This is a genomic window from Neoroseomonas soli (genome assembly GCF_018129065.1).
GTDB lineage: Bacteria > Pseudomonadota > Alphaproteobacteria > Acetobacterales > Acetobacteraceae > Neoroseomonas > Neoroseomonas soli.
Genome location: NZ_JAAEDM010000001.1, coordinates 56584 through 112892, shown reverse-complemented (window position 1 = coordinate 112892; position 56309 = coordinate 56584). Strand labels below are relative to the sequence as shown.

51 protein-coding genes and 3 pseudogenes (2 of these 54 only partly in view) are annotated in these 56309 nt (G+C 69.8%); 19 read left to right on the top strand and 35 right to left on the bottom strand.

Annotated features, from left to right (window positions below):
* Positions 1-237, top strand: partial view of an NAD(P)/FAD-dependent oxidoreductase gene (locus GXW76_RS00520; protein ID WP_211859970.1) — the end only. Its footprint begins 1092 nt before the window's first position; only the last 237 of its 1329 coding nucleotides appear in the window; its start codon lies beyond the left edge, outside the window; its stop codon occupies positions 235-237.
* An 11-nt stretch (positions 238-248) separates the two neighbouring features.
* Complete coding sequence (locus GXW76_RS00515) at positions 249-1178, top strand: 2-hydroxyacid dehydrogenase (RefSeq protein WP_211859968.1); 930 nt, start codon at positions 249-251, stop codon at positions 1176-1178.
* Between the two features lie 269 nt (positions 1179-1447).
* On the opposite strand, the pseudogene GXW76_RS25555 reads toward GXW76_RS00515, so the two are convergent.
* Positions 1448-1651 (bottom strand): annotated as a pseudogene (locus GXW76_RS25555) (IS21 family transposase); the annotation flags it as partial.
* A gap of 100 nt (positions 1652-1751) precedes the next feature.
* On the opposite strand from GXW76_RS25555, the gene GXW76_RS00505 reads away from it, so the two are divergent.
* Positions 1752-2594, top strand: coding sequence for an alpha/beta fold hydrolase (locus GXW76_RS00505; protein WP_211859964.1), 843 nt, complete (start codon positions 1752-1754; stop codon positions 2592-2594).
* A 9-nt stretch (positions 2595-2603) separates the two neighbouring features.
* Here the strand turns inward: GXW76_RS00505 and GXW76_RS00500 are convergent, their stop codons facing one another.
* A complete protein-coding gene (locus GXW76_RS00500; RefSeq protein WP_211859962.1) occupies positions 2604-3590 on the bottom strand; it encodes a Bug family tripartite tricarboxylate transporter substrate binding protein in 987 nt (328 codons plus the stop codon).
* 152 nt (positions 3591-3742) lie between these two features.
* On the opposite strand from GXW76_RS00500, the gene GXW76_RS00495 reads away from it, so the two are divergent.
* Both GXW76_RS00495 and GXW76_RS00490 read left to right on the top strand, forming a co-directional pair.
* Complete coding sequence (locus tag GXW76_RS00495) at positions 3743-4531, top strand: SDR family oxidoreductase (protein ID WP_211859959.1); 789 nt, start codon at positions 3743-3745, stop codon at positions 4529-4531.
* Between the two features lie 13 nt (positions 4532-4544).
* On the top strand, positions 4545-5345 hold the full coding sequence (locus GXW76_RS00490) for an alpha/beta fold hydrolase (RefSeq protein WP_211859958.1): 801 nt from the start codon (positions 4545-4547) through the stop codon (positions 5343-5345).
* Here the strand turns inward: GXW76_RS00490 and GXW76_RS00485 are convergent.
* Entirely contained in the window at positions 5342-6280 is a 939-nt protein-coding gene (locus tag GXW76_RS00485; RefSeq protein ID WP_246513797.1) for a Bug family tripartite tricarboxylate transporter substrate binding protein, read from the bottom strand. The two genes, GXW76_RS00490 and GXW76_RS00485, sit on opposite strands and share 4 nt — an antisense overlap.
* Before the next feature lie 192 nt (positions 6281-6472).
* On the opposite strand from GXW76_RS00485, the gene GXW76_RS00480 reads away from it, so the two are divergent.
* Positions 6473-6676 carry an ATP-binding protein gene (locus GXW76_RS00480; protein ID WP_211859956.1) on the top strand — a complete coding sequence of 68 codons (204 nt, stop codon included), beginning with the start codon at positions 6473-6475 and terminating at the stop codon, positions 6674-6676.
* Positions 6677-6864: 188 nt separating this feature from the next.
* On the opposite strand, the gene GXW76_RS00475 is transcribed toward GXW76_RS00480, so the two are convergent.
* The 7 genes from GXW76_RS00475 to GXW76_RS00445 are packed head-to-tail and all read right to left on the bottom strand — an operon-like array spanning position 6865 to position 16491.
* Positions 6865-8880 carry an acetyl/propionyl/methylcrotonyl-CoA carboxylase subunit alpha gene (locus GXW76_RS00475; RefSeq protein WP_211859955.1) on the bottom strand — a complete coding sequence of 672 codons (2016 nt, stop codon included), beginning with the start codon at positions 8878-8880 and terminating at the stop codon, positions 6865-6867.
* Positions 8881-8888: 8 nt separating this feature from the next.
* Positions 8889-10496: a carboxyl transferase domain-containing protein gene (locus GXW76_RS00470; protein WP_211859954.1), complete on the bottom strand. Its 1608-nt coding sequence runs from the start codon at positions 10494-10496 to the stop codon at positions 8889-8891.
* A 13-nt stretch (positions 10497-10509) separates the two neighbouring features.
* On the bottom strand, positions 10510-11733 hold the full coding sequence (locus GXW76_RS00465; RefSeq protein WP_211859953.1) for a CaiB/BaiF CoA transferase family protein: 1224 nt from the start codon (positions 11731-11733) through the stop codon (positions 10510-10512).
* Between the two features lie 9 nt (positions 11734-11742).
* Positions 11743-12699: a Bug family tripartite tricarboxylate transporter substrate binding protein gene (locus GXW76_RS00460; protein WP_211859952.1), complete on the bottom strand. Its 957-nt coding sequence runs from the start codon at positions 12697-12699 to the stop codon at positions 11743-11745.
* A gap of 51 nt (positions 12700-12750) precedes the next feature.
* Complete coding sequence (locus GXW76_RS00455; RefSeq protein ID WP_211859951.1) at positions 12751-13719, bottom strand: Bug family tripartite tricarboxylate transporter substrate binding protein; 969 nt, start codon at positions 13717-13719, stop codon at positions 12751-12753.
* A gap of 27 nt (positions 13720-13746) precedes the next feature.
* On the bottom strand, positions 13747-14901 hold the full coding sequence (locus GXW76_RS00450; RefSeq protein WP_211859950.1) for an FAS1-like dehydratase domain-containing protein: 1155 nt from the start codon (positions 14899-14901) through the stop codon (positions 13747-13749).
* Between the two features lie 27 nt (positions 14902-14928).
* On the bottom strand, positions 14929-16491 hold the full coding sequence (locus GXW76_RS00445; RefSeq protein WP_211859949.1) for an acyl-CoA synthetase: 1563 nt from the start codon (positions 16489-16491) through the stop codon (positions 14929-14931).
* An 86-nt stretch (positions 16492-16577) separates the two neighbouring features.
* Here GXW76_RS00445 and GXW76_RS00440 point away from each other — a divergent pair, with 86 nt between their 5' ends.
* From GXW76_RS00440 to GXW76_RS00425, 4 genes are all read left to right on the top strand, one after another.
* On the top strand, positions 16578-17387 hold the full coding sequence (locus tag GXW76_RS00440) for an IclR family transcriptional regulator (protein WP_338150858.1): 810 nt from the start codon (positions 16578-16580) through the stop codon (positions 17385-17387).
* A 290-nt stretch (positions 17388-17677) separates the two neighbouring features.
* Positions 17678-18508, top strand: coding sequence for an SDR family oxidoreductase (locus tag GXW76_RS00435; RefSeq protein ID WP_211859945.1), 831 nt, complete (start codon positions 17678-17680; stop codon positions 18506-18508).
* Between the two features lie 5 nt (positions 18509-18513).
* The gene (locus GXW76_RS00430; protein ID WP_211859943.1) at positions 18514-20670 is read left to right on the top strand and encodes an acetate--CoA ligase family protein; all 2157 of its coding nucleotides are present in this window, start codon (positions 18514-18516) and stop codon (positions 20668-20670) included.
* Between the two features lie 24 nt (positions 20671-20694).
* Positions 20695-21681 (top strand): Bug family tripartite tricarboxylate transporter substrate binding protein, encoded by a 987-nt coding sequence (locus GXW76_RS00425; RefSeq protein ID WP_211859941.1) that lies wholly within the window; start codon positions 20695-20697, stop codon positions 21679-21681.
* On the opposite strand, the gene GXW76_RS00420 is transcribed toward GXW76_RS00425, so the two are convergent.
* Positions 21617-22582 (bottom strand): LysR family transcriptional regulator, encoded by a 966-nt coding sequence (locus GXW76_RS00420; protein ID WP_211859940.1) that lies wholly within the window; start codon positions 22580-22582, stop codon positions 21617-21619. The genes GXW76_RS00425 and GXW76_RS00420 overlap by 65 nt on opposite strands.
* Positions 22583-22820: 238 nt before the next feature.
* Here GXW76_RS00420 and GXW76_RS26240 point away from each other — a divergent pair, with 238 nt between their 5' ends.
* Positions 22821-23084, top strand: coding sequence for a transposase (locus GXW76_RS26240; protein WP_211860066.1), 264 nt, complete (start codon positions 22821-22823; stop codon positions 23082-23084).
* 373 nt (positions 23085-23457) lie between these two features.
* Here the strand turns inward: GXW76_RS26240 and GXW76_RS00410 are convergent, their stop codons facing one another.
* Genes GXW76_RS00410 through GXW76_RS00370 form a run of 9 tightly spaced genes read right to left on the bottom strand, consistent with a single transcriptional unit; the run spans position 23458 to position 31613 of the window.
* Positions 23458-24162 carry an ABC transporter ATP-binding protein gene (locus GXW76_RS00410; RefSeq protein WP_211859938.1) on the bottom strand — a complete coding sequence of 235 codons (705 nt, stop codon included), beginning with the start codon at positions 24160-24162 and terminating at the stop codon, positions 23458-23460.
* Positions 24152-24931, bottom strand: coding sequence for an ABC transporter ATP-binding protein (locus tag GXW76_RS00405; protein WP_211859936.1), 780 nt, complete (start codon positions 24929-24931; stop codon positions 24152-24154). Before GXW76_RS00405 ends, GXW76_RS00410 begins: the two co-directional genes overlap by 11 nt.
* Positions 24928-25848 carry a branched-chain amino acid ABC transporter permease gene (locus tag GXW76_RS00400; RefSeq protein ID WP_211859934.1) on the bottom strand — a complete coding sequence of 307 codons (921 nt, stop codon included), beginning with the start codon at positions 25846-25848 and terminating at the stop codon, positions 24928-24930. The genes GXW76_RS00405 and GXW76_RS00400 overlap by 4 nt, the downstream gene beginning before the upstream one ends.
* On the bottom strand, positions 25845-26711 hold the full coding sequence (locus GXW76_RS00395) for a branched-chain amino acid ABC transporter permease (protein WP_211859932.1): 867 nt from the start codon (positions 26709-26711) through the stop codon (positions 25845-25847). Before GXW76_RS00395 ends, GXW76_RS00400 begins: the two co-directional genes overlap by 4 nt.
* 10 nt (positions 26712-26721) lie before the next feature.
* Complete coding sequence (locus GXW76_RS00390) at positions 26722-27120, bottom strand: RidA family protein (RefSeq protein WP_211859931.1); 399 nt, start codon at positions 27118-27120, stop codon at positions 26722-26724.
* On the bottom strand, positions 27117-28760 hold the full coding sequence (locus tag GXW76_RS00385; RefSeq protein ID WP_211859930.1) for an acyl-CoA synthetase: 1644 nt from the start codon (positions 28758-28760) through the stop codon (positions 27117-27119). Before GXW76_RS00385 ends, GXW76_RS00390 begins: the two co-directional genes overlap by 4 nt.
* A complete protein-coding gene (locus tag GXW76_RS00380) occupies positions 28757-29221 on the bottom strand; it encodes a MaoC family dehydratase (protein ID WP_211859929.1) in 465 nt (154 codons plus the stop codon). Before GXW76_RS00380 ends, GXW76_RS00385 begins: the two co-directional genes overlap by 4 nt.
* 5 nt (positions 29222-29226) lie before the next feature.
* Positions 29227-30435, bottom strand: coding sequence for an ABC transporter substrate-binding protein (locus tag GXW76_RS00375; protein ID WP_211859928.1), 1209 nt, complete (start codon positions 30433-30435; stop codon positions 29227-29229).
* Positions 30432-31613 (bottom strand): oxidoreductase, encoded by a 1182-nt coding sequence (locus GXW76_RS00370; RefSeq protein WP_211859927.1) that lies wholly within the window; start codon positions 31611-31613, stop codon positions 30432-30434. The genes GXW76_RS00375 and GXW76_RS00370 overlap by 4 nt, the downstream gene beginning before the upstream one ends.
* Before the next feature lie 117 nt (positions 31614-31730).
* Here GXW76_RS00370 and GXW76_RS00365 point away from each other — a divergent pair, with 117 nt between their 5' ends.
* The 3 genes and pseudogenes from GXW76_RS00365 to GXW76_RS00355 form a co-directional block, all read left to right on the top strand.
* Complete coding sequence (locus GXW76_RS00365) at positions 31731-33737, top strand: hydantoinase/oxoprolinase family protein (RefSeq protein WP_211859925.1); 2007 nt, start codon at positions 31731-31733, stop codon at positions 33735-33737.
* Positions 33738-33739: 2 nt separating this feature from the next.
* Positions 33740-35329: a hydantoinase B/oxoprolinase family protein gene (locus GXW76_RS00360; RefSeq protein ID WP_211859923.1), complete on the top strand. Its 1590-nt coding sequence runs from the start codon at positions 33740-33742 to the stop codon at positions 35327-35329.
* A gap of 691 nt (positions 35330-36020) precedes the next feature.
* Positions 36021-36290 (top strand): annotated as a pseudogene (locus tag GXW76_RS00355) (integrase core domain-containing protein); the annotation flags it as partial.
* A gap of 8 nt (positions 36291-36298) precedes the next feature.
* On the opposite strand, the gene GXW76_RS00350 reads toward GXW76_RS00355, so the two are convergent.
* Positions 36299-37243 carry an aldo/keto reductase gene (locus tag GXW76_RS00350; RefSeq protein ID WP_211859921.1) on the bottom strand — a complete coding sequence of 315 codons (945 nt, stop codon included), beginning with the start codon at positions 37241-37243 and terminating at the stop codon, positions 36299-36301.
* Between the two features lie 166 nt (positions 37244-37409).
* Between GXW76_RS00350 and GXW76_RS00345 the strand changes: the two genes are divergently transcribed.
* The 3 genes from GXW76_RS00345 to GXW76_RS00335 all read left to right on the top strand — a co-directional run bounded on the left by GXW76_RS00345 (position 37410) and on the right by GXW76_RS00335 (position 40986).
* Positions 37410-38384 (top strand): Bug family tripartite tricarboxylate transporter substrate binding protein, encoded by a 975-nt coding sequence (locus tag GXW76_RS00345; RefSeq protein WP_211859919.1) that lies wholly within the window; start codon positions 37410-37412, stop codon positions 38382-38384.
* A gap of 81 nt (positions 38385-38465) precedes the next feature.
* Positions 38466-38612, top strand: coding sequence for an SDR family oxidoreductase (locus GXW76_RS00340; protein ID WP_246513796.1), 147 nt, complete (start codon positions 38466-38468; stop codon positions 38610-38612).
* Between the two features lie 64 nt (positions 38613-38676).
* Positions 38677-40986, top strand: a complete 2310-nt coding sequence (locus tag GXW76_RS00335) for a molybdopterin guanine dinucleotide-containing S/N-oxide reductase (protein WP_211859917.1) — start codon at positions 38677-38679, stop codon at positions 40984-40986.
* A 45-nt stretch (positions 40987-41031) separates the two neighbouring features.
* Here the strand turns inward: GXW76_RS00335 and GXW76_RS00330 are convergent, their stop codons facing one another.
* The 3 genes from GXW76_RS00330 to GXW76_RS00320 are packed head-to-tail and all read right to left on the bottom strand — an operon-like array spanning position 41032 to position 44140.
* Positions 41032-41583, bottom strand: coding sequence for an FAD-dependent oxidoreductase (locus tag GXW76_RS00330; protein WP_211859916.1), 552 nt, complete (start codon positions 41581-41583; stop codon positions 41032-41034).
* A gap of 1 nt (position 41584) precedes the next feature.
* Positions 41585-42772, bottom strand: coding sequence for an MFS transporter (locus GXW76_RS00325; RefSeq protein WP_338150857.1), 1188 nt, complete (start codon positions 42770-42772; stop codon positions 41585-41587).
* Between the two features lie 48 nt (positions 42773-42820).
* Complete coding sequence (locus GXW76_RS00320; RefSeq protein ID WP_211859914.1) at positions 42821-44140, bottom strand: tetratricopeptide repeat protein; 1320 nt, start codon at positions 44138-44140, stop codon at positions 42821-42823.
* A 161-nt stretch (positions 44141-44301) separates the two neighbouring features.
* On the opposite strand from GXW76_RS00320, the gene GXW76_RS00315 reads away from it, so the two are divergent.
* A complete protein-coding gene (locus GXW76_RS00315; RefSeq protein ID WP_211859913.1) occupies positions 44302-45078 on the top strand; it encodes an AraC family transcriptional regulator in 777 nt (258 codons plus the stop codon).
* Between the two features lie 25 nt (positions 45079-45103).
* Here GXW76_RS00315 and GXW76_RS00310 read toward each other — a convergent pair whose 3' ends face one another.
* The 9 genes and pseudogenes from GXW76_RS00310 to GXW76_RS00265 form a co-directional block, all read right to left on the bottom strand.
* Entirely contained in the window at positions 45104-45682 is a 579-nt protein-coding gene (locus tag GXW76_RS00310; protein ID WP_211859912.1) for a peroxidase-related enzyme, read from the bottom strand.
* A gap of 39 nt (positions 45683-45721) precedes the next feature.
* Positions 45722-46714: an acrylyl-CoA reductase (NADPH) gene (gene acuI, locus GXW76_RS00305; RefSeq protein ID WP_211859911.1), complete on the bottom strand. Its 993-nt coding sequence runs from the start codon at positions 46712-46714 to the stop codon at positions 45722-45724.
* A gap of 25 nt (positions 46715-46739) precedes the next feature.
* Positions 46740-47390, bottom strand: a complete 651-nt coding sequence (acuR, locus tag GXW76_RS00300) for an acrylate utilization transcriptional regulator AcuR (protein WP_211859909.1) — start codon at positions 47388-47390, stop codon at positions 46740-46742.
* A gap of 220 nt (positions 47391-47610) precedes the next feature.
* The gene (locus GXW76_RS00295) at positions 47611-48576 is read right to left on the bottom strand and encodes a 5-oxoprolinase subunit C family protein (protein ID WP_211859908.1); all 966 of its coding nucleotides are present in this window, start codon (positions 48574-48576) and stop codon (positions 47611-47613) included.
* Positions 48573-49265, bottom strand: coding sequence for a 5-oxoprolinase subunit B family protein (locus GXW76_RS00290; RefSeq protein ID WP_211859907.1), 693 nt, complete (start codon positions 49263-49265; stop codon positions 48573-48575). The genes GXW76_RS00295 and GXW76_RS00290 overlap by 4 nt, the downstream gene beginning before the upstream one ends.
* 5 nt (positions 49266-49270) lie before the next feature.
* Positions 49271-50047 carry a LamB/YcsF family protein gene (locus tag GXW76_RS00285; RefSeq protein ID WP_211859906.1) on the bottom strand — a complete coding sequence of 259 codons (777 nt, stop codon included), beginning with the start codon at positions 50045-50047 and terminating at the stop codon, positions 49271-49273.
* A 72-nt stretch (positions 50048-50119) separates the two neighbouring features.
* A pseudogene (locus tag GXW76_RS00280) lies at positions 50120-51103 on the bottom strand (Bug family tripartite tricarboxylate transporter substrate binding protein).
* Positions 51103-51588: a GAF domain-containing protein gene (locus tag GXW76_RS00270; protein WP_211859903.1), complete on the bottom strand. Its 486-nt coding sequence runs from the start codon at positions 51586-51588 to the stop codon at positions 51103-51105. The pseudogene GXW76_RS00280 and the gene GXW76_RS00270 overlap by 1 nt, the downstream one beginning before the upstream one ends.
* Complete coding sequence (locus GXW76_RS00265) at positions 51585-53408, bottom strand: CocE/NonD family hydrolase (RefSeq protein WP_211859901.1); 1824 nt, start codon at positions 53406-53408, stop codon at positions 51585-51587. The genes GXW76_RS00270 and GXW76_RS00265 overlap by 4 nt, the downstream gene beginning before the upstream one ends.
* 102 nt (positions 53409-53510) lie before the next feature.
* On the opposite strand from GXW76_RS00265, the gene GXW76_RS00260 reads away from it, so the two are divergent.
* Complete coding sequence (locus GXW76_RS00260) at positions 53511-54470, top strand: LysR family transcriptional regulator (RefSeq protein WP_211859899.1); 960 nt, start codon at positions 53511-53513, stop codon at positions 54468-54470.
* Here the strand turns inward: GXW76_RS00260 and GXW76_RS00255 are convergent.
* Positions 54443-56026, bottom strand: coding sequence for an ABC transporter substrate-binding protein (locus tag GXW76_RS00255; protein ID WP_246513795.1), 1584 nt, complete (start codon positions 56024-56026; stop codon positions 54443-54445). The genes GXW76_RS00260 and GXW76_RS00255 overlap by 28 nt on opposite strands.
* A 58-nt stretch (positions 56027-56084) precedes the next feature.
* Positions 56085-56309: the 3' end of a gamma-glutamyltransferase gene (gene ggt / locus GXW76_RS00250; protein WP_246513794.1), read on the bottom strand. It continues 1515 nt past the right edge of the window; the window shows 225 of its 1740 coding nt (coding positions 1516-1740); the start codon falls outside the window, past its right edge; it ends in the stop codon at positions 56085-56087.

The window sequence follows — 56309 nt, the reverse complement described above, 5'->3', positions numbered from 1 at the left end:
TGGGGCGGGACCATCGATTCCACGCCGGATGCGGTCCCGGTCATCTCCGCCGTGGATGCGATGCCGGGGTTCTTCCTCGCCACCGGCTTCTCCGGCCACGGCTTCGGCATCGGCCCCGGTGCGGGGCGCCTGGCCGCCGATGTCGTGACCGGCGACGCGCCGGTCGTGGACCCGCATCCCTTCCGCTACGCTCGGCTGTTCGAGGGGCGTCGCCTCGCACCCGAGGGCCGGCTCTAGCCGGGGCGATCATGGTGGGCTTCGTCTACAAGGCCGACCCCGTGCGCGGCGCAGTCTGGGCGCGCCTGTTCGCCGAACGCATGCCGGAGGTGGGTTTCCACGTCTGGCCGGAGACCGGCGATCCGGCCACCGTGCGCTACCTCGCGGCCTGGCAGCCGCCGCCGAACGTGATGGAGACCTTCCCCAACCTCGAGATCCTCTTCTCCGTCGGCGCCGGGGTGGATCAGTTCGACTTCGGCAGCCTTCCGCCCGGGCTGCCGGTGGTGCGGATGATCGAGGACGGCATCACCGGCGGGATGGTCGAATACGTCACGGCCTCGGTGCTGGCGCTGCACCGTGACTTCCCGCGCTACCGCGAACAGCAGCGCGCGCAGCGCTGGGAAGCGATCCGCGTCCACCCGGCCGCGGCGCGGCGCGTCGGGGTGATGGGGCTCGGCGTGCTCGGGCAGGCGGTGCTCGCGCAACTCGCTCGCTTCGGCTTCGCGTTGTCCGGATGGAGTCGCTCCCCACACCGGATCGAGGGCGTGGACTGTCACGCGGGCCAGGATGCGTTGCCGGGTTTCCTCGCTGGCTGCGACATCCTGGTCTGCCTGCTGCCGCTGACGCCGGAAACGCGCGGCATCCTCGACCAGCAGTTGTTCGCCGCCTTGCCGCGCGGTGCGGGCATCGTCAATGTCGCGCGGGGGCCTCACCTGGTCGCGAAGGATCTGCTCGCGGCATTGGAGTCCGGGCAGCTGTCCGCGGCGATGCTGGACGTCACCGATCCCGAGCCGCTGCCGCCGGACCACCCCTTCTGGAGCCATCCGCGCATCTGGCTGACGCCGCACGTCGCCAGCATGACGCAACCGGAGACGGCGGTGGAGGCGGTGATCGCCAATCTGCAGCGGCACCGGCGCGGGGAACCGCTGGTCGGACTCGTGGACCGCCGTTCCGGCTACTGAGCGCGGCGGCTCAACTCCTCGCGCGTCTACGCACATTCGCACCGGCTGATGTGGCCGGGCATGGTGAGAATGGCAGCTGTAGCCTGCCGCCGGGCCATGTCGACGACGTGGGCATGGTGCGTGAACAGGATGACCTGAGTGGTTCGGCCTGATCGACCCAGCAGAGCCAGCGCCGCATCGGTACGACGATCATCGAATTGGACCAGCAGGTCGTCGGCGATGAAGGGGAATGGCTCGGCCTGCGCGGCATGGGCTTCGACGGCCGCCACGCGCAGCGCCTCGAACACGCGCACCAGCGTCAGCCGTTCACGGCTCGCCCGACCGGCATCCTCCGTGAGCAGGCGATCCAACTCGCCGTGCTACGCACCAAGCTTGGGCCCCGGCTGCTCGCCGCGTTCATAGCGGAACTCCGTCGCCCCCGAGCGCAGGACCTTCCGCACCACCTTCCGCGACAACCCAAACCGACGGCTGACAACCACTACCGGGGACACGACCAACGCGCCTATTCGGGGGGGACTCACGCGGTCAGCGAAGGCGCGATAGCGTCGCGGCAAGCAAATGGAGGAAGGCGCCATGCCAGTGATCACCCGCCCCGGCCGGCCGACGCTGCACGTCGCCGTCCACGACCACACCGACCCGTGGCGGGACGCGCCCTGGCTTGTGCTCCAGCACGGCTATGGGCGGTCGGGGGTCTTCTGGCGGTCGTGGATCCCCTACCTGTCGCGCTTTTATCGTATCGCCTGCCCGGACCTCCGCGGGCTCGGGCAATCGCCGCTCGACTTCGACCCGCACCAGGGCATCCACGTCGAGGGCTTCCTCGAGGACCTGGTCGCGGTCATGGACCATGTCGGCGGCGGCGCGCCGGTGCATTACTGCGGCGAGTCCCTGGGTGGCATCCTCGGCATCGTGATGGGCGCCACGATTCCCGAGCGGCTGCGCAGCCTGACGCTGCTCGCCGCGCCGGTGACGATCCCCAAGGCGACGCAGCAGGCCTTTGCCTGCGGGCACGCCTCCTGGCAGGACGCCTTGCGCATCATGGGCAGCAAGGGATGGTCGGAGGCAGTGAACGTCGCGACGCGCTTCCCGCCCGAGGCCGACCCTGCCCTGGTGCGCTGGTACGCGGAGGAGATGGGCAAGTCGGAGGTCGAGGTGCTGGTCGCGCTCTCGCGCGTCGCGGCGACGGTGGACGTGTCGACCTACCTGCCGGGGGTGAAGGTGCCGACCCTCGGGCTCTATCCCACCGCGGGTGTGGTGACCGGACACGAGGAAGCGCAGATCCGCGCCGGCATCCCGGGCATCCGCGTGATCAACCTGCCCACGCGCTTCCACGCGATCCAGGTGCTGATGCCGGCCGCCTGCGCGACGTCCCTGCTGCATTTCTGCGGCGAGGTGGACGGCGTTGCCAACCGGGAGTGACGCGCACGGTCAGTCCTGGCGGATGCCAAGGCGCTGGATCAGCGCGCCCCAACTCGTCAGTTCGGCCCGCATGAGGGCGGCCAGCGGCTCAGGCCCGAGGTCGCGCGTCTCGAGCGACTGGGTGGAAAAGCGCTCGCGCACCGCGGGGAGCGCCACGACGCGGCGCATGTCGGCGTCGATCTTCGCCACCACCGGCGCTGGCACGCCGGCAGGCCCGAGCACCGCATACCAGGTGCCGGCGTCGAAGCCTGGATAGCCCGATTCGGCCAGCGTCGGCGTGTCCGGCAGCGCCGCGGCACGCCTGGCCCCCGTGGTGGCGATAGCACGCAGCCGCCCCGCCTGCACCGCAGGGACGGCAAGAACCGGGTTGTGGAACATCGCCTGCACCTGGCCGGCGAGCAGCGCCGTATGCGCCGGCGCCGCGCCCTGGAAGGGAACGTGGGTGAACTGCACCCCGGCCCGGAGGCGAAAGAGTTCCGCCGTCAGGTGCGTGGGCGTGCCGACGCCGGCCGAGGTCATGGTCACCTGGCCGGGATTGGCGCGAAGCAGCGCCTCGAATTCCTGCAGGTTGTTCGCAGGGACCGAGGGATGAACGACGACGACCAGGCTGTAGTAGGCCACCTGCGTGATCGGCGCGAAATCCTGGATCGGGTCGAAGGCGAGGCGGCGGTAGAGTGCCGCGCCCTGCACATGCGACGATGCGGCGAGCAGCAGCGTGTGCCCGTCGGGCGCGGATTTCGCGACGACATCCGCGCCTATGTTGCCGCCGGCGCCGCCGCGATTGTCGATGATGACCGGCTGGCCCCAGATCTCCGCGAGCCTTTCGCCCAGGATGCGCCCGATCGCGTCCGCCGGCCCGCCCGGCGGGAAGGGTACCACCAGGCGCACGGGCCGCATCGGCCAAGCCTGCGCGCGCACGGGTGCGGAAACGAGTACGGCCGTGAGGCCGAGGGCGGTGCGGCGGCCAACGCGAACGCCGACGGACTTGCGGGTCATGGCGTCTCCAACTCCCTCGCGCCGGCGCCTCGGATGGGCCCGGTCTTCAAGCGCCACGGTAGGTCCATGAGGGTCGCCGCGGCAATGCAGCCGATTGACAGCGCTGTCCTGACGCGCGGGAGTGGCGCGGGAACAAGACGGGGGAAACGCGCATGGAACTCGGCCTCAGGGGAAAGACCGCGATCGTCACCGGCGGCTCGCTCGGCATCGGGCGCGCGATCGCGCGGGAACTGGCACAGGAAGGCGTCTCGGTCGCGATCGTCGGGCGCGACGCCGCAAGGCTGGAGGTGGCGGCGGCGGAGATCGCGCGCGAGACCAATGCCCGCTGTGTCCCCGTACCGGCCGACCTGACCGATGCCGCGCAGCTCGACGCCGCGATGACCAGGGCCCAGGCGGTGCTCGGGCACGTGGACATCCTGGTGAACAATGCCGGCGCAACGCCGATGGGGCGTATCGGCGACACGCCGGACGAGACCTGGATGAAGTCCATCAATCTGAAGCTGATGGGCTACATGCGCTGCGCACGCATCCTGACGCCGGCGATGCGGCAGCGGAAATGGGGGCGCGTCATCAACATCATCGGCCGATCCGGCCACCAGCCGCGGCCGAACTACATCACCGGCAGCGCCGTCAATGCCTCGCTGCTTTCCTTCACCCTGGCGCTGGCCGCCGAATGCGCGCCGGACAACGTGCTCGTCACCGGCATCAATCCCGGCCCGATCGCGACGCCGCGCTGGGATGCGGTCGTCGCACAGGGAGCCGCGGACATGGGCCGCAGCGCCGCGCAGGAGAACGCGGCGGCGATCGCGACCGTGGCGCTCGGCCGGCTCGGCACACCCGAGGAATGCTCCGGGCTCGTCGCCTTCCTGTGTTCCGACCGGGCGGGCTTCATCACCGGCACGAACATCGATATCGATGGTGGCGGAACGCGCTGCATCTGAAGGACGACGCTGCATGCCGATGATCGAGACTGCACCGGGGATCCAGGTCCATGTCAGCCTGGACAACTTCACCGATCCCTGGGTGCAGGCGCCAACCGTCCTCATGATCCATGGCCTTGCCGAGTGCGGGGAGGCGTTCCGCGCCTTCGTCCCGGCGCTGTCGCGCCACGCGCGGGTCGCGCGTCTCGACCTGAGGGGCTATGGCGCGAGCCCCGCCCTGCCCGCCGATCACCCCTGGCGCTTCGACACGCTAATCGAGGACGTGGTGAAGGTTATCGCCGCGCTCGGCGTGGCGAAGGTCCACCTCGTGGGCGGCAAGATCGGCGGCACCATCGCACTCGCCGTCGCGGCGCGGCATCCGTCGCTGGTGGACCGGCTCGCCGTGCTCGGTGCGCCTGCCTCGCTGCGGGACATGATCAGCCGGACGCCGTCCTGGCGGGAGCAGATCGCGCGGGACGGCGTGCTCGCCTGGGTGCGCGCGACCAATGCGGGCCGGATGGGCAGCCGCATGACGCCCGCACAGCTCGAATGGTGGGCGCAGATGATGGGCCGCACCGCGGCCTCGACGCTGGAAGGCTTCCTGCAGATGGTGCCGGGCGTCGACGTGACGGCGGAAGTGGATCGCATCGTCGCGCCGACGCTCGTCGTCACCACGACGGGCAGCGGCCTCGGCTCGGTCGAGACGGTCCGCGCCTGGCAGGAGCGCATACCGCAATCGGATCTCGTGGTGCTGGAGAATGACAGCTACCACGTCGCCGCCTCGGACCCGGACGAGACGGCGGCGCTGGTGCGGGAGTTTCTGTTCGCCGCCTAATCCGCGCGGGCGCCCGAGGCACGCACGACACGGCCCCAGCGATCGCGTTCGGCGGCGACGAAGCGCGCGAATCCCTCGGCGTCGAGCGTGCCGGGCTCGGCTCCCGCGCCGGCAAGTCGCTCGCGCAACGCGGGTTCGGCCAACGCGGCCAGCACCGCGCCGTTGATGCGGGCGACCAGCGCCCGCGCGGTGCCGGCCGGGGCGGCCATGCCGAACCAGGACGATGCCTCGAAGCCCGGCAGGCCCGCTTCGGCCATGGTCGGCAGATCGGGCATCGCGGCAGCGCGTTGCGAGCCTGCGACCGCCAGCGCGCGCACGCGTCCGTCACGCACCTGCGGCAGAACGCCGGGCATGTTGTCGAAATAGAGCTGCAGGCGACCCGCGATGAGGTCCGTCATGGCCGGCGCCGCCCCGCGGTAGGGCACATGCACGATATCGATGCCGGCCATGCTCTTCAGCAACTCGCCCGCGAGGTGATTCGTGCCGCCGATCGACGAGGAGCCGAAGGAGAGCCGGCTCGGCTCGCGCCGCGCCATGGCGATGAGATCCCCCAGGCTGCGCGCAGGACTGTCGGCCGGCACGATGAGCACGATCGGCACTGAGGCGACGAGCGCGACGGGCATCAGGTCCCGCTCGGGACTGAAGGGCATGCTGCGGTAGAGGTGCTCGTTGATGACAAGGGCGGGTGGCGCGCTGACGAGCAGCGTATGGCCATCCGGCGCCGCCTTCGCGACCGCGTCGGCGCCGATGTTGCCGCCCGCGCCGCCGCGGTTCTCCACGAGGAAGGGCTGGCCCAGGCGGTTGCCCAGCGCTTCCGCAAGGAACCTCGCGACGATGTCGTTTGAACCGCCCGGCGGGAAGGGCACGATGAGCCGCACGGGTCGATCCGGCCAGGCAGGCTGTGCCGCCGCGCGCATCGCAGGCATGGCAAGCATGACGCTCAACGTCCCGCGTCGTCCGATCCCCGTCACTCTTGTCCTCCCCGGCGATTGGCTCTTGGCCACACCCTGTCGCGAGACGACCCCGACGGCAACCAGGGCTGGTCCTGGCCCCGTAGAAGCGGTCCACCGGTGATCCGGTCCGGAGATCGCTTGATGAGGTTGAGGATGGCGCGGAGGTAGACGCACATGCCGGAGGGGATCGTCGCGAAGCTGCGGCAGGCGGAGGTGTTGGTTGGTCAGGGGCGGCCAGCCCTCAAGATGAGCCGACTGCTGAACATCAAGACGCTTGCCGGGTTCGACTTCATCGACCGCCACGAGGTCGTCCACGTCCTCGGTCGGCCCGGCCGCGGCAAGACGCACCTGGCCATCGGGCTCGCCGTCGAGGGATGAAAGGCGACGGGCCCGGCCGTCGAGGCGGCCTGACGCCCCGGCATCGCGGCTGGTCGCCTCCGTTGGCGATGTCATCTGGTGTCGGCCTCGCCAAAGAGGCGGACGGCCGTCATGCAGCCATCCGTGGCGAGTTCAGCGCTGCGGCGCCATCGCGGGCGATGCGTCCAGGCGAGCCGACCTCGATGAAATCAGTCAGCGGCCGCTGCGAAGGTCACCAGCTCGGTCCCTTCCTCGACCATCTCGCCGACGGCATGGAGTACCCGCGCGATGGTCCCCTCCATTGGTGCGCGGAGTGTCAGTTCCATCTTCATCGCCTCGATGACCAGCAGCGGCGCGTTCTTCGGAACGCTGTCGCCGGGAGCGACGAGGATGCGCGTCACCCGCGCGGGGATCGGCGCCGTGACGCGGTCGCCGCCGGCAGCCTCGACGCGCGGTGGCGCCAGTGGATCCACCTGCGTCAGCGCGTGGTTGCGCCCGGCGATGATGACGGCGATCGCGTCGCCGCGGCGCGTCACGCTGAGCCGCCGCGACACGCCGTCCATCGTCAGCAGCAGGCCGTCGGCATCGTCGTCCAGTCTGGCGGTGACCGGACCGGCCGGCAGGTCCACGCGGAAGCCGCCATCCGGCAGAGGATGCGTTCGTAGCGCGACGGTGGTGCCGTCGCCGCGACGGAAATGGAGATCCTGGTAGCCGTCGCCGTTCATGCGCCAGGCGTCCACGGCGGCCCAGGGCGACCAGGGATCGCCGCTGGCGCGTGCCGCGGCCTGGATCGCCGCGTCCTGCTCGCGCACGGCGGCCAGCGCAGCGGCAGACAGCACGACCGATTCATCGGGCGACGAGGGTTGCGCGTCCGGCAGAAGCTGCGCGCCATGGCGCGCGATGAAGCCCGTGTCGAGTTCCGCGGCACCGAAAGCAGGATGCGCGGCGATGGCGCGCAGCAGGCCGAGATTCGTCTCCACGCCGACGACCTCGTACTCCGCGAGCGCAGCCGCAAGGCGCCGCAGCGCGGCGGGACGGTCTGCGCCCCAGACGATCAGCTTGGCGATCATCGGATCGTAATGCGGCGTGATCGCATCGCCCTGGCGCACGCCGGTGTCGACCCGCACCTCGCCGGGCGTCTCGCGCGGCTGGCGCAGATGCGTGAGACGTCCGGTGGAGGGGAGGAAGTCGCGGCCCGGGTCCTCGGCATAGACGCGCGCCTCGATGGCATGGCCGCGGATCGCGAGGCGCTCCGGTGGCAGCGGCAGGGGCTCGCCGGCCGCCACGCGGAACTGCCATTCCACCAGGTCGAGGCCCGTGACCATCTCGGTGACCGGATGCTCGACCTGCAGGCGGGTGTTCATCTCCATGAAGTAGAAGGCGTCGCCTTCAGCGATGAACTCGACCGTGCCGGCGCCGACATAGCCGACGGCGCGTGCCGCCGCCACGGCGGCCTCGCCCATCACCTGCCGGCGCGCCGGATCCATGCCTGGCGCGGGCGCTTCCTCCAGCACCTTCTGATGGCGGCGTTGGATGGAGCAGTCCCGCTCGAACAGCGAGACGGTGTTGCCGTGGCCGTCCGCGAAGACCTGGATCTCGATGTGGCGCGGCCGGGTGAGATACTTCTCGATCAGCACGCGATCGTCGCCGAAGGAGGCGAGGGCCTCCCGCCGCGCGCCTTCCAGCGCCGCAGCGAAGTCATCCGGAGTGTCGACGACACGCATGCCCTTGCCGCCGCCACCCGCACTCGCCTTGATCAGCACGGGAAAGCCGATCCGTGCCGCGGCATCCGCCAGCAGGGCGGGATCCTGCGCTTCGCCATGGTAGCCCGGCACCAGGGGGACGCCGGACCGTTCCATCAGCGCCTTCGATTCCGCCTTCGACCCCATGGCCCGGATCGCGGCGGGCGGCGGGCCGATGAAGACGATGCCGGCCTCGGCGCAGGCCTCGGCGAAGGTGGCGTTCTCGGACAGGAAGCCGTAGCCGGGATGGATTGCCTCAGCGCCCGAACGGCGCGCAACGTCGATGATCTTCGGGATGGAGAGGTAGCTCTCGCGCGCCGGGGCGGGGCCGATGGGCCAGGCCTCGTCGGCGAGGCGCGTGTGCCGCGCACCGGCATCGGCCTCCGAATACACCGCGACCGTGGCGATGCCGAGACGCCGCGCGGTGGCGATGACGCGACAGGCGATCTCGCCGCGGTTGGCGATCAGGATCTTGCGGAACATGGCGCCCCTCACATCCGGAACAGGCCGAAGCGCGTCTCGGGCACGGGCGCGTTGAGCGCCGCGGACAGGCCGAGTGCGAGCACGCGCCTGGTGTCGGCCGGGTCGATCACCCCGTCGTCCCACAGCCGGGCGCTGGAATAGTAGGGATGACCCTGGGCCTCATACTGCTCGCGGATCGGCGCCTTGAAGGCGGCCTCCTCCTCGGCTGACCAGGCACCGCCACGGGCCTCGGTGGCGTCGCGACGGATGGTCGCGAGCACGGATGCGGCCTGCTCGCCCCCCATCACGCCGATGCGGGCATTCGGCCACATCCAGAGAAAGCGCGGGGAATAGGCCCGGCCGCACATGCCGTAGTTGCCGGCGCCGAAGCTGCCGCCGATGATCACGGTGAATTTCGGCACCGCCGCCGTGGCCACCGCCGTGACAAGCTTCGCGCCATCCTTGGCGATGCCGCCGGCCTCGTACTTCTTCCCCACCATGAAGCCGGTGATGTTCTGCAGGAACACGAGCGGGATGCCGCGCTGCGCGCAGAGTTCGATGAAGTGCGCGCCCTTCTGCGCACTCTCCGAGAACAGGATGCCGTTGTTGGCGAGGATGCCGACCGGGTAGCCCCAGATGCGGGCGAAGCCGCAAACCAGGGTCGGGCCATAGAGGCGCTTGAACTCATCGAATTCGCTGCCGTCCACGATGCGCGCGATGACCTCCCGCACGTCGTAGGGCGTGCGGAGATCGGCGGGCACGACGGCATAGATATCCTGCGGATCGTAGCGTGGTGGCACCGGCTCCCGCAGCGCCACGGCCGGGCGCTTCACCTCGTTCAGGCTCGCGACCACCTGCCGCGCGATGCCGAGAGCGTGGACATCGTTCTCGGCGTAGTGGTCGGTCACGCCGGAGGTGCGGCTATGGAGGTCGGCCCCGCCCAGTTCCTCGGCGGTGACGATCTCTCCTGTCGCGGCCTTCACCAGCGGCGGCCCGGCGAGGAAGATCGTGCCCTGGTTGCGCACGATGATGGTCTCGTCCGACATGGCCGGCACATAGGCTCCGCCGGCGGTGCAGGATCCCATCACCACCGCGATCTGGGCGATGCCCTGCGCCGACATGTTTGCCTGGTTGAAGAAGATCCGCCCGAAATGGTCGCGGCCGGGGAATACCTCGTCCTGGTTGGGCAGGTTCGCACCGCCGGAATCGACCAGGTAGATGCAGGGCAGCCGGTTCTGCTGCGCGATCTCCTGCGCGCGCAGGTGCTTCTGCACCGTGAGAGGGAAATAGGTGCCGCCCTTCACCGTGGCATCGTTCGCCACGATCATGCACTCGCGCCCCGAGACGCGGCCGATGCCGGTGATGATGCCGGCGGAAGGCACCTCGCCCCCATGCATGCCGTGCGCGGCGAGCTGCCCGACCTCGAGGAAGGGCGAGACGGGATCGATCAGCGCGCGGATGCGGTCGCGCGGCAGCAGCTTGCCGCGCGAAAGGTGTCGCTCGCGCGTCGCTTCCCCGCCACCGAGGCGCACCCGCTCCGCCGTTGCGCGCAGGTCGCGCACCAGCGCGCTCATCGCATCGGCATTGGCGCGGCTCTCGTCGGACCGCAGGTCCACCGCGGATTCGATCATCGGCATCGAAGAATTCCTGTCAGGCGGCGGGGCCGTGGATGACGCCGAGGCCCCGCAGCTTCTCCACCTGTTCCTCGGTGAGGCCTAGCTCGCGCCGCAGCACCTCCACGGTGTGCTGCCCGAGCATGGGCGGCGGCTCGAGCGGCGCCTGCCGCTCGCCGGGGAACTTGATCGGCCGGCCGAGCATGCGCAGCGGGCCCGCAGCCGGGTGCTCCACTTCCACCACCATCTCGCGGGCCGCGGCGTGGGGATGGGACAGCGCGGCAGTCACGCCGAGCACCGGCGCGTGCGGGACGTCGTGCTGCTCGAGCAGGCGCCGCCATTCCGCGACCGTGCGCGTCGCGGTGATGGCGGCGATGCGCGGTTCGATTTCGGCGCGGTGCTCGCGGCGCAGCGCCATGGTCGCGTAGCGCGGGTCGGCGCCCATCTCGGAACAGCCCAGCGCGTTGCACAGCTTCGGCCAGAAGCCGTCGGCGAGGCAGGCGATGATGATGGTTCCGTCGCGTGCGGGAAAGCCGTCATAGGGCACGACGCTCGGATGCGCGGAGCCCATCGGCCGCGGATCCTCCCCGCTCAGGAAGGCGAGCTGGGAGAGATAGCCCAGCAGCGACATGGTGCCGTCGTAAAGGCTGACGTCGATCAGCCGCCCGCGGCCCGTCGTCGTGCGTTCGTGCAGGGCGGACAGGATCGCGATCGCGCCGAAGATCCCGCCCGACATGTCGCCGATCGGCAGGCCGAGCTTGGCCGGCGGGTGGCCGGGCTCTCCATTGACGCTCAGGACACCCGTCAGCGCCTGGGTCACGATGTCGAAGGACGGCTTGTCGCGCAGCGGGCCGGTCATGCCGAAGCCGCTGATGGCGCAGTAGATCAGACGTGGGTTCAGCGCCATCAGCGCCTCGGCGCCAAGGCCGAGGCGCTCCATCACCCCGGGCCGGAAGTTCTCGACCAGCACGTCGGCCGTGGCGACGAGCCGGCGCAGGATGTCGGCGCCCTCCGGCTTGCGCAGGTCCAGCACCAGGCTTCGCTTGCCGCGGTTGAGGCCGAGGAAGTAGTGGCTCTCGCCGCCGACGAACGGCGCGAAGCCCCGGGTCTCGTCACCCTTGCCGGGCGGCTCGACCTTCAGGATCTCGGCGCCGAGGTCGCCAAGGAACTGCGCCGCGAGCGGCCCCGCCAGCACGCGCGTCAGGTCGATGACGCGCAGGCCGGCAAGCGGGCCGCCCCAGGGCTTGGCGGGTTCGCTCACCGATGCACCTCAACTGGCCCGCAGGCCGAGGCTCTCGATGACCGGCTTCCACTTCTCGCGATCGACGCGCATCAGCGTGACGAGATCCTCGGGCGTGCCGCCAAGCGGCTCGGCGCCTGCGGCGATCACGCCCGCCCGCAGCGCGGGGTCGGTGAGCGCGGCGTTGGAGGCCTCGTTCAGCGCGCCGACGATCCCGGCCGGCGTGCCCTTCGGCGCGAAGAAGGCGTTCCAGGCGGTCACCTCCGCATCGACGCCCTGCTCGCGGAAGGTCGGAACGTCGGGAAGCGAGCCCGAACGCCGGCCAAGCGAGACGCCGAGCGGCCGAATGCGCCCACCCTGCAAGGTGCCGAGCGAGCTCGCGATGGTATCGACCACGGCCTGCACGTCACCCCGCAGCGCGCCGGTCAGGGCCTGGGCGCTGCCATTGTAGGGAACCTGCTGGATCGCGACGCCGGCAGCGCGGCGGAGGATCTCGGCCGCGACGCGGGAGGTCGTGCTCGGCACGCCGATCGAGATCTGGCCAGGCCGCGCGCGCGCAGCCGCGAGGAGGTCGGCGAGCGAGCGGATGGGGGATTCCTGCCCGGTGTAGAGCAGCATGCCCAGGCTGAGGATCGCCGCGATCGGAGCGAAGTCCGCGCTGGGATCGTAGCCGAGCGAAGCGAACATGAACTCGTTCGCCGCATGCGTCGCATTGGTGCCCCACAACAGGGTGTAGCCGTCCGGCTCGGCGCGCGCGACGACCGCCGAGCCGATGTTGCCGCCCGCGCCCGCGCGGTTCTCCACCACGAAGGGCTGGCCGAAGCGGCGCTGGTAGTATTCGGCGAAGCGCCGCCCGAAGATGTCGGTGCCCTGCCCCGCGGGGTAGGGCACGACGATCCTGACCGGACGTGCCGGCCAGGACTGCGCCGCGGCGGGCATGGCCGAGGCAAGAAGCGCAGGCAATCCGAGCACTGTCCTTCGCCGCATGGGCGGTTCCTCCTCTCTGCACGCCCGCGTTGACCGCGGTGCGTGGTGTGGTCAGTCGGCGCGGATGCCCGCCTCGCGGATCACCCGGCGATAGCGTTCGGCCTCGGTGCGGATGAAGGCATCAAAGGCCTGCGGCGTGCTGCCGACGGGCACCACGCCGTAGTCCAGGAAGCGTTGCTGCGTCTCTGGCTGGCGCAGCACATCTGCGGTCTCGCGCTGGACGCGGTCCAGCACCACGCGCGGCGTGCGCGTGGGGGCCAGAAGCCCGGCCCAGGAGCCGGCACGAAATCCGGGCAGGCCGGCCTCGTCGGTGGTGGGGATGTCGGAGGCGGCGGGCCAGCGCTGGTCGGCGCAGATGGCCAGGCCGCGCAACCGGCCCTCGCGGATATGCGGCAGCATCGTCTGCACGGTGTCGAGGATCATCGCGACGCGACCGCTGAAGAGATCCGGAAGCGACTGCGCCGTACCCCGGTAGATGACGTTCTGCATCGGTGCGCCGATGGCGCGGGCGAACATCTCGCCCGCGATATGCGCGCCGGAACCCGCGCCGGAGGAGGCGTAGAGCAATGGCTCCGGCGCCGCCCGCGCATAGGCGACGAACTCCGCCAGGGTCCGCGGCGGAAGCGCCGCGGAGGTGACGAGCACGAGCGGAATGCCGGCCACCTGCGTGACCGGCGCCAGGTCCTCCAGTGGCCGGATGGGCAGGTTGGGCGTCAGGCTCGGATTGATGGCGTGGGCGGCGATCACCAGCACCATCGTGTGCCCGTCGGGCTCGGACCGCACCACGGCCTCGGAGGCGACGATCCCGTTGCCGCCGGGACGGTTCTCCACCACCACGGTCTGGCCGAGGCGCTGTTGCAGTCCCGTCGCGACGAGGCGCGCGAGCGCATCGGTGATCCCGCCGGGCGCGACCGGGACGAGGATCCGGACCGTGCGGGTCGGAAAGCCGTCCTGCCCCCGTGCCGAGCGCGCTGCCAGGACCGCCGGGGCGGCGCCCAGCATGATCGTTCGTCTTTTCATGATCCGGATCCTCCCTGGCCGCTGCCGCTAGGCGCGCGATGGCAGCGCGACGGTGCCTTCCCCGACCACGGAAAGCTCGCCGTCCTGGTTGCGCGCCTCCTGCTCGATATCGATCAGGTGGCGGCCGTTCTCCACGCGCTTGCCGGTCACCTTGCCGTCGATGAAGAGCAGGTCGCCCTCCGGATTGTGGCGGCGCAGCTTGCTGGTGGCGCGCACAAGGAAGCCGTGGTCACCCATCCAGTCGGTCATGTGGTGCGTGAGCCAGGAGCAGCGCTCGGGGCCGTAGTCATAGGCACCGGGCGCGCCCACCATCAGCGCCATTTCCGGTTCCCAGTGCACGCGCTCGGGGCAGTCCGGGATGTTGAAGCGGTTGCGGATGCCGAGACCCGGATGCGCCTGCACCTGCTTCCAGGCCAGGCGGTTGGCGCGGATGTAGAGGCCGCCCCAGCCTTGCGCGTAGGCGATGAAGCCGGTGACCGTCATCGGGCCCTTCGGCATGGTCGGCAGGGTGTCGCCGACCTGCACGTCCTCGAAGTAGCGGGGCGTGTCGCCGCGCGGACGCTCTTCGGAATAGAGGCGCCAGACCTTGGCGAGTTCCTCGTCGGTGTAGCGCCGCTGCGGCTTCGCCTTCACGTCCTTGTACTTGGTGCCGGTCTCGCGCGCCGCGTCGCGGTCGGTGCGGAAGCACCAGCTCTCCGCATCGGCGACCTTGTCGCCGTTCTCGCCGTAGAAATCGACGTGATAGACCTGACGGATCGCACGGCCGGCGAAGGCGGTCTCGTGCTCGACCAGTTCCGCCAGATGGGCCTGGGTCGTGATCCGCTCGTTGCGGCGCACCCAGCGGTGCCAGCGCCAGTCTGCGCCCGACCACATGGCGTGCACGCCCGGGAGGCCGCCGACATAGCCGGAGATGATGCGGCTGGTGGTGAAGAGGAAGCTCGGCAGCGCGACGACGCCGCCGTGGATGCTCCTTTCCGCGTATTCGGGGTCGCACCACAGCGGGTTGTCGTCACCGATGCCATGCGCGTAGTGCCGGATGTTGTCGCGCGTCGCCTCGTGGCACCAGGGCTCGATGGTGTTCTCGATGCGCTTGCCGATGCGTGAACGGAGGTCGTCCAGGGCCTGGTCGGTGATCTTCGGGAAGAGCCGGTTGGACGGCTCTGGCATGTTGGTGTCGGGCATGGCGTGTCCTCTCCTGGTCCTGATTGTCTAGGCAGCAGCCGGCGCGCGCGCTGCCTCGGCGTCGCGCAGCACCTTGCGGTTGATCTTTCCGGCGGGGGTCTTCGGCAGCTCGGCGACGACGGCGACCTGGCGGGGGTATTCGTGCTGGCTCAGCCGTTCACGGGTGAAGTCCTGCAGCTCGCGCGTGAAGGCCTCGTCGCCCGGGCGGTCGCTGACGATGAAGGCCTTCACCACTTGGCCACGCACTTGGTCGGGCACGCCGATCGCCGCGGCCTCGCGCACGTCGGGATGCTTGAGGAGCACGTCCTCGATCTCGACCGCGCTCATGGTCCAGCCGGCGGAGATGATGACGTCGTCCGCCCGACCCCCGTGGTAGAAGTAGCCATCCTCGTCGATGCGGCCGAGATCCTTGGTCGGCACCCATTCGCCGCGGCGCCAGACCTTGATCTCCCCGGTCTCGCCGGGGGCGCAGGGCGTGCCGTCGGCGCGCTGGACCTCCAGCCGCAGGCCGGGCACGGCCTTGCCGAGCGAGCCCGGCTTCACCGGGAAGTCGGTCGCCCCCGGGTAGTTCACCAGGACGACGCCGACCTCGGTGGTGCCGTACATGCTGCAGGCGGGCACGCCGAAGGTCGCGTCGACGAAGCGCAGGGTCTCGCCGTCGATCGGCTCGCCCGTGTAGGACAGCTTCCTGATGGCGAAGCGGAAGTCGGAGGCGCGGCCGCTGGTCCGCATCATCCGGTAGTGGGTCGCCGCGGCAGACAGGTTCGTGATGCCGAAATCCTGCATCGCCCGCATCAGCCGGACCGGATCGAACTTGCCGGCATAGGTCCCGGTGGTCACGCCGAGGGCGAGCGGCGCCAGCGTGCCATGGGCGAGGCCATGCCCCCAGGCCGGCGACGATGGGCAGAAGAACTCGTCGCCCGGACGGATGCCGGTGCCGTAGAGAGCCGCCAGCATCAGGACGACGATCGCGCGGTGGGTGTGCTTCACCGCCGCGGGCAGTTCGCGCGTGGTTCCCGAGGTGTACTGGAATAGCGCCATGTCGTCGGCGCGCGTCGCGACCGTCCAGGACGTCGGGAAGGTCGAGAGAGCCTCGAGCCAGGACGCATCCGCCACGACGACCTCGACGCCCGGAATGCCGGCGGCGGAGGCGGCCTTCTCCGCGCTCGTGATCAGCACGCGCGGCGTGCAGTCGGCGACGCGCAGGCGCACGCCTTCCGGCCCGAACAGCGTGAAGAGCGGGACCGCGATCGCGCCGCCCTTCATGGCCCCGAACATCGCCGCGTAGAACGGCAGGGACGGGTCGAGCATCACCGCGACGCGGTCGCCCGGCGCGACACCGCGCGCCGCCAGCCAATGCGCGAAGCGGGAGGACCAATCCGCGATCTCCCGGAAGGTGATGGCTTCGTCGCGGCCGTCGGCATGCGCCACGCGCACCGCGAGCCTGCGGTCGTCGGTCGCGTGCCGGTCGATGCATTCATGGGCAATGTTCAGCGACGCCCGATCCCCGTCGAAGAACTCCCAGAGCCGCTCGGGCGAGAAGTTCGCCTGCGCGAAGGCGTAGTCGGTGCTGTCGGTCAGCCGTGTCATCGGACGTGTCCCCAGGGGGCTGTCGCCGCCTGGCAGAAGTTATTCGCGCATCAGTTCGTGTTGTCAAATACGATCATGTGTTGTATATGGACAACATGCGTCATCCAGAGTCGAAGCCTTCTTCCGCATCGTCGGAACGCGCGGCGGTGATTCGGCAGGTGCCCGCCGTTGCGCGCGCAGCGGCGATCCTGCGTCTCCTCTCCCGCAGCCAAGCGCCGCTCGGCGTTCATGCGATCGCGCGATCGCTCCGACTGGTGCCGAGCACCTGCCTGCACATCCTGCGGGCGTTGGTGGCGGAGGAACTCGTCTCCTTCGACCCGGAGACGAAGCGCTACGCGCTGTCGAGCGGCATCGTCGCCCTGGCGCGCGGCATGCTGCGGCGGGATCCCTTCAGCAACCTCGTCCAGCCGGTCCTCGATAGGCTGTCGGGCCGGCACGGCGTCACCGCCATCGGCATCGAGGTGGCGAGCCTCGAGCACATCGTCGTCGTCGCGATCTCGCGGCCCGGCCAAGCCTTGCGGCTCCAGGCCGATGTCGGCAGTCGCTACCCTGCGCTGGTGAGCGCCAGCGGCAGGTGCATCGCAGCCTTCGGGGGCTATCCCTGGGGCGAGATCGAGACGCGCTTCCGTACCGTGCGATGGGATAACCCGCCGACGCCCGCGGAATGGCGCGCGGACGTCGAGGCGACGCGGCTGGCGGGATACGCGGTGGACGAGGGCCGCTACATCGCCGGCGTGACCATCATCACCGCTCCGGTGATGCCGCGCGGCCGGATGTCGCACGGGCTGGTCGTGCTTGGCGTGAGCGAGCAACTGCGTCGTATCGGGCACGGCGTCATCGGCGCCGAGGTCGCTTCCGAAGCGACGATCCTGTCGCGGCAACTCGAGGACGCCTGATTAGGCGCCGCCCTGGCGGCGGCCAGGTCTGCGCTGATGCCCTTGCCGAAAGACGCGAGCTGGCTCCCGCCTGCTTCAACCAGCCAAGGCGCTAGCGCCGCAATGTCGCGGGCCCGTAGCGCGGCCCAGAGGCGGCCCCCGGGCATAGCCGGACAGGTCCTGCACGCCGGATGGGTATTGAGCGATACCCGATATGGATTGGCGTCCCGTGCGGTCCGTTCGGTAGGAGGGACGGCGTCGCCTCGTCATCAAGGGCGAAGGCGCAAAGTGCCGTAAACGGGGAAACGCAGATGACTTCAATGACACGGGTGTCGGCCGAGGCGGCCCACCCGAAGCGGCAGGTCTTCAGCAGAGACGCCCTCGCCGGCCGGGTCGCCCTGATCACCGGCGGCAGCAGTGGCATCGGGCTGGGGATCGCGGACGTCTTCGCCGACCTCGGCGCGAACCTCGTGCTGACCGGCCGCCGCCCCGACAAGCTCGAGGAAGCCGCCGAGCGGCTCGCGCCATCGGGTGCGCGCATCCTCACCATCGCGTCCGATGTGCGGGACTACGCCGCAACCCAGGGCGTGATCGAGCGGACCGTCGCGGAGTTCGGCCGCCTCGACGTGCTGGTCAACAACGCCGCAGGCAACTTCAACTGTCCGTTCGAGGAGATGACCCCGAACGGCTGGCGCGCCGTGGTGGACATCGACCTCAACGGCACCTTCAACTTCTGCCACACGGCCTTCAAGGCGCTGAAGGCCTCGCCCTATGGCGGCCGCATCATCAACATCTCGCTCGCGCAGGTCTCCTCGGGCTGGCCGGGCGCGGCGCATGCCGCCTCGGCGAAGGCGGGCGTCACCGCGCTCACGCGCAGCCTGGCGGTCGAATGGGGCCCGCACGGCATCCGCGTGAACAACGTCCTTCCCGGTCCCATCGAGGGCACCGAAGGGCTGCGCCGGCTCTACGAGGCCCGCGGCGAAGGCGAGAAGGAACTCAATCGCATGGCGCTCGGCCACTTCGGGGAGACGGACGACATCGGGCTGAGCTGCGCGTTCCTCGCATCGCCGGCGGGCGACTTCATCACCGGATGCGACATGACGGTGGATGGCGGGCGCTGGCTGAAGCGGTCCTGGACGTGATGCCCATGGACGGCGCAATCACCAGCCCCGGCCCCGCCCGCGGCGTCTATGACGCGGCCTCGCTGCTGCCGCTGCTCGATCCCCGCCGCATCGCGATCGTCGGCGCCTCGCCGCGCCCCGGCTCCTTCGGCGGCAATGTCCTCACGAACCTGACGCGGCACTACGACGGCACCATCCTGCCCATCAATCCGCAATACGATCGGATCGGCGAGCTGCCGTGTTACCGCAGCCTCGCCGACCTGCCGGAACGGCCGGATTGCGTGGGCATTGCGGTGCCCGGCGCGCAGGTGGAAGGCGTGTTGCGCCAGGCCGCGGAGATCGGCACGCCCAGTGCGATCGTCTTCTCCTCCGGCTTCGCCGAGATCGGCACGGCGGAAGGAGCGGCGATGCAGCGGCGCATCGGCGCCCTGGCGGCCGAGACAGGCATGCGCATCCTCGGCCCCAACTGCACCGGGATCGTCGCGGTCCGTTCCGGCGCGGCCTGCAACATCCTGCCGAGCGTGCGCGACCTTCCGATGGTGCCCGGTGGCATCGGCCTCGTCGGGCAGAGCGGCGCGCTGGGCTACGTGGTGTTCCAGGCGATGCATCGCGGCGTCGGCTTCAGCCGGCTCATCTCGACAGGTAATTCCTGCGACGTGGACATCGCGGACCTCATCACCTTCATGGTGGAGGATCCCGATACCAAGGCTATCGCCTGCCTGTTCGAGAGCGTGCCGAGTGGCCCCCGCCTGCTCGAAGCCTTCGACCGTGCGTTCCGCGCGGGAAAGCCCGTCATCGCCTACAAGGTCGGCGTCACCGCCGCGGGCGGCCGGGCCGCACTCTCGCACTCGGGCATGCTGGCCGGCGACGCGGCATCCTTCCGCGCCGTCTTCGAGCGCACCGGCGTCATCGAGGTGGATCAGTTCGAAGGCCTGCTCGAGACGGCGCTGTTCTTCTCCCGCGCGGGGCGGCCGAAAGGCGCGGGCGTCGGCATCCTCTCCGGTTCCGGCGGCTCTGTCGTCATGGCGGCCGACAAGGCGGAGCGCCACGGCCTCGCCATGCCGCAGCCCGGCGCCGCGACCGTCGAGGCGCTGCGGCAGCGCCTGCCCGGCTTCGCCACCGTCGCCAATCCCGCCGACATCACGGCGGAGTCGATCCGCGACGAAGCGCTCTATGCCGAATGCGTGCGCAGCTTCGCGCAGGATCCCGGCTTCGCGAGCGTGGCCGTGCTGATGCCCTCGGCGCATGGCCAGGCGGCGGTCACGCGCGCCCACGGGATGAGCGCCCTGGCCGGCGAGTTGGACAAGCCGCTGACCCTCGTCTGGATGAACGAGTGGTATGAAGGGCCCGGCGCGCATGTCTATGACGGCAGCACGACGCTGTCCGTCTTCCGTTCGCTCGACCGGTGCATGAACGCGTATCGCCTTTGGTTCGACCAGGCGCGGAAACGCCCGGTGCTGGAGGCGAGGCCGCGGGAGCACGCGCCGGATGCGGCCGCCGGGCCGTCGCACCGGCTTCTGGCCGCGCATCCACCCGGCGCCTCCCTCACCGAGCGCGAATCCAAGGCGCTGCTGGCGCTCTACGGCATTCCCGTTGTCGGAGAACGGCTGTGCACGACACGGGAGCAGGCCATCGCCGCCGCGCGCGAGATCGGCTTCCCCGTCGTCGCCAAGGTCGAGGCCGCCGAGATCCGGCATAAGTCCGACATCGGCGGCGTGAAGCTCGATCTGCGGGACGAGGATGCGGTCGGTGCGGCCTATGACGCCATAACCCATGCGGTGCACGATCAGCCGGGCGTCGCCGGCGTCGTCGTGCAGCGGATGGTGCCGCAGGGGATCGAGATGATCGTCGGCGCACGCCAGGATGCGCAGTTCGGCCCGCTCGTGGTCTTCGGCTTCGGCGGCACGCTGGTGGAGGTGATGGGCGACGTCGCCATCCGCCTCGCACCGGTCACGCCGGCCGAGGTGCGTCTCGCCCTCGACGGGCTGCGGATGCGGCGCGTGCTCGATGGCGCACGGGGCGCTCCGCCGTGCGACATCGACGGCTTCTGCGTGCTGGTCGCCCGCGTGTCGGAGATGATCGCCGATCTGTCTTCCGACATCGCGGAGATCGACGTGAACCCCGTGATCCTCGGCAAGGACGGCGGCGTGGCGGTCGATGCGCTCGTCATCCGAGGCGGCTGAGCGTTGGTGAAGGAGGAAACAAGAATGAACGACAATGATCGCCTTGGCTTGCCGAGGCGCACGCTGTTGGCGGCCGGCGTCGCCATCCTCGGCGCGCCGGCGGTGGCGCGGGCGCAATCCTGGCCCGATCGCGGCGTGCGGATCATCGTTCCCTTTCCCCCCGGCGGTGCGATCGACGCCATGACGCGGCTGATCGCGCCGCCGATCGAGCGCGCCATCGGACAGCCCGTGGTGGTGGAGAACCGCTCCGGCGCCGGCGGTCTGCTGGGCACCGAGGCGGCGTCGCAGGCGCGGGACGGGCATACGCTGCTCATGACGGCGCTGACGCATGTGGTGCTCGCGGCCTTGAATCCGCGCCTGCCTTACGATCCCTACGGGGATTTCCTGCCCGTGGCACCCGTGGGGACCGTCGCCAATGTGCTCGTCGTGCCGGCGTCTTCGCCATACAGGAGCGTGGCGGACCTCGTCGCTGCCGCACGGCGGCAGCCGGGGCGGCTGACCTATGGCTCGGCGGGCTCAGGCACGTCGCTGCACCTCTGCGCGGCGCTGTTCTGCGCACGCAGCGGGATCGAGATGACGCATGTGCCCTATCGCGGTTCCGGGCCCGCCGTGACGGATCTCGTTGCGGGGCGGCTCGACGCGATGTTCGACAGCGCCACGTCGGTCGCGCCGCATGTGGCGGCCGGCAAGCTCCGCGCGCTTGCCGTCACGACCTCGCGGCGCAGCGCGCTCCAGCCCGACCTGCCGACGATCGCCGAAGCCGGCGTCCCCGGCTACGCGGTGGATTGGTGGTACGCAATGCTCGCCCCGCGCGGGATGCCCGAGGAAGGCCGGCGCAAGGTCGGGGCCGCGGTCCACGAGGCACTGAAGCAGGCCGAGTTGCGGGAACGCTTCGCGGCAATCAGGTGCGAGCCGATGGAAGGCGATGCCGACGCGCTCGGTGCGATCATCGGGCGCGACCGCGCGACCTGGACCGCGGTGATCCAGCAGCTGGGGCTTCAGGCGCAGTAGGCACGCCGCCACTCGCGGCCGCCTGTTCCTCACAGATCCGGCGAAAGGCGCGCAGCGCGGGGGATGGGTCGTCACGCCGGTACACGGCATAGAGCCGCGTTACCGGCTGCGGCCCCGCGCCCGAGAGCGGCCGGTAGACCAGGTCCCGCAACTGCATCTGCTGCAACGATGCCGCGACGAGCGTGACGCCCATGTCGAGCGAGGCGAGTGCCGCGGCGGACTGCATGTCCTCCGCTTCTTGTACGACCCGTGGGCTGAAGCCGGCCTGCTGGCAGAAATGGACGATCTGGTCGGCGACGCTCGGCGAGGACTGCCCGCGGTAGAGGACGAAGCCCTGCGCAGCCAGGTCCGAGAGCCGAAGCGTCGGCTGCGCAGCCAGCTCGTTCTCCCGGCTCAGCGCGACAACCAACGGTTCTTCGAGAAGCAGATCGTGCGCGAGCTCGTCGTCATGTGTCAGTGAGCGGACGAAGCCGATGGTCAGGCGGCGTTGTTTCAGCGCGTTCACCTGCTCGCCCTTCGGACTCTGGCGCAGGTCGACGGAAACGCCTGGATGGGTGCGGCGGAAGGTCCTGAGGATGGCCGGGACGATGCCGAACATCGCAGAGCCCGTCACGCCAACGATGATCTGCCCAAGATCACCCGTGGCTGCGCGCTGCGCCGCGATGGCAGCATGACGGATCCGCGCAAGGACCGGACGTATCTCATGCAGGAAGGTTTGTCCGGCCTCGGTCAGCGTGACGCGCTGTGCATTGCGCGCGAAGAGCGCGACGCCGAGCTCGTCTTCCAACAAGCGGATCTGCCGGCTCAGCGGCGGCTGGGATCGATGAAGCCGGTCGGCTGCGCGCCCGAAATGGAGCTCCTCCGCAAGGACGACGAAGTACTCGATCTGGCTGAGCTTCATTGCAGGCGGTCCTACGAACCGTCAGGGGTTCCGACCGGGAGGCACGGCGCCAGGCGAGAAGACGGGTCCATCTCGCAGCTAGGCTAACGGGGCAGCGGCCGGATCATCAAGCAATCGCCTCGCGCGACATGGGCCGTCGATTCGGGAGGCAAGGTCGAGTTCCTCGACCTGGTGTGAGCATGCACCGAATCACGTCTCCTCCCCAAGGCGCCCGCAACTCGCTGATTGAATTGCCTGAATTGTCTATCAGGCGGGGTCCCGGTTCGGTGCTTACTCACGCCGACACGCCATCGACGGCCCCACGCGGTTCCGTGCGGCGGAGAGCGTCGGTGCGTATCTGGGGCTGACCCCGTGGCGGCATCAATCGGGCGAGCAGGACTACAATGGGCACACCTCGAAGTGGGGGACCGCCTGCCGCGGGCCTACCGGTTCGAGGCGGCAAGCGTCCTGCGGCACCGCACGGCGCGTTGATCGAGCCAAAAAGCCTGGGGCACCCGGCTGATGGAGCGGGTGGGTGCGAAAAAGGCGAAGGTGACGGTGGCCAGAAAGTTCGCCGTCATCCTGCACTGCATCCGGACGGACGGCACGAGCTTCGAGTGGCGGCGCCAGATGGCCGCCTGAGCGTCCGGGATCCGGCCCGCCGCCTGGCGGCGCCGGTTTGTCTCTGTCGGGACGGTAGTGTCGGCGACCTCGGTCAATCGGCTGAAGCCGGAACTCCGGACTTCGTCGCGGACCTTGCGGCGCCCGTCCCGAACACGATCATGAGGCCCATAGCTCGGAAAGGACCTTGAACCCGGCAGTGGCGGCGGATCGGTATCGGCAGGCCGCCGCGATGTAAGAGCCTATTGGCAGCCGAGGTGATCATCACGGCACCGTCAGCGGAGATAGGTCTCGCGCACCGCTTCGTCGGCGGCGAGCGACGCAGCGTTGCCTTCGAGCTGGATCACTCCGGTTTCGAGCACATAGCCATGATCGGCGACGTCGAGCGCAGCCGAGGCGTTCTGCTCGACGAGCAGGATCGCCGTGCCGCCCGCACGGATCTCGGTGAGCTTGCGGAAGATCTCGGCGATAAGCAGCGGAGCGAGACCAAGGGAGGGCTCGTCCAGCAGCAGATAGCGCGGGTGGGACATCAGGCCACGGCCAATGGCAAGCATCTGCTGTTCGCCGCCCGAGAGTGTCCGCGCGTGCTGTTGGCGGCGTTCCTTCAGGCGCGGGAACAGGGTGAAGACCATCTCGAGATCAGCGGCGATCCCGGCGCGGTCCCTGCGCGTATAAGCCCCAAGGGCGAGGTTCTCGGCGACGGAAAGCGACGGGAAGAGTTCACGCCGCTCGGGAACCAATGCCAGCCCGCGTCGGACCACGGCATCCGCGGTCAGGCCATCGAGCCGATCGCCATCCAGCGTGACGATGCCGCGGTTGGGCTTCAATAGACCCGCGATGGAACGGAGCGTCGTCGATTTTCCGGCTCCGTTCGGACCAAGCAGGGTGACGATGCTACCTTCGGGGACGGCGAACGATATGCCCTGCACGACGCGGGCGCCGCCGTAGCCGGCTTCCAGCCCGGCGACCTCAAGCGCCATGCGGGGAACCTCCAAGATAGGCGGCGATAACGTCCGGGTTGCGGCGCACCTCCTCCGGCGTACCCTCGGCGAGCTTGCGGCCATAATTCAACACGGTGATCCGTTCCGAGACGCCCATCACCACGCGCATGACGTGATCAATCAGCAGCAGCGTAAGGCCGAGCTCATCACGCAGGCGAAGCAACACGGAGGAGAGGCCCTCCGCCTCCGCCGCCCGCAATCCGGCCGCGGGCTCATCGAGCAGCAGCAGGCGAGGCCCGACGGCCAATGCACGGGCCAACTCGAGCCGGCGCTGCTGACCGAGTGCAAGGTCACCGGCAGCAGTGCCGCCCTGCGCCTCGAGCCCGACCAGGGCAAGAAGCTCGTCCGCGCGGCGCGCCGCATCGCGTTCAGCCCGGTAGAAACTGGGCAGGCGCAACGTGCTCGCCAGCAGGCCGTAGCCGAGATGGCGATGCAGACCGATCAGGACGTTCTCGCGTGCCGAAAGCTCGGTGAAGAGCTCCGTGTTCTGGAAGGTCCGCGCGACACCTCGTGCGGCGATGCGATGGGTCGGCAGGCCGGTCAGGACCTCACCATCGAGTATCACGCGCCCGGTCGTCGGCGCGTAGATCCCGGTGACGAGATTCACCAGCGTGGACTTGCCGGCGCCATTTGGGCCAATGACTGCGTGGATGGAACGTGGCGCGATATCGATCGAGACCTCGTCCAGCGCAAGGAGCCCGCCGAATCGTATACCGAGCGACTCGATCTTGAGAGCGGCCGCGCTCATCGCCGCGCCCTCAAGCGGGCGGGAAGCCCGGCGATGCCTTGGGGCGAGACGACGACGAACAGAAGTAGCAGCAGCGAAAAGACCAGTGACATGTAGCGGCCGAGCGCCCCCATCGCCTCGGGGAGCAGCACGAACACGGCAGAACCGATGAGCGGACCGAAGGGGTTCAGCACGCCGCCTATCACCGCTATGGCGATGAGGCGCACCGATTCCAGGATCCCGAATTGTGCAGGGTCGAGATAGGTCGTCTGCAAGGCGAACAGGCCGCCACCGAAGGCGCCGAAGAAGGCCGAAAGGGCGAACGCCAGTGATTTGTAGTGCAGCACCGGTATGCCGATGGCGGCGGCGGCAACCTCGCTCATCCGCAGCGCGGCGAAGGCGCGGCCCAGGCGGGAAGTGGAGAGAGCATGCAGGAACCAGACTGTCAGCGCCACGCAGGGCATGATGACAGCGTAGAGTTCGGTGGGGCGCGTCAACATCCGCGTGCCGACTGCAAGCGGCGGCACAGCCAGGCCGACGGCGCCGCCGGTCCAGTCCTCGAGGTGGATCAGCAGGAGCTGCACGATGGCGCAGAGTGCCATGGTGGCGAGCGCCAGGTAGTGGTCGGCGACGCGTAGCGACAGCAGCCCGAAGAGGTAGCCCACCACGGCCGCGACCAGCGCGATGGCCGGCAGGCCGATCCAGTGTGGGAGGCCGGCCATGGTGGCAAGTTGCGCCGTTCCATAGGCACCAATGGCCGCGAAGCTCGCCTGGGCGATGGAAATCTGGCCGGTGAAGCCCACGACGATGGTCAGGCCAGCGACCATCACGGAAGTCGAACCGATCATCGCCACAAGGAAGACTATGTGCGAGGGCGCGAAGAAGGGTAGCGCGACGAGTGCTGCGGCGGCGGCGAAGATCAGGAGGCGCGCGATCATACCTTCCTCGGCTCCGCCCTGCCGAAGAGACCCTGGGGCAAGAGGAGCACGCAGCCGATGAGCAATGCGTAGGAGATGATGTCCTTCATTGCCGTAGAAACGTAGACACCGGCCGCGGTCTCCGCGATGCCAAGCAGAATGCCGCCTGCGATGGCGCCCGGCAGGCTGTTGAAGCCGCCGAGGATTGCTGCGGCAAACCCTTTGATCCCGATGGTGCCCATGTCGGGCGAAAGCGTGATCAGCGGCGCAACCAGGATCCCGGCGATGGCGGCCAGCACTGAGGAGAGGCCCCACAGACGCGCGTGAACACTGGGCACGGAAATGCCCACGATGGCCGCGCCTGTCGGGTTCTCATACACTGCCACGATGGCGCGACCGAAGCGCGTGAAGCGCAGCGCCACAAACAGGCTGAGCATCACAGCCAACGCCACGCCGACCACGGCGAGGTTAGCCGGAACGAGCACGAGCCCCCCCAGGGTGAACGGCGCCGGCGTCAGTAGGAAGGGCACTGGCCAGGGCAGCGGGCCCATGGAGGCACGCAGCCCCTCGCGAAGTGCGGCACCAATCGCGAGGGTCGCGATCACCATGACGAGAAGCGGGGCGCGCCGCAGCGGCCGCATCACGCCGCGTTCGATCGCAACGCCAAATCCTGCCGAAAGCACAAGCGAAAACAGGATCGCAACCGCGAAGGGTGCGTCCAAGAAAACCTGGGCGATGACCACGAGATAGGCGCTCATCGTCATCTGGTCGCCAAGTCCGAAATGCACCACGCGTGTGCCTCGGTGCAGCACGACGAAGCCGAGCGCCACAAGCGCATAGACTGCACCGGCGGTGATGCCGGAGACGAGGATCTGGCCGAACACGCCCGCGCCTTCAGCCGCGGACGGCGTCGAGGACGGCGATGCCCTTGATCTCGATCAGCGCCTCCGGCCGGATCAGCCCCGCAACCTGCACACCGGTCGCGGCCGGAAAGGGATGGCGGAAGAACTCGCGACGCACGTCGGCCGTTTGCGAATAGCCTTCCAGGGTCAGGTAGTAGTCCGTGGTCTCGACGACGTTGTCGAAGGTGGCCCCCGCGGCCTTCAGGATCGGCTCCCACTTCCGGAAAATCTGACGCGTCTGCTCGGCGATGTCGCCGACGCCGACGATGTTGCGGTTCTCGTCGGTTGCCGTCGTGCCGCTGATGAAGAGCAGCATGCCCACGCGGATCGCGGGCGAGAAAGTAAGCTTGTCCGACCAGGGGCCGGGCATGATGGCTTCGTAGCGGTTCATGGCGTCCTGCTTCCTGTCTGGCTTGCGACTTCCTGTTGGCGCAGTACGAAGCGCTGGATCTTGCCCGTAGTGGTCTTGGGCAGGTCCGTGACGATCTCGATCTCGCGCGGGAAGGCATGGGCGCCGACCTCGCGCCGCGCCGCAGAGACCAGTTCCTCGCGTAGCGCCTGGCTGTCGGCGAAACCTGGCTTCAGCACCACGAAGGCCTTGACCAGCTGTCCGCGCGCGGCGTCTGGCTTGCCTATCACGGCGGCCTCCGCGACCGCGGAGTGGGTGAGCAACGCGCTCTCGACCTCGAACGGGCCGACGCGGTAGCCGGCAGACTTGATCACGTCGTCCATCCGGCCTTCGAACCAGTAGTAGCCATCAGCGTCCTCGTGCCCGATGTCGCCGGTGACGATCCAGCCTTGGCGCCGCAGCGCAGCCTCCGCTTCCGGGTTGTTCCAGTAGCCCAGCGCATAGATGCCGTCAGGCGGCGGCATTGTCGCAATCAGGCCGGGCGTCCCGCCTGGCTGCACCGCGCCGGCCTCGTCCACGATGGCGATGCGCTGACCGGGCAACGGCTTGCCCATGGAACCGGGCCGCACGGCGTCACGATCCACGAAGCGGTTGCCGATCGGCAGGCCGTGTTCCGACGAACCGAACTGATCGAGGGGCGTGACGCCCCAGACGCGGCGGAAGAAGGTGACGCATTCGGCGTTAAGCGGCTCGCCGCAACTCATGATGCTGCGCACGGCGATGTCCGGGCGGCGCACGCTGCCCTCGCCCAGTGCCATCAGCCCGCGCAGCAGGGTCGGCACCGTTCCGAGCACGGTGATGCGGTGGCGTGCCAGGAAGCCGAGCGTCGTCTCCGGCGTCGGGTTGGCTTCCCACATGTGCACCGCCTCGCCCGCCGCCAGCGCGACAGCGTAGCAGACGAGGCCGTAGCCCCAGCCGGGGTCCCCGGTGGGCCAGAACACGTCGCCGGAGCGAAGATCGCCCGCGTAGCAGATCGCGGGCCAGATCGCGGCCGGAAAATTGGTCGCGATGGCCACCGCCTTGGGCGGGCCGGTGGAGCCAGAGGTGAAGAGAAGCACTGCTGGATCGGTCCGCAGGCGGAGCACGGGTGGGACATCCGCCGACGCCGCGGCGAGTGCAGCGCGGTGGTCCACATCCCCCGCGGGGACGCCGGTGCCATCCGCGCGCGGCACCGTCACCACCGTGACGGGATATGGCCAGATCTGCGGCAAGCGGGCTCGCACATCGGCGTGGGTGACGACGACGCGCGCGCCGGCATCGCTGACGCGGCGCGCCGTCGCCTCGGCGCCGAAGCCCGAGAAGATCGGCAAGTGTATCGCGCCGATGCGGAAGGCGCCGAGCATAGCGACGATCGCTTCGGGCACACGCGGCAGGATGCAGGCGACGCGGTCGCCGGCCGTGATGCCGAGGCTGCGCAGCATGTCCGCGTGCCGCGCGGAGGCCTCGGAAAGTTCGGCGAAGGTGAAGGCGCGCTGCGTGCCGTCGCGACCCTCCCAGTGCAGCGCGACACGCGCGGATGTCGCGTGGCGGTCCACCAGCGTCTCGGCCAGGTTCACCGCCGGACGGCCGGTCCAACCCAGTTCCCCGACGATGCCGGCCCATATCGCCGCCGCCTCGCTCATGCCGACTTGCCCCTGGCGCGCAAGAGATAGAGGTGGCTGCCTTCGACTACGGTCTCGCCCGTCTGGTTGGTCAGCGTGACCTTGAAGCGGATCCTTCCCGTGTCCTTGGTGGGATCGCGCGAAACCTCGGCGACCTCGAAATGGCTGGTCAGCACGTCGTCGGCAAAGACGGGCTTCCTGTAGCGGAAGGTGACCTCCAGCATCGCGACCATGCTCTCCTCCAGCATCGTGGAGAGCTTCGTCGCGCCGAGCGCGCTGTAGCCGGCGACGAGCAGACCGTGCGCGAGCGGCCGGCCGAAGCGCGTCTTCGCGGCATAGTCGGCATCGTAGTGGATCGGGTGCGCATCGCCCGTGATGCGGGCGAAGTCGAGGAAGTCCTTGACCGCACAGGTCGAGCGCGCGCCGGGGAAGGCCTGCCCCGGCGCGAAGTCCTCGATGTAGAGCTGCCGCGCCTCGGTCATGGCGGTCAGGGTTGCGCCTGCAGCCGCTGCTCGATCAGCTTGCGCGTCAGGTCGGGCTGGAATTCCAGCACGCGGGCCTGCAGGTTGCCCTCGCGGCGGTTCGGGCCGAAGGTCGTGGGCAGGCCGACGCCGGTCTCGAAGTTCGAGATGCTCTCCATGGCGCGGATGAAGCCCTCGCGCGAGAGATCGCGACCGGCCTTCCGCAGCCCCTCGGCAAAGACCATCGCGCCATTGTAGCCCAGGCAGTCGCCGAGGTCCGGGCGGTTCTGCCGCGCGAGGTCCGGGAAGCGTGCGGTGAACTTCTGGACATAGGCCTGCATGCGCGGATCTGTCGGCCGTTCCGGGAGGTCGGCAAGCGTGATGACGTTCATCACCCCGACTGCGGCGGGCCCGACGGTCGCGGGATAGGTGCGGTTGGACGTCGCATTCGAGCCGATGATCTTCGCCGTCAGGCCGAGCTGCCGCGCCTGTCGCGTGATGGTCGCGGCGGGGGCGGGAAAACCGTAGATCACGATGACGTCCGGCTCGGCCTGCTTCATGCGCAGGAGCTGCGCAGTGAAGTCGGTGTCCGTCAGGTTGAAGACCTCGGTCGCGACGAGGGGCTTGCTGCGCGCGCGCATCTGCTCGGTCAGGCTCTGCCCGCCGCGGCGGCCGTATTCGTCGGTCTGCTGCGCCAGGGCGACCTTCTGGCCGTGCAGTACGTCCAGCGCGAAGTCCGCAAGCGCCTTGCCCTGCAGCCGATCATTCAGCGGCCCGGTGCGGAAGACGTTGTTCTTGTACGGTTCGGTCGCTGCGGGGCTCGAGAAGATCGAGATCAGCACCGGCACGGCCGAGGCCGCGCGCAGCGTCGGTTCCATCGCCTGGCCGATGGCGCTGGCCGATGGGCCGATCACGGCGAAGACACGTTCGTCGTCCACCAGGCGGCGGAAGCCGGCGATGGACCGTGCGGGCGTGCTCTCGTCGTCCACCGAAGCAATCTCAAGGCGCCGTCCGTGGATACCGCCGGCGGCGTTCACCTCGTCGAAGACTATCTGTACCCCGGAGAGGTTGCCCTGCCCGAACACGGCCTGCACGCCGGTGAGACTGCCGAGCACGCCGATCTTCAAGACGTTGTCGGTGACACCGGTGCGGTCTTGCGCCGCGGCCTCCCGCGTGCCGGCGGTGACGAGGGCGATGCCGGCGGCGCCGGCTGCGAGCTCGCGACGCGTGATCATGACCGTGGTCTCCCTTCGGCGTGGCGATGGACGAGGACATGGCGGCGGGCGAAATGCCCGCCATAGGCGTAGGGGAGTGGCCAGGGCAGCGGCGCGCCGAGCGCGTGCGACCAGTGCCTTGCCCACCAGGGGTCGTAGAGAGCGGCACGCCCGACGGCGACCATGTCGGCAGCGTCCTCCGCGACGATGCCCTCGGCGTGGGACGGTTCGGTGACGCCGCCGACCGCCATGGTGGCGACCGCCGCTTCCGCCCGGATCCGGCCCGCGAAGGGCACCTGCCACATGGCTCCCGCCGTCGGCCTGGACTGCGGATCGGTCTGGCCGGACGAGGCGACGATGAGGTCGCACCCGGCGTCGCGCAGCGCGATCGCAACCTGCACGGCGTCGTCGGGCGTGAAGCCGCCCTCGATCCAGTCGCTGCAGGAAAGGCGCGCCGTGACGGGCATCGCGTCCGGCACGGAAGCGCGCACCGCACGGAGGACCATCAAGGGGAAGCGAAGACGATTCGCCAGGCTGCCACCGAAGCCGTCGACACGACGGTTCGACAGCGGCGAGAGGAAGGAGGAGACGAGGTAGCCGTGTGCGAAGTGCAGCTCGATGAGATCGAAGCCGGCCAGCAAGGCGCGGCGTGCGGCCGCGGCGTGCTGCGCGGCGATCGCGGCGAGGTCCTCGGCGGTCGCCTCGCGCGGCACCTGGTTGGCCTCGGACCAGGGAATGGGCGACGGCGCGAGAATCGGCCAGTTGCCCTCGGCAAGCGGCTTCGAGAAGCCCTCCCACAAGGGCCGCGTGGAGCCCTTGCGGCCGGCATGGCCGATCTGCACGCCGATGCGCGCGGGCGTGTGCGCATGCACGGCATCCGTGATCCTACGCCACGCCGCGGTCTGTGCGTCGTTCCACAGCCCAGGGCAGCCTGGCGTGATTCGCGCCTCGGGCGAGACGCAGGTCATCTCGGCGACGACCAGCCCTGCCCCGCCCAGCGCATGCATGCCGAGATGCGTCGCGTGCCAGTCGCCCGGCATGCCGTCCGTGCACATGTACTGCGCCATCGGCGAGACAACGAGACGGTTGGCGAAGGCGACACCGCGCAGCGAAAAGGGCGAGAGGCAAAGCGGCAACGTGTCGCCGTTCCGCGATGCCGGCTGGACTACGCTTGCCGTGTTCCCGGCGACGGGAAGCATGCGCCAAACCCTCGTTGCCGCATCCATTCCAGAACCCGTCGGCGCGATCTGTAAAGGGGGGTGTTCGAAGCGAGCGTGCTGTTGCAGGCTTTCGCCCCAGCGAGAAGCGAGGGCTGCATGGCGGGCTGGCGCGTCGGCATCGACATCGGAGGCACCTTCACCGACATCGTCGCGGTGCATGACGGGAGCGAGACGCCGCGCAGCGCAAAGGTGCCATCCCGCGCCGCGGACCCGGTCGGCAGCATCACCGCCGCGCTCGGCGCGGTGGGGCTGCGGCCGGATGAGGTGCAGGAGCTCATCCACGGCACGACACGCGTGACCAATGCCATCGTGGAAGGGCGACTCGAGCCTGTGGCGCTCATCGCGACCGAGGGCTTCGAGGACATCATCGAGATCGGGCGGCAGAGCCGGCGCGACCTCTACCGCCTCGACGTGCCGCCGAAGCCGGCTCCGCTGGTGCCGCGCGAGCGGCGCATCGCCGCCGGCGGGCGGATGCTGCATGACGGGACGGAACTTGCACCGCTCGCGCCCGGGCAGGCGAAGGAGGCCGCGGAGCGCGCGGTGGCGAGCGGCGCGCGCAGCGTCGCGATCGCCCTGCTGCATGCCTATGCCAATCCGGCGCATGAAGAGGCAATTGCCGAGAGGTTGAAGGGACGCGTGCCCTATCTGTCGCTGTCTCACGTCATCAACCCGGAGGCGCGCGAATACGAGCGAACCATCGCGACGGTGCTGAACGCCGCGGTGATGCCGCTCGCCGCGGAATACCTGGCGAAGCTGCGCGCCACGCTGCCGGCGGAGACGCGCCTTTCGGTGATGCATTCGGCGGGCGGGATGGCCTCGCCGGAGGCGGCCTCGGAGCGTCCGCTCGTCATGGCGCTGTCCGGGCCGGCGGCCGGCGTGGCGGCCGCGGCTGCCGTGGCGCGCGACGTCGGGGAACAGGCCGTCCTCTCCTTCGACATGGGCGGGACGACGACGGATGTCGCGCTCATTCTCGACGGCCAGGCGGAGATCACGGCGGATGCGAAGCTTGCGGACCAGCCGCTGCGACAGCCGATGGTCGCGATCGAATCCATCGGCGCCGGCGGCGGGTCGATCGTGCGGCACGGGCCTGGCGGCCTCAGCATCGGCCCGCAGAGCGCGGGCGCCGAGCCCGGGCCGGCCTGCTACGGCCGCGGCGGCGCACAGCCGACGGTGTGCGATGCGAATGCGATCCTCGGCTACCTGAACCCGCGGCGGAAGCTGGGCGGCGAGATCACGCTGGACCGCGCGAAGGCGGAAGCCGTGTTCGCGCCGCTCGCGGCGACACTCGGCGTACCGGTGGTGGAACTCGCGCTCGGCGTGCTGCGCGTGGCCGATGCGACGATGGCCCGCGCGTTGAACAAGATCACGGTCGAGCGCGGCGTGGACGGGCGCGGGGCGACGCTGCTCGCCTTCGGCGGCATGGGACCGATGCATGCGGTGGGGCTGGCGCGGTCCTACGGCATGTCGCGGGTGCTGGTGCCGGCCTTCTCCTCCGCCTTCTCGGCGCTGGGCTGCGTGGCGGCGGAGACGAGCTACACCCGCCAGCGCACGCTGCGCCTGCCCGGGGATTCCTTCGACACCTTCCGCCTCGCCTCCGTGCGCCAGGCGCTTGCCGAGGAACTGCAGGCGCCGCTGCTCGAACAGGGCCACGCGCCCGAGGCGCTGGTCGTCGAGGAGACGGCGCTGATCCGCTACCGCGGGCAATCCTATGCCGTGGACGTCGCGATGACCGGCATCGGCACCGCGGAGGACCTCGCCGCCGCCTTCGAGGCCCGGCACGAGGCGTTGTTCGGCTTCGCCTCCGGCGAGGCGTGGGAGCTGCTCGGGCTGCGTGTGCGCGTCCGCGCGCCACGCAAGGCGCGCATCCCCGGCGCGCCGGCCAGCGCGGCGCCGGCACGGCCCTTCGCGACGGACCCCTGCTGGTTCGCGCCGGGCGAGCCGGTGCCGACGCCACGCTATGACCGCGCGGTGCTGTCGCTCGGCGACGTCATCCATGGCCCGGCGATCGTCGAGGACGACTGGTCCACCACCGTCATCCCGCCGGGATGGCAGGCGGCACCCGACGAACGAGGCAACATCCTTCTGACCGAGGAGGCCGCGTAAGCATGGTCGCGCCCGATCCCTTCCAGCTCGAAGTCCTCCGCCACGCGCTGACCGCGATCGCTGAGGAGATGTCCTTCGTCGTGATGCGCGCGGCGCGCTCGCCGCTGCTGCGCGAGGCGGGCGACCTGTCCTCGGCGCTGACGGACGCGCGCGGGCAGCTCGTCGCGCAGGGGCGCGACATCCCCGTGCATCTCGGCGTGATGTCGTTCACCGTCGGCGCCTTCCTGCAGCGCGTGCCCGCGGAACGGCTGCGGCCGGGCGACGTCTGGTTCACCAACCTGCCCGAGATGGGCGGCAACCACCTGCCGGACGTGAAGGCGATCCGGCCCATCTTCGCCGAAGGGCGGCTGGTCGCCTTCGCGGTCAGCCTGGCGCATTGGGCGGATATCGGCGGCGGCTGGCCCGGCTCGTATCTCGCCAGCGCGACGGAATCCTTCCAGGAGGGGCTGCGCATCCCGCCGCTGCGCGTGGTGACGGCGGACGGCGTGGACGAGGAGAAGCTCGCCGTCATCATGCACAATGTCCGCGGGCCGATGGAGCGCGAGGGCGACCTTCTCGCGCAGGTCGCCGCGACCCGCGCGGCCGACCAGCGCCTGCTGGCGCTCTGCGCGGCGCACGGCACGGCGACGATCGAGGCGGCGATGGACGCGCTGCATGACCGTTCCGAATCTGCGATGCGCGCGGCGATCGCCTCCCTGCCGCAGGGCGTGTTCGAGGGCGAGGATTTCCTCGACGATGACGGGCCGGGCGGCGCGCCGGCAGCCGTTCGCGTGCGCATCACCGTGGAGGGCGAGCGGGCGACCTTCGATTTTTCGGCGACCGACGACGCGCTGGCGGGCCCGCTGAACACGACACCCTATGTCACGGCGGCGGCGGTCTACTATGCCATGAAGGCCATCGCCGGGCCGGAGATCCAGCCGAATGGCGGCTGCTACCGGCCACTGATGATCACCACGCGCCCGGGATCCCTCCTCCAGCCGCCGCCCGAGAAGCCGCTGGTCGGCGGCAATCACGAAACGTCGCAGCGCGCGGTGGATGCCATCTTCCGCGCCTTTGAGAAGGCAATTCCCGAACGGCTCTCGGCCGGGGGCTCGACGACCGCGGGCCTTCTTATCTTCGGCGGCGCTGGGCGCGACGGGGCTTGGAAGACGCTCTACGAGCCGCATGGCGGCGGAGAAGGTGCACGCTTCAACCGTTCCGGCTCGGCGGCGACGCGCGTCCATCTGACGAACACCAACAACACGCCGGCCGAGGTTGTCGAGGCCGAGTTCCCGATACGCATCGGGTACCAGGCGCTGCGGCGCGGTTCGGGCGGCGCGGGACGGTTTCGCGGCGGCGACGGCATTGTCCGCGAATACATCCTGCTGGCGGAGGAAATGTCCCTGACGACGATGTTCGAACGCCGCGTCATTCCGCCCTATGGCATGGCGGGCGGAAAGCCGGGCGCGCCGTTCAAATGCCTCTTGAAACGACGGGATGAGAGCGAGGAGGAGTTGCGCGGCAAGGCGAACCTGACCGTGCGAAAGGGCGACCGTGTCATTCTTCACACCAGCGGAGGGGGTGGATACGGCGACGTGGCAGAGCGCGAGTAACTCCTCCACGCTGGTCGGCCACGGACGCGGCTGCCGCCAGGAAGAGGACCCAGACGTCCCATCCTCCGTCCGCCACCAATTCCTGCCCGGTGATCGTGAATGAGCGCCATATCAGCCCCCTTCCGAAGGCGCCCGCAATTCACTGATTGTGTTATCTAAATTGGTTATTTGATGGGGTCCCGACCGACGCCGATCCGGACCCCCTCCTGCGTTGCTTTCCTGCGCGTTATCAAAGCTGTCGCCCGAATTCCGGCATGGTCTTGGTTCGGCGCTTATTCACAGGCGAGGTACGTCGTCCCCGGGCCATCGCGCGCTGCAGGACTGTTGCCCCCACCCGTACATGTCGAAGTGGCCCGGAGAGAGACAGGACCGGCATTCGGCCGGCGGAAGCCGTGCGACTGGTGCCGCTCAGGTACGACTGGCGCATTGGTCTCGCATATCTGGCCGGAAAGACGCACCTGGCCATCGGGCTCGCCGCCGAGAAGTGGGAGGCCGCGGGCCTGGCCGTCGAGGCGGCCTGACAGCCCGGCATCGCGGCTGATCGCGTCCGTCGGCAATGTTATCTGGCGGCGGCCTCGCCGAAGAAGCGGTCGGCGGTCGTGCAGCGATCCGTGGCGAGTTCAGCGCTACAGCGCCATCGCGGGCGTTGCGCCTGGGCGAGACGAACCGAGCTCGACTTCGCGCCACGCGCATCGAGCACCGCTTCACCCGCATCAAGCATCCCTGGACCAACGGCCAGGTCGAGCGGATGAACCGCACCATCAAGGACGCCACCGTCAAACGCTTCCACTACGACAGCCACGACCAGTTCCGGCGACACCTCGATGACTTCGTCGCCGCCCACAATGTCGCCCGCCGCCTCAAGCGCCTGCGTGGCCTCACCCCCTACGAGTTCATCTGCAAGGCATGGGCAGATGAACCCGATCGGTTCATCCTGAATCCGCACCGGAAGATGCCGGGACTAGACACCTACCCCGCCTGGATCGCGGCAATCATCCCGAGTGCCTCCGGCGCGAGCGGCCCCTTGTTGATCGCCGCGACCGCGTGGTCGAGCTCCCTGACGCTCGACGTGCCGATCAGCACTGTCGGGATTTCTTGTGGCATCGCTGCGTAGCGCAGCGCGAGTTCCACCAGATCGACGGCGTGACCGGCCTCGATCACCGGCAGCAGCCGCCGCGCCGCGGCGACATCGTCGGAATAGGAGGCACCTGAGGCTATCGGTGCCACCGACGGCACCCCGAGCAGGCTTCGCGCCTCGCTCCCGCTCAGCGCGCCGCCGGCAAGGATGCGGATCGCCATCACGCCGACATCGATCGACGCCGCGTGCCGGATGCAGCCGCCAAGATCCGGCATGGCCGATCCCGCCGGCCGCGGCGCGATGCCGCTCGGGTTCAGGATGTTGTAGGGCATCTGCGCCGTCGAGAAGCCGCCCTGCTCCAGCACGCGGCGGATCTCGCCCGCATCACCAAGGCCGGTGATGCCGTAGTGGCGGAACTTTCCCTGGTCGCGCAGGCGCTGCAGCACCGGCACTGCCTCGTTCAGGATGGCATCGGCGGTGAAGCTCGGCGCCGCGCCGTCGCGCGTGATGGGTTCGTGCAGGTGCAGGATATCGACGCTGTCGCAGCCGAGCCGCGCGAGGCTCGCCTCCACGGACGCGACGATGGCGCTGCCGATATCCCCGCGCTGCTCGCCGCGAATGCGCACCTTGGTGCCGACCGTGACCTTCGCCCCCAGTGCCCTGAGCGCGCGACCGAGGTTTGTCTCCGACACGCCTTCGCCATAGGCGGCGGCGGTGTCGAAATAAGTGATGCCCTGGTCGATGGCGCGGCCGATGGCGCGGTCCTGTTCGGCCGCCGTGCCCTTGACCATGAGCCCGCCGATCGCGCCGCACCCGTAGCCCAGGATCGAGACCATGATCCCGGTCCGCCCCAGTCGCCGCTGTTCCATGGGTTCCCGCCCCCTCCGCCGGCCCCGATGCTGCGTCAGGCGCGCACGCGCGACAAGCGCGCGCCATTGCCGCGCGGCCCCCGCGATGCAAGGCTGCGGTGAACGGTCGCAGATGCCGGGGGGAGGACCATCCATGCTGTCGCGTCGCCTGCTGCTCGCCACGCCGGCGCTCACCGCGCTGCACCGGCCCGCCTACGCGGCCTATCCTGACCGCCCCATCCGCGTGGTCGTGCCCTTCGCCGCGGGCGGGAATACCGACATCCTCGCGCGCATCCTCACAACGTCGATGGCCGAGCGGCTCGGCCGGCCGATGGTCGTCGAGAACCGCACTGGCGCGGGCGGCAGCGTCGGCGCGGAGTTCGTCGCGAAGGCGACGCCGGATGGCTACACGCTGCTTTTCGGCGCCGGTGGGCCGCTCACAGCGAACCCGGTGCTGCAGGCCAACATCCCCTACGATGTCCAGCGCGACTTTCGCCCTATCGGCCTGGTCGGCATCCTACCGATGATCTGTCAGGTGAGCGCCAACACGCCGGCGCGCTCGCTCACGGATCTGCTGGCGCTGATGCGCGCGCGGCCGGGACAGGTGACGGTCGCGACGCCGGGCAGCGGCAGCGCCGCGCATCTCGCCCTGGAACTGGTCATGGCCGGGGCGAATGTGCGGGCTACGCACGTACCCTATCGCGGCGGCAGCGCCATGATCCCGGACCTGATCAACGGGACGGTCAATGCCGGCATGGTGGAACTGCCCTCCGCCCTGCCGCAGCATCGCGACGGCACGGCGCCGATCGTCGCCCTGGCCGTGACGGAACGCTCACCCCTCCTGCCCGGCGTGCAGACCTTCATCGAGGCCGGGCTGCCCGGCTTCACCGCAGGCAGCTATGGCGGGCTGCTCGCCACGGCCGGCGTGCCGGCGGAGGTGACGGCGGCGCTCAGCCGTGCCTTCCTCGCAACGCTGCAGGACGCCGCCGTACTCTCCCGCATCGCGGAGGTCGGTGCCGTGCCGAGCGCGCCCGCGCAGCGCACGCCGGACGGCTTCGCGGCCTTCCTCGGGCAGGAACTCGAGACCGCCCGCCGCGCGGCACAACTCGCCGGTCTGCGCCCGTCCTGACCCGACTCAGGCCGCCGTCTGTGAACAAGCAGATGAGCGGGACTCTTTCCGGCACTGGGGCACCGCTGGGAAATCACGGGCTTGTCCCGATCTCTAGGTGGGACCCTCCACCCGGTGGACGTGGCCGAGGCGATCGCCTTCCTCCTCTCGCCGCGTGCGGGCTGGGTCACGGGCGCGATCTGGGATGTCGACGGCGGTGCCATCGCCGGCCGGAACAAGTACAATTGAGATGGAGGCGCGCCGCGACGCTCGACCGGCGCGCATCCATCCAATCAGGTGCAGAGGCCATCGCATGAGCGCCGAGATCGCAGCGACCACTGAATTTCATCCGCACAGCTCGCACTGGGGTGTCTTCTCTGCCGCGCTTCGCGATGGCGAACTCCTGGTCCGCCCGCATCCGGGCGATCCGGACCCGAATGACATCATCCAGAACTTTCCCTCCGCGCTGCGGCATCCCGCGCGCATTGCCCAGCCGATGGTGCGCCGCGGCTGGCTCGAACGCGGCCCGGGTCCGGATCGCCGACGTGGCCGGGACGAGTTCGTCCCCATGCCTTGGGACGCCGTGCTGGACCTGTTGGGTGGGGAACTGCGCCGCATCCGGGACAGCCACGGGCCGGGCGCGGTCTTCGGCGGCTCCTACGGCTGGGCCAGCGCCGGGCGCTTCCACCACGCCCAGAGCCAGATCCACCGCTTCCTGAACAGCGCCTTCGGCGGCTACGTCGCCTCGGTCAACAGCTACAGCTCCGGCGCGGCCTCGGTGATCGTCCCGCACATCCTCGGCAACTACGAGGAGCTGACGAAGCACAACGTCACCTGGGAGCAGGTGGCGCAGCACAGCGAGATGGTCCTGGCCTTCGGCGGCATGGCGCTGAAGAACTCCATGGTCGCGGGCGGCGGCATCAGCGAGCATGTCGAGCGCGGCGCCATGCAGGCGGCGCGCGAGCGCGGCTGCGACTTCGTCCTCGTCAGCCCGCTGCGCGGCGACCTGCCGGAAGAAGTCGGCGCCGAGTGGATCGCCAACATCCCCGGCACCGACACCGCGCTGATGCTCGCGCTCGTGCACACGCTGGTCACCGAGGGGCTGCACGACCAGGCATTCCTCGACCGCTTCACCACCGGCTGGCCGGTCTTTGAGCGCTACCTGCTCGGCGAGGCCGATGGCCAGTCGAAGGACGCCAAGTGGGCGGCGCCCATCACCGGCGTCGCCGCGGAGGCGATCCGGACGCTTGCCCGCCGCCTGCACGGCCGCCGCGTGCTCGTGACCGTGGCGCACGCCCTGCAGCGGGCGGAGCATGGCGAGCAGCCCGTTTGGATGGGTGCCGTGCTGGCCGCGGCGCTCGGCCAGATCGGCCTGCCCGGCGGCGGCTATGGGTATGCGCTGGGCGCCATCGGCTACTATGGCCGCCGCGCCAATGCCGTGCCCGGCCCGACCCTGTCGCAGGGGCGCAACCGGCACGGCAACTACATCCCGGTCGCCCGCATCGCCGACATGCTGCTCAACCCCGGCACGCAATACCGCTACAACGGCCAGACCCGCACCTACCCCGACATCCGGCTGGTCTACTGGGCGGGCGGCAACCCCTTCCACCACCACCAGGACCTCAACCGGCTGCGCCAGGCCTTCGCGCGCGTCGACACGCTGGTCGTGCACGAACTGGCCTGGACCGCCACCGCACGCCACGCCGACATCGTCCTGCCTGCGACGATGACGCTGGAGCGGGAGGACATCGGCTACAGCTCGCATGATCCACTGATGGTGGCGATGCACCGCATCGCGGAGCCCTATGGCGAGGCGCGGGACGACTACGACATCTTCGCCGGCCTCAGCGGGCGTCTCGGCGTGGCGGAGGCCTTCACCGAAGGCCGCACGAGCCGCGAGTGGCTCCATCACCTCTATGCGCGCACGCAGCAGGGCCTGCGCGATCAGGGCCTGCCGGCGCCCGACTTCGAGGAATTCTGGGCCGCCGGAACGCTGCGCCTGCCGCAGGGACCGGACGATGGCGGCCCCTGGCGCGCCTTCCGCGAGGACCCGGAGGCCAATCCGCTGCCGACGCCGAGCGGGCGGATCGAGATCTTCTCCGAGACCATCGCCGGCTTCGGTGAGGCAAGCTGCCCCGGCCACCCGGCCTGGCTGCCGCCCGACGAGATCCCCGGCGCCGGCACGCCGCTGCACCTCGTCGCCAACCAGCCTGCGACACGGCTGCATAGCCAGCTCGACTTCGGCGACCACAGCATCGGATCGAAACGGCGCGGCCGGGAGGTCGCCTCCATGCATCCCGCGGACGCGGCGGCGCGTGGCATTGCCGATGGCGACGTGATCCGCCTGTTCAACGACCGTGGCGCCTGCCTCGCCGCGGTGCGACTGACCCCGGAGATCCGCCCCGGCGTCGTGCAGCTTGCCACCGGCGCCTGGTACGATCCGGAGGATCCCGAGGATGACCGTCCGCTCTGCGTGCACGGCAATCCGAACGTGCTGACGCGGGATGCCGGGACCTCGGCGCTCGCCCAGGGCTGCACAGGGCAGCTCACGGTGGTGGAGGTGGAGCGGTTCACCGGCAACCTGCCGCCGATCCGCGCCTTCGATCCGCCGCAGGCCCGTTGACGCAGGCCGGCTTGGCGGCGGGGCCGCGATGCCGGTGCCTTCGCATCAAAGGCGCGTCGCGGTCAGGCCAGCCTGACCTCGGCGATCTCCATGCCGGCCTCGGCGTCCTTCCTCAGCGCCATGCCGAAGCCCGGCGCGGTCGGAATGGCCATGGTCGCCGTCGAGGCCGATGTGCGTTACCCGTGCACCCAGCCGGATGCAGCCGTCCGGCAGGCCGGCGGCCAGGGCACGCACCGGCGCCCCCCCGTCCCGCCTGCGCGGTTCCTGTCGAAAGCCGCCATAGCGTTGCGGCGGACAGTTCGGCAGGCGCTCGACCAGCACGTCGCCCTCGTCGTGCTGCGGGAAGGCAGTGAGGCCGAGCTCCGCCACCGTCGCCGCCATGGCCGGGTGCATCCCGGGCCAGAACCAGGAGGGGCCGAGGTCGAACCCGTCCTCGGCGGGCCGCCCGGCGGCATCGGCCGAGAGGATGCGGCCGCCCAGGCGGTCGCGCGCCTCGAACAGGCGGAAGCCGACGCCCGCGGCCTCCAGCAACCGTTCGGCATGAAGCCCGGCGAGGCCACCGCCGATGATGGCAATTGGCAGGATGGTCGCGGCCATCTCAGGCCGCCGCCCCGGCACGGCGCGCGGCGCTGGTCATCGCCAGCGCAGCGACGGCGAGGCCCAGCGGCGCGAAGGACACCCACAGCACCGTGTCCCAGCCATAGACTGTCAGGAGGCCGCCCGAGGCGAAGGAGCCCAGCGCCATCGTCCCGAAGACGATGAAGTCGTTGAGCGACTGTACCCGCGTCCGCTCCTCCGGCCGGTGGCATTCCAGCACGAGCGCCGAGGCGCCCACGAAGCCGAAATTCCAGCCGAGCCCGAGCAGGATCAGGCTCCCCCAGAAGTGCCCGACATCCTGGCCGAACAGTCCCGTCACAGCGGAGGCAGCGATCAGCGCCAGCCCGGCGGTGACCACGCGCGGCGCACCGAAGCGGGTGATCAGCCGCCCGGTGAAGAAGCTCGGCGCATACATGGCGATGACGTGCCATTGCAGGCCGAGATTGGCCGATTCTTGCGACAGCCCGCAGAGCCGCATGGCGAGCGGCGCCGCCGTCATCAGGAAGTTCATCAGCAGGTAGGAGACGACCCCGCAGATCACCGCCGTGATGAAGCGCGGCTGGCGCGCGATGACGGAAAGCGGTCGGCCGGCCGCCATCTCGGCGGCGCTCGGCATGGGCAGGCGAACGCCGAGCAGCACCAGGGCGCACAGCGCCGCCACCCCGGCCTGCGCCAGGAAGGTCGCGGCGAAGAGATGCGGCATCCACAGATACATCGTGTGGGTGACGAGCTGAGGCCCGATCACCCCGGCGAAGACGCCGCCCGCCATGACCAGCGACAGCGCACGCGGGCGTCGCGCTGCCGGCACGCCATCCGCCGCCGCGAAGCGGAACGACAGCACCACCGCCGCATAGGCGCCGCCGAAGAAGGTGCCGAGGCAGAACAGCCAGAATGACCCCAACAGCACCGCGAGCGCCGAGATCAGCCCGACGAGCACGCCGCAGCCGGTCCCGGCGAGGAAGGCGGCGCGGCGGCCGTGACGCCGCGCGATCGCCCCGGCCGGCAGGGTGCAGGCCGCCATGCCGACCACGAAGATGGAGATGGGCAGCGTCGCCAGCGCCTTGTCGGGCGCGAGCATGTTCCCGACGATCGCGCCCGTCGCGTAGACGACGGTGGAGTTCGCGCCGGCGAGCGCCTGCCCGATCGCGAGGCGGGCAACGTTGCCGGCTTCGTGGCGGCGCTCGCTCACGGGCAGGAGTCCGGCCGTTGCTCCGGCGTGTGACATGGTCGGTGCGCCTCAGGCTGCGAGTTGGGCGCGCCAGGCCGCGTCGCGCGGCGAGGGGCGGCGGTGCAGGCGGCGGTCGAGCAGGTCACGGGCCTTGCCGGCCTGTCCGCTGCGCATCAGGGCGACGAGCAACGTGTCCTGCACGATCTCGCGCTGCGCGCCGCTGCCGCCGATGCGCACGGCCTCGGCCGCGAGCGGTTCGAGCAGGCGGACGCAGCCGGCGAAATCCGCCTCGGCGAAGGCGAGGGCGGCGCGGCAGATGGCCGGCACCACCGGCCCGGCGGCGAGGGTGCCTGCCTCGACCAGGGCGGTCAGCGCGGCGGCGCGGCGCTCCACCGCCGCCGCGTCGCCGGTCGCGGCGTCGAGCATGGCCATGTGGATATCGGCGAAAGGGAAGCCGGCCTTGGTGTAGAGCGGCGCCGCATAGGCGGCCGCCGCCTCCCACAGCCCCGCCGGCACCTCGCGCCCGTATGCGCGCATCCGCCACAGGAAGGAGACGGTATCGGTCACCACGTTGAGCGGCAGCCCGGCCGAGACGGAAGGCTGCACATGCGCCTCGTAGACGGCCAGCGCCCTCGCCGTGTCGCCCTGTTCCAGCGCGGCGAGGGAGGCATGCCAGGCGATGTGGCCGTGGAGCGTGCCACGGCGGTCGTATTCCGGCAGCCAGCCCGATATGAGGCGGTCGGCATCCTCGCCGGACCCATCCTCGAACATGGCGTGCGACAGCGCGTGGACGGCGTTCGCGTTGGTCCGGCGCAACTCGTGCGACCGCTGCGTCAGGTCGCGCCCATGGGCGACGGCGCCGTTCTCGGCATGCGACCAGCCGCGATAATTCAGGAACCACCAGTCCTCGGCATCGAAATGCCGCGCGTGGCGCTCGCAGAGATCGACCCGTGCCTGGTCGTGATCCGCCATCCCGGAAAAGGCAAAGAGCCCGAAGGCGCCGAGCGGCAGGCCGAGGATCACCGCGTCGCGTGGCCAGGCATCCGCATGGGCGACCGCCCGTTGCAGGGCCTGCGTCGATTGGCCGTGGATGGTGAGGGAAAGGATGTCGACATGGCTGCGCTCGCGCTCGGTGCCGTGCCGGGCGACGATCTCCGCGGCCGTCGCGATGCGCGCGTGGGCGGCCGGCATCTCGACCCGGATGGCATGCAGGCGTGCCCGCGCCGCATGCGCGAGGGCGAAGTCCGGATCGGCCGCGATGGCCGCGTCGAACGCCACATCCGCGCCCGGCCAGGCGGACAGCAGCAGGTCCACCCCTTCCCGGTAGCGTTCGGCCGCGAGGTCCGATGTCGCCGAAAGCGGCAGGCCGCGGCTGTCCAGGCGGACCATGGCGGAACCCTCGTCGTGGGAATGAGGGATTCGTTTAGAGGATCACCGCTTGGCTGTCTTTCGACGGGTTGCCAGTTTGTGTAGAATAAACGACAAATTGGAGCACACCCATGCGCTGGGGGACCATTGCCGCGCCGCCTGGGATCTTGCCGCCCCGTCCCATGACGGTCCGCGCGCAGTCCATCCCGCCTCGGCACTATTTTCCCGAACACGCCCATGCCTGGCACCAGGTCGTCTATGCGATCTCGGGCGTGCTGACGGTGGCAGTGGAGGGGCAGTCCTTCGTCATCTCGCCCGAGCAGGCCGTCTGGCTGCCGACAGGGTTGCGGCACCGCGTCGGATCGCTGCTCGGTGCGGAGTTCCGCAGCCTGTGGATCGCCGACGAAGCGGGTGAGGGCCTGCCGGCAAGTCCGACCGTTTTCGGTGTCCCGCCCCTGCTGCAGGCGCTGATCATCGAGGCCGCGGAGATCGAGGGGCAGGACGACGGCGATGGCTATGCGGGGCGTGTCACGACGCTCATCCTGGACCAGTTGCGGCGCGCGCGCCCCTTGCCGGGTGCCCTGCCCTGGCCGCGCGACGGATCCCTGGTGGAACTGTGCCAGACGCTCTACGCCGACCCTGCCGATCCGCGGGGACCGGAGGAATGGGGCCGCGACCTCGGCATGTCAGGCCGCACCTTGGCACGGCGCTTCGAGGCCGAGCTGGGCATGAGCCTCAGGTCCTGGCGGCGGCGCCTGCGGATGTTCAAGGCGATCGAGCTGCTGGGCGGTGGGCTCAGCGTGACGCAGACGGCAATGGAACTCGGCTACGGATCGACCTCGGCCTTCGTCTACGCCTTCCGCACCGATATGGGGCGCAGTCCGCAGGGCTACATGCGTGGGCGGTCTGCAGACCCGGATGCGCGGGCGTCGCCGACGTTCCATCGTCGCTCGTCGTGACCGCCCGCGCCATGCGTCGCGCGGGCTACCGCCCCATGGAGTAGAATTCCTCGTTCGGCCGCATGCTGGTGATGTTGGCCAGTCGGTTCGACATGCCGAAGAAGGCCGCAATGGCGGCGATGTCCCAGACATCCTCGGGATTGAAGCCATGCCGCGCCATGGTGTCGTGGTCGTCGTCGTTCACGGCATAGGCCTCGAACGCGACCTTCATCGCGAAGTCCAGCATGGCCTTCTGCCGCGGCGTGACGTCGGCCTTGCGGTAGTTGATGGCGACCTGGTCGGCGATCAGCGGGTTCTTCGCCCGGATGCGCAGGATGGCGCCATGCGCCACCACGCAATACTGGCACTGGTTCGCGTTGCTGGTCGTCACCACGATCATCTCGCGCTCGGCCTTGGTGAGCGCACCGGGCTTGTCCATCAGGGCATCGTGATAGGCCATGAAGGCGCGGAATTCCTCGGGCCGGTGCGCCAGGACAAGAAAGACATTGGGGATGAACCCGGACTTCTCCTGCACCGCGAGCAGGCGCTCGCGGATATCGTCGGGCATCTCCGCCAGGGTGGGGACGGGAAAGCGGCTGATCGGGGGCTCGGTCTGCGCGGACATCAGGTCACCTGGGATGAGGATCGAGGGTCGGGCGGGCGTTCAGGCGGCGTCCGGGCCGACCGGGACGATGATGCGGCCGCGGATCTGCCCGGCGACCAGCCGTTCGGCGGCAGGGATGACATCCGCCATCGCGACCTCCGTGGTGAGCCCCTCCAGCGTCGCGGGATCGAGGTCACGGGCTAGACGGCGCCAGGCTTCGAGGCGTTCAGGCCGCGGACACATCACGCTGTCCACGCCCGCCAGCGTCACGCCGCGGAGAATGAAGGGCGCGACCGTCGTGGGCAGCGTCATCCCGCCGGCCAGCCCGCAGGCGGCGACCGTGCCGCGATACTTCATCGCCGCGCAGACATTCGCGAGGACATGGCCGCCGACCACATCCACGGCACCGGCCCAGCGCTCCCTCGCGAGCGGCTTGCCGGGCTGCGTGTACGTCGCGCGGTCGATGATCTCCCTGGCCCCGAGCGCGGTGAGATAGCCGGTTTCCTCCGGGCGCCCGGTCATCGCCACCACCTGGTAGCCCAGCTTCGCCAGCACGGCGACCGCGACGCTGCCGACGCCGCCGGCCGCGCCCGTCACCAGGATCTCGCCCTGATCGGGCGTGACGCCATGCCGTTCCAGCGCCATGACGCACAGCATGGCGGTGTACCCGGCGGTGCCGATCCCCATCGCCTGGCGCAGGGTGAAGGGCGGTTGCAGCGGGACGAGCCAGTCGCCCTTGACCCGTGCCTTCCCGGCCAGCCCGCCCCAATGGGCTTCGCCGACGCCCCAGCCGTTCAGCACGACCTTGTCGCCGGGCCTGTACGCGGGGTCGCTCGACTGCTCCACGACGCCGGCGAAGTCGATCCCCGGGACCATGGGGAAGCTACGCACGACGGGCGCCTTGCCGGTGATGGCGAGCGCGTCCTTGTAGTTGAGCGTCGACCACGCGACGCGAACGGTCACGTCGCCCGGCGGCAGGCGATCCTCCCCCACCGTCGCCAGGACGGCGCGCGAGCCGTCTTCGGTCTTCTCGATCAGAATGGCGTCGAACATCCGGTGCTCCTGACGGTGTGGGGGTTCAGGGGAGGCGCGGGCGCAGGGCCGCGAAGAAGCCGCGCGCGAAGACATCGAGGGCCTCGGGGCTGCGCTCCAGCTTCGCGCGCAGCACCGCGCCTTCCCAACCGATCCAGAAGAAGGCGGCGAGCGTGGCGCAGTCCTCGTCGGGCGCGATCTCGCCGGCATCTTTCGCCGCTTCGAGGCAGCGCGCGGTCCGCGCTTGCCAGTCGAGGAAGACGCCGTGCAGCCGCGCGCGGAAAAGCTCCGGCAGCACGCCCATCTCCTGGCCGAGATTGCCGACCAGGCAACCGCGGCGGAAACCAAAGCGCGCCATGCCGGCCTTGGCGTCTTCCACGAAGTCGCCCAGCCGTTGCAGCGGGGGCCGCGTCTCGTCGGCCAACCAGCGATCGAGCTTCGCGGCGAAGTATTCGGCATAGGCGTCGATCAGCGCGAGGCCGAACTCATCCTTGCTCGTGAAGTAGTAGTAGAAGGACCCTTTCGGCACGCCGACGGAACCGAGGATCTCGTCGAGACCCACCGCGGCAAATCCCTTCTCCGTCAGGATCGCGACGCCGGCCTGGACGAGCCGCTGCTTCGTATCGGCATGCGCCCGGCCGTCCTTTGGCGGGCGGCCGCGGCGCCGCGGGCCATGGGCGGAGGGGGTTGCGTCCATGGCGAAGAATATAGACCGTTCGTCTTGATAAATTCAAGCCGCGGCCGTCGAGCCCCGGGACACGGCGCCCGCAGCGCCTCTCGGCAAGCAACAGCGAAGGCGCGACCGGGCAGGTGCCGGCGGCCCTGCCCCGGAGGCCAGCCCGCCATGTGGCGGACCACGTCGAGCAGACATTCGCACCGGCCACGAGGTCCGCCGCCTCCGTGGCCGAACAACGGCATCAATGAACCGCTGATCGTTGCTCCCGAACTCCAAGCGCCTGCAGATACTGCCGTAAGGCCCCAGCACGCGTGCGGGCCGACGACGCGGCTTGGCTTGCGGTGACTGCCCTGAACGTCACACGGTCGCGACTTCGCAACTGGGCAAATCCATCCTGATCCGCCGAGGCCAGTACCGCGATCTTCGGGTAACCGCCCGTCGTCTGGTGGTCGGCCATCAGGACGATGGGATCGCCATGGCCAGGCACCTGCACCGATCCGCGCGGCAACGCCTCGGACGGCATATCAAGCGTCCCGACGATCGGCAGTTTCGGTCCCTGCAACCTGACACCCATGCGGTCGTATTCGTTGCTGAGGGTGAAAGTCTCGCTCAGCAGGCGCCGTATCGTCTCCGGCGCGAAGAAGCGGTCCTGCGGGCCGAGCACCACGCGCACCTCCTGCCGTGGTCGCGACGTCACGGGCAAGACCAGATCGCGTTCTCTGCCGGGGCGCCGCTCGGCATCACGGATCTCCAAATGCTGGCCTGCCTGCAAGCGAAGGCCGCCGAAATCCGACAGCACGTTGGTCGCGCGGCTGCCGAGCCAGGCTGGTGCAACGATGTCGCCGGCGAATGCCAGGTACGTCCAACTTCCCCAATAGCCCGGCCGTACCGTCAGCACGGATCCCTCACGGATGCTGAACACGCCCCAGGCGCCGACTGGCCGGCCATCCACGGCGCAATGGAAGCCGCCGCCGGCGCTCGCGACGGTCACCTCGCCTTCAATGCACCGGAGCGCGACGCCGCCGATCGTTGTCTCGATCGCCGCTGCATTCAAGGGATTGCCAAGGGCGGCCTGGGCGATGGCGAAGGCCTGGCGATCCATCGGCCCGGCCTCGGTCACGCCATAGCGCAGGTAGCCGAAGCGGCCGCGGTCCTGCACCGTGGTCAGCGGGCCGGCGTGCTCGACCAGGAAGACCGCACGGGTCACGGCACACTCCCGAACGCATCGAATTCGTCGCGCCGGATGCGCCGGAAGCGGATCCGGTCGCCTACCTCGAACAGGAACTGGCGTTCGCGATCCACATCGACGATCCGCGCCGGTGATCGGCCGATCACCCACCAGCCGGTCGGTGCCGTCACCGTCGTGACGAGGCACATCGGCCCTGCGATCGCGAGGCTGCCGGGAGGCCTGGCGCGCACCGGGTTCGGCTTGCGCGGCACGCGGATCGCCTCCGGCACGCCGCCGAGATAGCCATAGCCCGGCGCGAAGCCGAACATGAAGACGCGGTATTCGCCCGAGAGGTGCGCGGCGATCACCGCCTCCTCGCTCATGCCGCAACGCTGCGCCACATCGGCCAGGTCGGGCGCGAAGGGCTGTTCGTAGCAGACGGGAAGTTCGTGGAGCGCGGCGGCGGCCAGCGGCGGATGGGGCTCGGCCAGCAGCGCCTCGACATGCGCGCGCACTGCGCTGGGCGTGACCTCCAGGGGATCGTACCCGACCAGCACCGCGGCATAGGACGGGGTGCTCTCGGTGAAGCCGTGGAAGGGGCGAGCCCGCAGCGCCGCATCGAAGGCAAGGACGCGTTCGCTGACGGCGACGTCGACCGAGTCCCCGAACTCGACGAGCAGTCCCTGGTCGCCTGCCGCACGCAGGCGCGGGAACGGGCCTGCCGGCACGGTAGTCAGATCCGTTCGGCCGGCAGGAAGGGCTTCAGCGTGACACCCGCCTGCTCCAGCGCGCGCCGCACGCCGCGCGCCATGGCCACCGCATGGTCGCTGTCGCCATGGATGCAGATCGACACGGCGTTCAGCGGCACCTCGCCGCCATCCACCGTCTTCATGCGGCCGGTTTCGAGGAAGTGCAGCAGCCGCGCGGCGGCTTCCTCGGTGTTCTCGATCATGGCACCGGGCTGGCTGCGCGGGACAAGTTGCCCCTGCGGCGTATAGCCGCGATCGGCGAAGATCTCGGCGTAGGTCGTCAGTCCCGCGGCACGTGCGGCGGCTGCAAATTCGCTGCCCGGCATGGCCAGCACCGCCAGCCCGTCGAAGGCGCGGATCGCGCGCGCGATCGCATCGGCGACGCTGCGGTCCTCCGCGGCGACGTTGCCGAGCGCGCCATGCGGCTTCACATAGGCGATCTTCACACCGGCCAGACGGCCGATGCCGACCAGCGCGCCGATCTGCGCCGCGACAAAGCGTTCGATCTCGGCCGGTGGATACGGCAGGCGTCGGCGGCCAAAGCCTTCGCGATCCGGGTAGCCGGGATGGGCGCCGACGGTCACGCCGCGTTCACGCGCCTGGGTCAGCGTGCGGAACATCGTCTCGGGGTCGCTCGCATGGCCGCCGCAGGCAATGCTCGCGCTGGTGACGATGTCGAGCATCGCCGCGTCGTCACCCATGCGCCAGGGGCCGTACCCTTCGCCCATATCGGCGTTGAAATCGATGATCCGTTCCGGCATGGCGTGGCATCCCTTGTCCGGCAGTCCAATGGCAACAGAATGTGCTTCCATACAGCCAGGGCGGATGGACTGCTAATCTGGCGTTGCGCCGGATGCGCGCACCACCGGCGCCCAATCCGCGACCTGCTGGCGCACGAAAGCCTGCGCCGCATCGAGGTAGAGCTGGCCGGGCGTGCTCGACATCTCCTCAAGCCGCTGGCGCACGGCCGCTTCGGCCTGGGCGGCGCGCATCGCCTGGGCCAGCGCTTCGAGGACCGGCCGCGGCGTGCCAGCCGGTGCCGCCAGCCCGGCCCAGCCATCGGCGACCACGCCCGGGAAGCCCAACTCGCTGAAGGTCGGCACATCGGGAAAGCCCGGCGAGCGTGCGGCGGAGGAATTCGCCAAGGGCAACATGGTTCCCGCGCGGATGAAGCCGCTCGTCGCGGTCAGGCTCTCGATGATGCCGGGGATGGTGCCGCTCATCAGGTCGGCGCTGGATTGTGCCAGGCTGCGATAGGGAACGTGCTCCATCGTGATCCGCGCGGCGGCTGCGAGTTGCACACCGAGCAGATGCGCGACGGAACCGACGCCCGTGGTGCCGTAGTTCAGCCCGTGCCCACCGCGCGCGGCGGCGACCCAGCCCGCCAGGTCGCGGATCGCGCCGCCCGGACGCACGCACAGCATCCATGGCGTCTGCAGGATCATGCCGATATGTGCGAAGTCGCGGTCCGCATCCCAGGTGATGCGGTCGCGGTAGAGCGTCTGCCCGACCGCCATGCCGCTGATCGTCTAGACCACCAGCGTGTAGCCATCCGCCGGTGACCGCGCCGCCGCCGTGGTGCCGATGGTCGCACCGGCACCGGGCCGGTTGTCCACGACGATGCTTTGGCCGAGATGGCGCGACATCGCCTCGGCATAGACGCGCGCGACGAGGTCGGTGGCACCGCCCGTGCCGAAGGGCACGATGAGACGGATGGGCCCGCCGCGCGGCCAGGCCGCCTGGGTCTGCGTCAGGCCAGGCCGTGCCAGAACGAGGCCGGGCAGCGTGGCGAAGATGGCTCGGCGAAGGACATGCATCAGCTCGGTTCCACGTCGATGAAGGCCGGGATGATCATCTGCACCAGGGCACGGGCGACCGGCAGGTGTTCGATGGTGAAATGCCGCGCCTCGTGCAGCAGATTCACCTGGCCGAGCGCGCGGCCGCGCCACAGCACCGGCATGTTCAGGATGCTCTCGCATCCCAGCGCGAAGATCTTGTCGTGGTCGGGGAAGTCGCGGCGGATGTCGGCCGCGTCCCGCCCGATATAGGGTTGCCGTGTCTCCGCGACACGGCGTTGCGTCGGCGCATCGGTGAATGCCTTGCGGCCGCGCGCCGGATACAGCTCCGGCCTGCTGCTGTAGAGGCGTTCCGCCACACCATCGTCCCAGCGATAGGCGAGGATGGTCAGGAAGCGATGCCCCACTGCCTCCCGCAACGCCGCATCGAGTGCCGCGAAGCTCGCCGCCGGCTGCTGAGGGTCGGCGAGTGCGGCGGCAATGCGATCAGCGGACGTCGACATCATCGCTTCCGCAGCGGCAGTTCGACGGCGGAGGCACGATCGCCGCCGCGCAGCAGCGTGAAGCGCGGCGGCCGGCCATGTGGCACCTGCACGCAATGATCCGCATCCGCGCCCGCGATCGACAGCCGGATGCGGCTGCCCTCGCGGAACACCCAGGAGATCGGCAGCAGTGGGATGCGGATGCGCTCGGCCTGGCCGGGGACCAGCGGCGCGGCGTCCTCGCGGCGGAAGCTGCGGAACGGCCAGGTCGTGCGATACCGATCCGGAGCAGGGCTTTCCTTCCGGTGCAGCGCACGCAGCAGGCCTTCCGTGACGTAGCGGACGCTGCCATCGGCCTCGACTTCCGAGAGATAGACGAAGATGGATGCGTCCGGCTCGCTGCAGGCGAACCACAGATCGGCCAGCCCATGCCCGGTCAGTTCCATGTCGGCATCGAGTGGTGCGGAGGTCCAGCAGGTCAGCGGCGCGGCACGCTCCGCCCAATCCGCGTGGTAGGTCGTGCTGTTGATACCGGCGATGCGCTCGTAGCGCGTGCCATTGCCGCTGCCGAGCGAGAAATCCGCCTGCGCGTGGTCCGAGCCGGCGTCGCGCGGCGCGGCATCGGCCAGCGTCGCATCGGCGGCGAGGTGCAGGCGATGCACCGCGCCGACCGGCGGCCAGGCTGCGGCGGCGCGCCATTCCTCGCCGTGCAGGCTGAAGTAGTGGATGCGCGCCTCGGCCTCGAGCCCCGTCGCGCGCTCCATCAGGTAGTCGTCGAAGAAGCGCAGCAACTCGCCGAGCAGCGCAAATTCCGGCTCCACCCGCGCGCGCCAGGGCGAGACGTTGCAGCGCGCCCCATGATCCCACGGCCCGAGCAACAGGTGCACCGGGTTGTCGCGCAGCGTCAGGAAGCGCGAGATCGCCCCATTGGCGTAGCCCGCGCCGTCCATCCAGCCGGAGCAGGCGAACACGGCCACGTCCGGCCGGATCCCCGCGCTGACGGAATACGGGCTGAAGGAGGCCGAGCTGAAGCCCGCATCATAGGGCAGCGCTTCCTCCCGGAAGCGGAACTCGCCCATGAAATCCGGCTGGCGGAAATTGCCAAGATGTTCGTGCAGCGCCTGCGCCAGCAGCGTGCCATCCATGTCCTCATCCACCGGATGCGGGCCGGCGAGGTCGGGATTGGCGAAGTAGATGAAGTTCTTCAGCAGGTCCCGTCGGTCGTGATCCATGGCGATCATCAGGTCGTCATAGGATTTGGCGAGCTGCTTCAGCAGGATGCCGCCGGGATAATAGTTGTCGGCATAGGTGTCCCACACGGCGAACAGCGGCGCGATCGCCTTCACCGCCGGATGCCCGGTGCTGGCGAGGAAGTCCGAGGCCGCGCCTGGATAGGAGATGCCGGTCGCGCCGATCCGGCCATCCGACCAGGGCTGGCCGATGATCCAGTCGATGATCTCGCGGCTGTCCTCGCGCTCCTTCGGGGAGCGGAAACTGTCGCGCGTGCCGAAGCTCGCGCCCGTGCCGCGCACATCGACCACCACCACCGCGTAGCCGCGCGGCACCAGCACGTCGATGAACTTGCCTGCATTCGGCGTCGCATCGCCGCTGCCGCCTTCGCACAGACGGAAGCGCCGGTAATAGGGGGTGACGATCATCACCGTCGGCACCGGGCCGGTCGCACCCTCCGGCAACCAGGCGTCGATGGCGATGCGGCAGCCGTCGCGCATCGCAAGATAGCGCGAGAGTGGCTTCGCGGGCCGCGCGAAGGGCGCTTCGCGCGTCTTCAGATAGGCGCCGGGCGGCACGACCCAGGCGGGGCTGTCGAGATCGCTGTCCGGCATGGTCCTCGGTCCTCGGCGGGGAAGGCGCCGAGTGAATGGCTGGCCCTTCGCTGCGTCAAATGCATAATCAGGTGCATTCCGTGCGTTCTTCGCAGGTAAAAGGTGATCAATCAGCGCGCACTGGAGGCCCTGCGGGCCTTCGTCGAGGGCGGTTCGGTCGCGCAGGCGGCCGAACGGCTGGGCCGCACGCCGCCCCAGGTCGGGCGCCTGCTCGCCGGGCTCGAGGCGGAGCTGGGCCTGGCCCTCTTCAGCCGCCACAATCGCCGCCTGTCCCTGACGCCGGAGGGCGTGCGCTTCCACCGCCAGGCCGAGCGCGTCCTCGCCGGCCATGACGGGCTGCAGCGCCTGGCCGAGGAATTGCGTTCAGGCCGCCAGGCCGATCATGTGCGCGTGCTCGCCGCGCCGCACATGGTTCGCGCGCTGATGACGCCGGCGCTGCTCGCCATGGCGCGGCGGAACCCGGCCTTCAGCGCATCCATCGATGTGCGTGTGCGCCTCGATATCGAAAGCTGGGTCGGGCAGGAGGCCTTCGACCTCGGCATCACCGTGATGCCGCTCGTGCATCCGGCGCTGGAGGTGGAAGAATTCTGCCGCACGGAAGCGGTGGTGGTAATGCCGCACGGCCACCCGCTGGCTACGGAGGCGGTGATCACCCCGGCGGAACTCGTCCGGCATGACCTGGTGGCGACGCATCCGCGATCGATGCTGAGTCAGCAGGTGGACCAGCTGTTCCGTGCGGAGCCGCGCAAGCTGCGGATACGCTTCGTCGCCCCGAGCGGCGCGGTGGCCTGCGAACTCGCGGCCGCCGGGCTCGGTGTGGCATTGGCCGATCCCTTCGTGGCGCAATCCAGCGGTGCCACCGGCTTCGTCATGCGCCGCTTCCGCCCGGCGATCGCGCTAGCCTATGGCCTTCTGTTCCCGAGCTGGCAGCCGCGGTCGGCGGCGGCCTCCGAACTCGCTGCGCTCATCGCCGGCCATGGCCGGCGACAGGCGGCGATGCTGGCGCGACGCATCTCGCACCGCCGGTCGATACGTCAGGCCGGGCGAATGTCCGGCGCATAGGTACGCTCGTCCCGCCGCGGCGAGATGGTGACGCTGCGATGGGTCGCCCAGAGGTTCTCCAGCATCAGCAGCGGGATCACCGGCACATCCGAGGTCGCGCGCTCGACTGCTGCGATCAGCAGCTGTTCCCGCTTCGCCTGATCCATCTCCTGTACGGACGAGAAGATCATCTGATCGAGATCAGGGTTCGAATAGCGCCCATAGTTGTATGGACCTCGGTTGCGTTCGCGGTCGAAGGTCGCAAGGCAGTTGGTCAGCATGTAGCCGGCCTCGAAGGTCGGGCTGCCCCAGCCCCAGAGTGCCATGGAGTATTCCTGGCGGATTCCCCGACCGTAGAAATTGCTCCAGGGCAAGGCCTCGACCGAGGTGCGCACGCCGATCCGGCTCCACATCTGCGCGACAGCCTGGGCGAGGCGCGCGTCGTTCGGATAGCGGTCGTTGGGGGAATGCATGGTCAGGCGGAAGCCGTCCGGCAGTCCCGCCTCGGCGAGCAACTGGCGCGCCCGGTCGATGTTGAAATCCGGGATGCCGACACTCGGCGCGTAGGAGTAGCTGCCCTGCGGCATCCACTGACCAGTGGGCGCAGCGGTGTTCAGCATGACGCGTTCGGCCAGCGCGGTGCGCTGGACCGCGAGCGAGAGCGCCTCCCGCACACGGCGGTCGCGGAAGGGGTTGCGCGGCAGGGGCTGGCCGCTGTTGCTCAGGACGTGCGGGCTCTCCCCCTCACGCGACAAGTCCGGCACGACATACATGAAGCGGATGCCCGGCACGGAGGAGACCGAGATCCTCGGATCCTCGCGCAGCCGCGCGAGGTCGCTGACCGACGGTGTGTCGATCACCTGCACATCACCGGATAGAAGCGCCGCGGTGCGTGCCGCGGGGTTGGCAAGCAACCGCAGCGTGACCTTCTCCCAGGCCGGGGCCGGGCCCCACCAGCCGTCATGGCGTTCCAGTTCGACGCGGTTGCCCGGAGTGAAGGAGACGAAGCGATAAGGTCCGGTGCCGATCGCGGCCTTGCCGGAATTGTAGTCGGCGGTGGAGGCACCTTCCCCCGTCCTTCGGGAGAGGATGCCGATATAGGTCAGGTTCAGCAGCAGGTCCGGCGCCGGCTGGTGCGTGTGGATGCGGATCGTCAGGGGATCGACGACCTCGAGCCGGCTGACCGTGCGCAGGAAGGTGCCGAAGCCACCCGGGCTATTCGGCACATTGGGCGCACGCTGGAAGGTGAAGGCCACGTCGTCGCTGGTGAAGGGGCTGCCGTCGTGGAAGCGCACACCGGGACGCAGCTTCATCTCCCACAGCGTCGGGCCGACCAGGGTCCAGCTCTCGGCCAGGCGCGGCACCAGGCGGCCATCAGCCTCGCGATCGACCAGGCGCTCGAACATGTGCATGGCGACGGTGTGGTTCGGTGTCGCGTGGAAGAAATGCGGGTCGATGGTCGTGAAGGCACCACCAAGGCCGATTTCGAGCGCGGCGGCCGCTTTCGCGGGGCGGCTACCGAGCAACGAGGCGCCGGCGGCCGCGGCCATGGTGGCAGTGAAGTCTCGTCTCAGCATCGGACCTTCCTTCTTCGAGCCTCGGCACGTGGCCGGCATGTTCAAGGGGATTGATACGTCACGCCGACAAGGCGACGCCATCACGTTGCGGGTCCGCCCCGCCGGACATCCGGCCATCGACGACGCCGATGGCATGCACGGCGGCGAAGGCGTAGCTCATGTAGGAACGGGCGACGGGGTAGCCCTGCGCCTCCAACGCGCCGGTGACATAGCGCGGGATGCGGTTGGAGACATCGATCGTGTCGCTGTTGACGGAGATGCGTGGCGCGGCGACTGCCTCGAA

Coding starts and splice junctions, on each gene's coding strand:
- GXW76_RS00515 (WP_211859968.1), top strand. CDS start 249: ATGGTGGGCTTCGTCTACAAGGCCGACCCCGTGCGCGGCGCAGTCTGG.
- GXW76_RS00505 (WP_211859964.1), top strand. CDS start 1,752: ATGCCAGTGATCACCCGCCCCGGCCGGCCGACGCTGCACGTCGCCGTC.
- GXW76_RS00500 (WP_211859962.1), bottom strand. CDS start 3,590: ATGACCCGCAAGTCCGTCGGCGTTCGCGTTGGCCGCCGCACCGCCCTC.
- GXW76_RS00495 (WP_211859959.1), top strand. CDS start 3,743: ATGGAACTCGGCCTCAGGGGAAAGACCGCGATCGTCACCGGCGGCTCG.
- GXW76_RS00490 (WP_211859958.1), top strand. CDS start 4,545: ATGCCGATGATCGAGACTGCACCGGGGATCCAGGTCCATGTCAGCCTG.
- GXW76_RS00485 (WP_246513797.1), bottom strand. CDS start 6,280: ATGCTTGCCATGCCTGCGATGCGCGCGGCGGCACAGCCTGCCTGGCCG.
- GXW76_RS00480 (WP_211859956.1), top strand. CDS start 6,473: ATGCCGGAGGGGATCGTCGCGAAGCTGCGGCAGGCGGAGGTGTTGGTT.
- GXW76_RS00475 (WP_211859955.1), bottom strand. CDS start 8,880: ATGTTCCGCAAGATCCTGATCGCCAACCGCGGCGAGATCGCCTGTCGC.
- GXW76_RS00470 (WP_211859954.1), bottom strand. CDS start 10,496: ATGCCGATGATCGAATCCGCGGTGGACCTGCGGTCCGACGAGAGCCGC.
- GXW76_RS00460 (WP_211859952.1), bottom strand. CDS start 12,699: ATGCGGCGAAGGACAGTGCTCGGATTGCCTGCGCTTCTTGCCTCGGCC.
- GXW76_RS00455 (WP_211859951.1), bottom strand. CDS start 13,719: ATGAAAAGACGAACGATCATGCTGGGCGCCGCCCCGGCGGTCCTGGCA.
- GXW76_RS00450 (WP_211859950.1), bottom strand. CDS start 14,901: ATGCCCGACACCAACATGCCAGAGCCGTCCAACCGGCTCTTCCCGAAG.
- GXW76_RS00445 (WP_211859949.1), bottom strand. CDS start 16,491: ATGACACGGCTGACCGACAGCACCGACTACGCCTTCGCGCAGGCGAAC.
- GXW76_RS00440 (WP_338150858.1), top strand. CDS start 16,578: ATGGACAACATGCGTCATCCAGAGTCGAAGCCTTCTTCCGCATCGTCG.
- GXW76_RS00435 (WP_211859945.1), top strand. CDS start 17,678: ATGACTTCAATGACACGGGTGTCGGCCGAGGCGGCCCACCCGAAGCGG.
- GXW76_RS00430 (WP_211859943.1), top strand. CDS start 18,514: ATGGACGGCGCAATCACCAGCCCCGGCCCCGCCCGCGGCGTCTATGAC.
- GXW76_RS00425 (WP_211859941.1), top strand. CDS start 20,695: ATGAACGACAATGATCGCCTTGGCTTGCCGAGGCGCACGCTGTTGGCG.
- GXW76_RS00420 (WP_211859940.1), bottom strand. CDS start 22,582: ATGAAGCTCAGCCAGATCGAGTACTTCGTCGTCCTTGCGGAGGAGCTC.
- GXW76_RS00410 (WP_211859938.1), bottom strand. CDS start 24,162: ATGGCGCTTGAGGTCGCCGGGCTGGAAGCCGGCTACGGCGGCGCCCGC.
- GXW76_RS00405 (WP_211859936.1), bottom strand. CDS start 24,931: ATGAGCGCGGCCGCTCTCAAGATCGAGTCGCTCGGTATACGATTCGGC.
- GXW76_RS00400 (WP_211859934.1), bottom strand. CDS start 25,848: ATGATCGCGCGCCTCCTGATCTTCGCCGCCGCCGCAGCACTCGTCGCG.
- GXW76_RS00390 (WP_211859931.1), bottom strand. CDS start 27,120: ATGAACCGCTACGAAGCCATCATGCCCGGCCCCTGGTCGGACAAGCTT.
- GXW76_RS00385 (WP_211859930.1), bottom strand. CDS start 28,760: ATGAGCGAGGCGGCGGCGATATGGGCCGGCATCGTCGGGGAACTGGGT.
- GXW76_RS00380 (WP_211859929.1), bottom strand. CDS start 29,221: ATGACCGAGGCGCGGCAGCTCTACATCGAGGACTTCGCGCCGGGGCAG.
- GXW76_RS00375 (WP_211859928.1), bottom strand. CDS start 30,435: ATGATCACGCGTCGCGAGCTCGCAGCCGGCGCCGCCGGCATCGCCCTC.
- GXW76_RS00370 (WP_211859927.1), bottom strand. CDS start 31,613: ATGCTTCCCGTCGCCGGGAACACGGCAAGCGTAGTCCAGCCGGCATCG.
- GXW76_RS00365 (WP_211859925.1), top strand. CDS start 31,731: ATGGCGGGCTGGCGCGTCGGCATCGACATCGGAGGCACCTTCACCGAC.
- GXW76_RS00360 (WP_211859923.1), top strand. CDS start 33,740: ATGGTCGCGCCCGATCCCTTCCAGCTCGAAGTCCTCCGCCACGCGCTG.
- GXW76_RS00350 (WP_211859921.1), bottom strand. CDS start 37,243: ATGGTCTCGATCCTGGGCTACGGGTGCGGCGCGATCGGCGGGCTCATG.
- GXW76_RS00345 (WP_211859919.1), top strand. CDS start 37,410: ATGCTGTCGCGTCGCCTGCTGCTCGCCACGCCGGCGCTCACCGCGCTG.
- GXW76_RS00335 (WP_211859917.1), top strand. CDS start 38,677: ATGAGCGCCGAGATCGCAGCGACCACTGAATTTCATCCGCACAGCTCG.
- GXW76_RS00330 (WP_211859916.1), bottom strand. CDS start 41,583: ATGGCCGCGACCATCCTGCCAATTGCCATCATCGGCGGTGGCCTCGCC.
- GXW76_RS00320 (WP_211859914.1), bottom strand. CDS start 44,140: ATGGTCCGCCTGGACAGCCGCGGCCTGCCGCTTTCGGCGACATCGGAC.
- GXW76_RS00315 (WP_211859913.1), top strand. CDS start 44,302: ATGACGGTCCGCGCGCAGTCCATCCCGCCTCGGCACTATTTTCCCGAA.
- GXW76_RS00310 (WP_211859912.1), bottom strand. CDS start 45,682: ATGTCCGCGCAGACCGAGCCCCCGATCAGCCGCTTTCCCGTCCCCACC.
- acuI (WP_211859911.1), bottom strand. CDS start 46,714: ATGTTCGACGCCATTCTGATCGAGAAGACCGAAGACGGCTCGCGCGCC.
- acuR (WP_211859909.1), bottom strand. CDS start 47,390: ATGGACGCAACCCCCTCCGCCCATGGCCCGCGGCGCCGCGGCCGCCCG.
- GXW76_RS00285 (WP_211859906.1), bottom strand. CDS start 50,047: ATGCCGGAACGGATCATCGATTTCAACGCCGATATGGGCGAAGGGTAC.
- GXW76_RS00270 (WP_211859903.1), bottom strand. CDS start 51,588: ATGATGTCGACGTCCGCTGATCGCATTGCCGCCGCACTCGCCGACCCT.
- GXW76_RS00265 (WP_211859901.1), bottom strand. CDS start 53,408: ATGCCGGACAGCGATCTCGACAGCCCCGCCTGGGTCGTGCCGCCCGGC.
- GXW76_RS00255 (WP_246513795.1), bottom strand. CDS start 56,026: ATGCTGAGACGAGACTTCACTGCCACCATGGCCGCGGCCGCCGGCGCC.